General features: G+C 62.4%; 43 protein-coding genes and 2 pseudogenes. 26 read left to right on the top strand and 19 right to left on the bottom strand.

Features of this window, described 5'->3' with window-relative positions; all coding sequences use genetic code 11:
* From AC1DNK_RS28910 to AC1DNK_RS28890, 5 genes and pseudogenes are all read left to right on the top strand, one after another.
* A pseudogene (locus AC1DNK_RS28910) lies at nucleotides 1–195 on the top strand (efflux transporter outer membrane subunit); the annotation flags it as partial.
* A gap of 535 nt (nucleotides 196–730) precedes the next feature.
* Nucleotides 731–2,053 carry a polysaccharide biosynthesis/export family protein gene (locus AC1DNK_RS28905; protein WP_112516398.1) on the top strand — a complete coding sequence of 441 codons (1,323 nt, stop codon included), beginning with the start codon at nucleotides 731–733 and terminating at the stop codon, nucleotides 2,051–2,053.
* An 18-nt stretch (nucleotides 2,054–2,071) separates the two neighbouring features.
* On the top strand, nucleotides 2,072–5,284 hold the full coding sequence (locus tag AC1DNK_RS28900; RefSeq protein WP_477944599.1) for a glycosyltransferase: 3,213 nt from the start codon (nucleotides 2,072–2,074) through the stop codon (nucleotides 5,282–5,284).
* A 3-nt stretch (nucleotides 5,285–5,287) separates the two neighbouring features.
* Nucleotides 5,288–6,544 (top strand): glycosyltransferase family 4 protein, encoded by a 1,257-nt coding sequence (locus AC1DNK_RS28895; protein ID WP_477944598.1) that lies wholly within the window; start codon nucleotides 5,288–5,290, stop codon nucleotides 6,542–6,544.
* 134 nt (nucleotides 6,545–6,678) lie between these two features.
* Complete coding sequence (locus AC1DNK_RS28890) at nucleotides 6,679–7,371, top strand: sugar transferase (protein ID WP_112516396.1); 693 nt, start codon at nucleotides 6,679–6,681, stop codon at nucleotides 7,369–7,371.
* Here the strand turns inward: AC1DNK_RS28890 and AC1DNK_RS28885 are convergent.
* Nucleotides 7,361–7,558: a hypothetical protein gene (locus tag AC1DNK_RS28885; protein WP_112390127.1), complete on the bottom strand. Its 198-nt coding sequence runs from the start codon at nucleotides 7,556–7,558 to the stop codon at nucleotides 7,361–7,363. The genes AC1DNK_RS28890 and AC1DNK_RS28885 overlap by 11 nt on opposite strands.
* 245 nt (nucleotides 7,559–7,803) lie before the next feature.
* Here AC1DNK_RS28885 and AC1DNK_RS28880 point away from each other — a divergent pair, with 245 nt between their 5' ends.
* Nucleotides 7,804–9,264: an oligosaccharide flippase family protein gene (locus tag AC1DNK_RS28880; protein WP_477944596.1), complete on the top strand. Its 1,461-nt coding sequence runs from the start codon at nucleotides 7,804–7,806 to the stop codon at nucleotides 9,262–9,264.
* Nucleotides 9,265–9,294: 30 nt separating this feature from the next.
* A complete protein-coding gene (locus tag AC1DNK_RS28875) occupies nucleotides 9,295–10,116 on the top strand; it encodes a methyltransferase, TIGR04325 family (RefSeq protein WP_112516393.1) in 822 nt (273 codons plus the stop codon).
* Nucleotides 10,117–10,185: 69 nt separating this feature from the next.
* On the opposite strand, the gene AC1DNK_RS28870 is transcribed toward AC1DNK_RS28875, so the two are convergent.
* Complete coding sequence (locus AC1DNK_RS28870; protein ID WP_477944594.1) at nucleotides 10,186–11,883, bottom strand: FAD-dependent oxidoreductase; 1,698 nt, start codon at nucleotides 11,881–11,883, stop codon at nucleotides 10,186–10,188.
* Nucleotides 11,884–12,115: 232 nt separating this feature from the next.
* Between AC1DNK_RS28870 and AC1DNK_RS28865 the strand changes: the two genes are divergently transcribed.
* Both AC1DNK_RS28865 and AC1DNK_RS28860 read left to right on the top strand, forming a co-directional pair.
* Complete coding sequence (locus tag AC1DNK_RS28865; RefSeq protein WP_477944592.1) at nucleotides 12,116–13,294, top strand: DegT/DnrJ/EryC1/StrS family aminotransferase; 1,179 nt, start codon at nucleotides 12,116–12,118, stop codon at nucleotides 13,292–13,294.
* Nucleotides 13,284–14,030 carry a 4'-phosphopantetheinyl transferase family protein gene (locus tag AC1DNK_RS28860; RefSeq protein WP_477944590.1) on the top strand — a complete coding sequence of 249 codons (747 nt, stop codon included), beginning with the start codon at nucleotides 13,284–13,286 and terminating at the stop codon, nucleotides 14,028–14,030. Before AC1DNK_RS28865 ends, AC1DNK_RS28860 begins: the two co-directional genes overlap by 11 nt.
* Here AC1DNK_RS28860 and AC1DNK_RS28855 read toward each other — a convergent pair.
* The 5 genes from AC1DNK_RS28855 to AC1DNK_RS28835 all read right to left on the bottom strand — a co-directional run bounded on the left by AC1DNK_RS28855 (nucleotide 14,000) and on the right by AC1DNK_RS28835 (nucleotide 29,554).
* Nucleotides 14,000–15,592 carry a glucosamine inositolphosphorylceramide transferase family protein gene (locus tag AC1DNK_RS28855; protein ID WP_477944588.1) on the bottom strand — a complete coding sequence of 531 codons (1,593 nt, stop codon included), beginning with the start codon at nucleotides 15,590–15,592 and terminating at the stop codon, nucleotides 14,000–14,002. The genes AC1DNK_RS28860 and AC1DNK_RS28855 overlap by 31 nt on opposite strands.
* Nucleotides 15,593–15,621: 29 nt before the next feature.
* Entirely contained in the window at nucleotides 15,622–18,420 is a 2,799-nt protein-coding gene (locus tag AC1DNK_RS28850; RefSeq protein ID WP_477944586.1) for a condensation domain-containing protein, read from the bottom strand.
* On the bottom strand, nucleotides 18,417–26,498 hold the full coding sequence (locus AC1DNK_RS28845) for an amino acid adenylation domain-containing protein (RefSeq protein ID WP_477944584.1): 8,082 nt from the start codon (nucleotides 26,496–26,498) through the stop codon (nucleotides 18,417–18,419). The genes AC1DNK_RS28850 and AC1DNK_RS28845 overlap by 4 nt, the downstream gene beginning before the upstream one ends.
* Nucleotides 26,495–28,414 (bottom strand): non-ribosomal peptide synthetase, encoded by a 1,920-nt coding sequence (locus AC1DNK_RS28840; protein WP_477944582.1) that lies wholly within the window; start codon nucleotides 28,412–28,414, stop codon nucleotides 26,495–26,497. Before AC1DNK_RS28840 ends, AC1DNK_RS28845 begins: the two co-directional genes overlap by 4 nt.
* 282 nt (nucleotides 28,415–28,696) lie before the next feature.
* Complete coding sequence (locus tag AC1DNK_RS28835; protein ID WP_477944580.1) at nucleotides 28,697–29,554, bottom strand: glycoside hydrolase family 16 protein; 858 nt, start codon at nucleotides 29,552–29,554, stop codon at nucleotides 28,697–28,699.
* Between the two features lie 144 nt (nucleotides 29,555–29,698).
* On the opposite strand from AC1DNK_RS28835, the gene AC1DNK_RS28830 reads away from it, so the two are divergent.
* The 6 genes from AC1DNK_RS28830 to AC1DNK_RS28805 all read left to right on the top strand — a co-directional run bounded on the left by AC1DNK_RS28830 (nucleotide 29,699) and on the right by AC1DNK_RS28805 (nucleotide 36,176).
* Nucleotides 29,699–31,129, top strand: coding sequence for a hypothetical protein (locus tag AC1DNK_RS28830; RefSeq protein ID WP_477944578.1), 1,431 nt, complete (start codon nucleotides 29,699–29,701; stop codon nucleotides 31,127–31,129).
* A complete protein-coding gene (locus AC1DNK_RS28825; RefSeq protein ID WP_477944576.1) occupies nucleotides 31,126–32,352 on the top strand; it encodes a polysaccharide pyruvyl transferase family protein in 1,227 nt (408 codons plus the stop codon). Before AC1DNK_RS28830 ends, AC1DNK_RS28825 begins: the two co-directional genes overlap by 4 nt.
* 173 nt (nucleotides 32,353–32,525) lie before the next feature.
* Nucleotides 32,526–33,242 carry a helix-turn-helix domain-containing protein gene (locus AC1DNK_RS28820; protein ID WP_310294072.1) on the top strand — a complete coding sequence of 239 codons (717 nt, stop codon included), beginning with the start codon at nucleotides 32,526–32,528 and terminating at the stop codon, nucleotides 33,240–33,242.
* Between the two features lie 368 nt (nucleotides 33,243–33,610).
* A complete protein-coding gene (locus AC1DNK_RS28815; protein ID WP_310294071.1) occupies nucleotides 33,611–34,252 on the top strand; it encodes a response regulator transcription factor in 642 nt (213 codons plus the stop codon).
* Between the two features lie 218 nt (nucleotides 34,253–34,470).
* Complete coding sequence (locus tag AC1DNK_RS28810) at nucleotides 34,471–35,661, top strand: glycosyltransferase (RefSeq protein WP_477944573.1); 1,191 nt, start codon at nucleotides 34,471–34,473, stop codon at nucleotides 35,659–35,661.
* A gap of 119 nt (nucleotides 35,662–35,780) precedes the next feature.
* Nucleotides 35,781–36,176, top strand: coding sequence for a DUF1236 domain-containing protein (locus AC1DNK_RS28805; protein ID WP_310294067.1), 396 nt, complete (start codon nucleotides 35,781–35,783; stop codon nucleotides 36,174–36,176).
* A 72-nt stretch (nucleotides 36,177–36,248) separates the two neighbouring features.
* On the opposite strand, the gene AC1DNK_RS28800 is transcribed toward AC1DNK_RS28805, so the two are convergent.
* From AC1DNK_RS28800 to AC1DNK_RS28785, 4 genes are all read right to left on the bottom strand, one after another.
* Nucleotides 36,249–37,292, bottom strand: a complete 1,044-nt coding sequence (locus tag AC1DNK_RS28800) for a Gfo/Idh/MocA family protein (RefSeq protein WP_477944571.1) — start codon at nucleotides 37,290–37,292, stop codon at nucleotides 36,249–36,251.
* A 9-nt stretch (nucleotides 37,293–37,301) separates the two neighbouring features.
* A complete protein-coding gene (locus tag AC1DNK_RS28795; RefSeq protein ID WP_477944569.1) occupies nucleotides 37,302–38,087 on the bottom strand; it encodes a ThuA domain-containing protein in 786 nt (261 codons plus the stop codon).
* 198 nt (nucleotides 38,088–38,285) lie between these two features.
* The gene (locus tag AC1DNK_RS28790) at nucleotides 38,286–38,627 is read right to left on the bottom strand and encodes an SMR family transporter (protein WP_477944567.1); all 342 of its coding nucleotides are present in this window, start codon (nucleotides 38,625–38,627) and stop codon (nucleotides 38,286–38,288) included.
* 18 nt (nucleotides 38,628–38,645) lie between these two features.
* Nucleotides 38,646–39,209 (bottom strand): TetR/AcrR family transcriptional regulator, encoded by a 564-nt coding sequence (locus AC1DNK_RS28785; protein WP_112390112.1) that lies wholly within the window; start codon nucleotides 39,207–39,209, stop codon nucleotides 38,646–38,648.
* Between the two features lie 159 nt (nucleotides 39,210–39,368).
* Between AC1DNK_RS28785 and AC1DNK_RS28780 the strand changes: the two genes are divergently transcribed.
* Genes AC1DNK_RS28780 through AC1DNK_RS28770 form a run of 3 tightly spaced genes read left to right on the top strand, consistent with a single transcriptional unit; the run spans nucleotide 39,369 to nucleotide 40,661 of the window.
* Complete coding sequence (locus tag AC1DNK_RS28780; protein WP_477944565.1) at nucleotides 39,369–39,758, top strand: group II truncated hemoglobin; 390 nt, start codon at nucleotides 39,369–39,371, stop codon at nucleotides 39,756–39,758.
* A 7-nt stretch (nucleotides 39,759–39,765) separates the two neighbouring features.
* The gene (locus AC1DNK_RS28775) at nucleotides 39,766–40,140 is read left to right on the top strand and encodes a DUF423 domain-containing protein (RefSeq protein ID WP_477944563.1); all 375 of its coding nucleotides are present in this window, start codon (nucleotides 39,766–39,768) and stop codon (nucleotides 40,138–40,140) included.
* Nucleotides 40,137–40,661 carry a GNAT family N-acetyltransferase gene (locus AC1DNK_RS28770; RefSeq protein ID WP_477944561.1) on the top strand — a complete coding sequence of 175 codons (525 nt, stop codon included), beginning with the start codon at nucleotides 40,137–40,139 and terminating at the stop codon, nucleotides 40,659–40,661. Before AC1DNK_RS28775 ends, AC1DNK_RS28770 begins: the two co-directional genes overlap by 4 nt.
* Before the next feature lie 70 nt (nucleotides 40,662–40,731).
* Here the strand turns inward: AC1DNK_RS28770 and AC1DNK_RS28765 are convergent, their stop codons facing one another.
* From AC1DNK_RS28765 to AC1DNK_RS28730, 8 genes are all read right to left on the bottom strand, one after another.
* Nucleotides 40,732–41,109 carry a pentapeptide repeat-containing protein gene (locus AC1DNK_RS28765; RefSeq protein ID WP_477944559.1) on the bottom strand — a complete coding sequence of 126 codons (378 nt, stop codon included), beginning with the start codon at nucleotides 41,107–41,109 and terminating at the stop codon, nucleotides 40,732–40,734.
* Between the two features lie 197 nt (nucleotides 41,110–41,306).
* The gene (locus AC1DNK_RS28760; protein ID WP_310294051.1) at nucleotides 41,307–42,080 is read right to left on the bottom strand and encodes a sugar phosphate isomerase/epimerase family protein; all 774 of its coding nucleotides are present in this window, start codon (nucleotides 42,078–42,080) and stop codon (nucleotides 41,307–41,309) included.
* Between the two features lie 82 nt (nucleotides 42,081–42,162).
* A complete protein-coding gene (locus AC1DNK_RS28755) occupies nucleotides 42,163–42,522 on the bottom strand; it encodes a bleomycin resistance protein (RefSeq protein WP_477944556.1) in 360 nt (119 codons plus the stop codon).
* A 3-nt stretch (nucleotides 42,523–42,525) separates the two neighbouring features.
* Nucleotides 42,526–42,840: a heme-degrading protein HmuQ gene (gene hmuQ, locus AC1DNK_RS28750; protein ID WP_112390106.1), complete on the bottom strand. Its 315-nt coding sequence runs from the start codon at nucleotides 42,838–42,840 to the stop codon at nucleotides 42,526–42,528.
* A 10-nt stretch (nucleotides 42,841–42,850) separates the two neighbouring features.
* Entirely contained in the window at nucleotides 42,851–43,111 is a 261-nt protein-coding gene (locus AC1DNK_RS28745) for a hypothetical protein (RefSeq protein WP_112390105.1), read from the bottom strand.
* Nucleotides 43,108–43,518 (bottom strand): DUF2325 domain-containing protein, encoded by a 411-nt coding sequence (locus tag AC1DNK_RS28740; protein ID WP_112538962.1) that lies wholly within the window; start codon nucleotides 43,516–43,518, stop codon nucleotides 43,108–43,110. The genes AC1DNK_RS28745 and AC1DNK_RS28740 overlap by 4 nt, the downstream gene beginning before the upstream one ends.
* A gap of 112 nt (nucleotides 43,519–43,630) precedes the next feature.
* On the bottom strand, nucleotides 43,631–44,917 hold the full coding sequence (locus AC1DNK_RS28735) for an energy transducer TonB family protein (protein WP_477944554.1): 1,287 nt from the start codon (nucleotides 44,915–44,917) through the stop codon (nucleotides 43,631–43,633).
* Nucleotides 44,918–44,978: 61 nt separating this feature from the next.
* Complete coding sequence (locus AC1DNK_RS28730) at nucleotides 44,979–45,431, bottom strand: hypothetical protein (RefSeq protein ID WP_477944552.1); 453 nt, start codon at nucleotides 45,429–45,431, stop codon at nucleotides 44,979–44,981.
* 144 nt (nucleotides 45,432–45,575) lie between these two features.
* Between AC1DNK_RS28730 and hemP the strand changes: the two genes are divergently transcribed.
* From hemP to AC1DNK_RS28690, 8 genes and pseudogenes are all read left to right on the top strand, one after another.
* Complete coding sequence (hemP, locus tag AC1DNK_RS28725) at nucleotides 45,576–45,755, top strand: hemin uptake protein HemP (RefSeq protein WP_112390101.1); 180 nt, start codon at nucleotides 45,576–45,578, stop codon at nucleotides 45,753–45,755.
* A gap of 9 nt (nucleotides 45,756–45,764) precedes the next feature.
* Nucleotides 45,765–46,814: a hemin-degrading factor gene (locus tag AC1DNK_RS28720; RefSeq protein WP_477944550.1), complete on the top strand. Its 1,050-nt coding sequence runs from the start codon at nucleotides 45,765–45,767 to the stop codon at nucleotides 46,812–46,814.
* Nucleotides 46,815–46,824: 10 nt separating this feature from the next.
* Nucleotides 46,825–47,757: a heme/hemin ABC transporter substrate-binding protein gene (locus AC1DNK_RS28715; RefSeq protein WP_477944548.1), complete on the top strand. Its 933-nt coding sequence runs from the start codon at nucleotides 46,825–46,827 to the stop codon at nucleotides 47,755–47,757.
* Nucleotide 47,758: 1 nt separating this feature from the next.
* Nucleotides 47,759–48,874: an iron ABC transporter permease gene (locus tag AC1DNK_RS28710; protein ID WP_112390098.1), complete on the top strand. Its 1,116-nt coding sequence runs from the start codon at nucleotides 47,759–47,761 to the stop codon at nucleotides 48,872–48,874.
* Nucleotides 48,875–48,884: 10 nt separating this feature from the next.
* A complete protein-coding gene (locus AC1DNK_RS28705; protein WP_477944546.1) occupies nucleotides 48,885–49,670 on the top strand; it encodes a heme ABC transporter ATP-binding protein in 786 nt (261 codons plus the stop codon).
* Nucleotides 49,671–49,818: 148 nt separating this feature from the next.
* Nucleotides 49,819–50,169, top strand: coding sequence for an ElaB/YgaM/YqjD family protein (locus AC1DNK_RS28700; protein WP_112390096.1), 351 nt, complete (start codon nucleotides 49,819–49,821; stop codon nucleotides 50,167–50,169).
* 8 nt (nucleotides 50,170–50,177) lie between these two features.
* A complete protein-coding gene (locus AC1DNK_RS28695; RefSeq protein WP_112390095.1) occupies nucleotides 50,178–50,579 on the top strand; it encodes a hypothetical protein in 402 nt (133 codons plus the stop codon).
* 389 nt (nucleotides 50,580–50,968) lie between these two features.
* Nucleotides 50,969–51,075: pseudogene (locus tag AC1DNK_RS28690) on the top strand (IS110 family transposase); the annotation flags it as partial.

Raw genomic sequence — 51,075 nt, 5'->3', positions numbered from 1 at the left:
TCCTCGCTGCTCGACGTTCTCGATGCCCAGCGCAACGTCTCGACGGCCCAGGCAAGCCTGGCCGCCGCCGTCCAGCAGATGGCCAAGGACTACGTCTCGCTCAACGTCGCCGTCGGCGGCGGCTATGCGCCCGATGGCGCAAAGCCGAGYGCTGTCGCGAAGGTGGAAACAATCGCTCCGTCAAAGGGAAGCTGAACCGCGGCAAGCGTGCAACAGAAGGCGCTAAAATGCGGATCATCTGCCCGAAAACCGGCTATTTTGCCCCGGTTTAAGCCCTTAACCCAAAGGGATTAGTTGATTTCGACCATCGATATGGCATCCTGACCTCGGGATTGGGGAAAGTAGCGAGTAGAACCTATTCCAAATGCGGCAGCTAATACTCGCGGACTATAGAGCCGCGACCTGGCTCCTTGCGGAAGGGCTCGCTTCGGAACACGGAGCGAGCCCGGTTTCGTTGATATCCAGGGATCTTGCGCGGCGGGTGCGGTTTGGGCCCGCTTCGTGATGCTGTCCGCCTCTCCTTTTTTACGCTAATCCGAATGAAGCATTCCGGGCCTCGCCGCGCGGACGCTTCAGTGCGTCCCATGCGCGCGAGCTACCCCAGCGGCCAAAAGAACTAGCTGCGCCTACCGCCTCCAGGGGATTTCGCTCGCGGGCGTTTCGCCTGATCATCCGTGCCAGTATGCCCGGCGGCCCTCCGCCAGGACGATGCGAACCATGAGGCTGTCAGATGACCATTGGCGCAAAAGGACGCGGACGTTTCTCCGCGAAGGTTGCGGGCGCCGCCCTACTCTTGCTTGCAGCCGCCCCGTCAGGCGTTCTGGCGGATGAGAGCGGCTATCAGGTCCGTCCCGAAACCAAGCTGAAGGTCACCGTGGTCGAATGGGTGGCATCGACCGGCGACTACAAGGAATGGACCGCGCTCAACGGCGAATTCACTGTCACGCCGGCCGGCAACATCTTCATCCCGATGATCGGCCAGATGAATGTCGAGGACAAGACGGTCGACGAGATCTCGCAGCTGATCGGCGCCAACCTGAAGCGCATCACCGGACTGGCGACCGCGCCGACGGCCTCAGTCGAGGTGGTCAAATACCCGATGGTCTATGTCAGCGGTGCCGTCGAACGCTCCGGCGAGTTCGAATTCCGCCCGGGACTGACCGTCAAGCAGGCAATGGCCATGGCCGGCGGCAAGGAACGCCGCAGCAGCCCGCAGGGCGAATATTCCGACGCCGAGCAGATCCGCTATGCCGGCGATCTCGGCCGCCTCGAACTGCAGCTGAAGCAATATATGGCCAAGCGCGCCCGCCTGATGGCCGAGTTTTCCGGCAAGGATTCAATCGAATTTCCGCCCGAGATCGCTGCGGCCAGTCAGGATCCGATCATCGGCCAGATCATCCAGAGCGAGACCGCCTTGTTCAAGGCCCGTGCCGATGCGCTGAGCCGCGCGTTGCAATCGGCAACCGAGCTCGAAACCCTGCTGACCAGCGAAATCAGCGTCCTCGACGAGAAGATGTCGACGCAGGACCGGCAGGTCACCATCGCCCAGGACGAGTTGAGCGACATTTCCAAGCTCGTCGACACCAAGATCCTGACCACCTCGCGCAAGACCGCGCTCGAGCGCACGGTCGCCGAAATGCAGGGCAGCAAGCTCGACCTCGTCGTCGCCTCGATGCAGGCCAAGCAGAAGCTCAGCGAAACCAAGCGCGACGCCGAAACCCTGAAGAGCCAGCGCACCACCGAAGCCGGCCAGGAGTTGCAGACCACCGAGTCCGACATCGAGGACACCAAGCTGAAGCGGGCAACCACGCTCCAGCTCCTGCAGATCGCCGGTGCAACGGTGTCCCGCTACCAGAGCCTCAAGGCTGTCGACCTGCAGCCGCTGGAATTCTGGGTGACGCGCACCGCGAGCGACATTCCGACGACGAGCGAAGTTCAGGACACCGAGGAACTGCAGCCCGGTGACGTTCTCGATGTTCGCTACAACGTATCCACCAGCTTCCAGGGAACGGTCATTTCCGCCCTGGAACCTGAACAAAAACAAACGCCCTAGGGAGCTGCGAGGATAGACATGGTCATTCAGGAGATCGGCAAAATCGTTCCCGGCAATCATCACGCTTTCGATGAGACGCAGCGCGAATACATATCCTTCCGTGACATCTGGGCATTCCTGAAGCGCCACGCCGCGCATCTGGCGATCTGCACGGCACTCGGCGTGTCGGTCGGCGGGCTCTATATCTTCAGCACCGAGCCGATCTTCTCGGCAACGACCCGCCTGGTCATGGACCCCGAGCAGGGCCGCATCGCCTCGCAGGACGCCTTCACCGGCACCATCATCATCGAAGCCGCCGAAATCGCCAGCCAGGTGGAAATCGTCAAGTCGGAGTCGATCGCACGCGACGTCATCGCCAAGCTGAAGCTCGATCATGACCCTGAGATCATCGGCGGCGAATCCTGGCGCGGCATGATAACGGGCGCCATCAAGAGCATCATCCCGGGCATGCACAAGCCGGAGACCGCGCCGCAATCCCCTACAGAGACGGCCGAGGAAGCCCTGATGCGCCGCACGATGGCGTCCTTCCTCTCCCGCGTCACGGTGACCCGCGTCGGCCAGTCCTATATTCTCGAAATCGGCTATAGCTCCACCGATCCGGAGAAGGCGGCCCGCGTCGCCAATGCCATTGCCGACGCCTATATCCGCTCCGGCCTTGCCGAGCGCGCCGCCGCCGCGCAGAGCGGCGCCAAGTGGCTCGAAAGCCGGTTGATTGAAGTTGGCCGGAAAGCCCGCGAAACGGCGATGCAGGCAGAAGAATTCCGCGCCAAGAACGGCATCATGGAGATCAATGCCACATCCTCGCTCGACCAGCAGCAGCTCTCCGAAATCAGCACCCAGGAACTCAGCGCCCGTACCCAGACGGCGGCTGAAGCCGCAAAATACGACGCGCTCGCCCGCCTGAAGAACGGTGGAGAGCCCGATGCAACGGTGCAGGAAGCCGTCAACAATCCGCGTATCCAGAAGCTTCAGGAGGACCTGAGCATCGCCGTGTCGAAGCTCAACAATCTGACCGGCCGTTACGACGCGGGCAATCCAGCCGTCGTTGCGGCACAGGACGAGGTCGCCGGACTGAAGAAGGCGATCGACGACGAATATACCCGCATCCAGTCGCTCTACGCCACCAATCTGGAAGTCGCCAAGAACCGCGAACAGCTGCTCAAGACGCAGCTGGAATCGCTGACCGCCGCCGGTACCGACAAGAACCTTGCGCGCGTCGAACTGACCGAGATGGAAAGCCAGGCCACCACCTACCGCCGGATCTATGAAACCATCCTGCAGCAGGTGACCGGCGCCATCCAGCGCCAGTCCTTCCCGATCGGTAACGCCCGTATCGTCACGGCGGCCACCGCTCCGCTTTCCAAGAACTGGCCGAAACCCAGCCTCATCATTCCGCTGACCGCCATGCTCGGCCTTGCCGGTGGCCTCGGCATGGCACTTTTCAACGACGGTTACCGCCGCCGCCTCAATGTCCTCGGGCGGCTGCGCAGCGAGCTCGGCATCAATTCGCTCGGGACCATCCCGTTGATCGGCCGCGAAGGCAATCTTGCCGCCAGCGTCTCGCCCGTTAGCATCGACGTCGCCTACCGACGGGTTCTCGATGCACCCTATTCACGCTTCACGGAATCCTTGCGCAGCATACGCGGCGCCATCGACGCCGCATTCCGCTCCAACAACTCGACCGTCATCGGCATCACCTCGATCACGCCTGGCGCCGGAAAGACGACGCTCAGCGTCAATCTGGCTCAAGTCTACCAGCACGAAGGCAGCAATGTCGTTCTCGTCGACGCCGACTTCATCAACGCACGCCTGAGCGCAGTCGCAGCCGACTCCGGCCCGGCCTTCGGCCTGAAGCTGCTCGGCTCCGATCACGCCGCCCGCAAGAACAACCAGCGTCCGAACGATCTCGAGCCGGGGGCGGATGTCGAGGGCGCGCTTGCGACCGTCACCGTACCCGACATCATGCGCTCGGCAGGCGCGCATCAGCGCTTCGGCCACCTGATGGCCTTGCGCCAGGAAATCGAGGCGTTGCGCCGCAAGTTCAAGATCGTCATCGTCGACATGTCGCCCTTCGAAGGCTCGGCTGATACGCGCCAGATCTGCAGCTTCATGGACGGCGTGCTGCTGGTTCTCGACAATGGCAGCGACGTGACCAACGACCGTATCCAGAACGCCCTCAGCGAATTCAGCAGCGGCCGCATCAATCTTCTCGGCGTCGTCACGACGCAGATCAGCGCCGCAAAGCCGAAAGTATCGGGCGGCCGCCACAAGCTCCTGAAACCAACCGGCCCCACCCGGACCGCCTCGGTACCGGCAATCATCAACCGCGCCACGGCAGCGCCGCTGAACATGGTGGTTGGAATCGCCAGCTCCGGGCGCCGCGACATCCTCTCGGCCATCCTGCCGCAGATTTCGAAGCAGACGCGCCAACCCGACGAGGTCATCGTCTGCGTCACCTCGACCACCGATATCGACCAGGTGTCGCTCTCCTCGCTCGCCTGCCCCGTCCGCATCATCATTTCCGAGCGCGGCCTCTGCAGACAGCGCAACGAGATCGTTGCCAATGCCGGAAACGCCGGTGTGGTGCTCTTCCTCGACGACGACTTCATCATGGTGCCGAACTACATCGAGCGGCTGGAAACCATTTTCCAGACCCATCCGGATGTAGCGATGTGCACCGGCCGGGTATTGGCCGATGGTATCATCGGGCCCGGCATCTCCGTCCACGACGGCCTGAAACTGGTCAGCGACCGCGCCCGGCAATCGTCAAACCTGCCGATGACCATCAGCCCGATCTACAACGCATACGGCTGCAACATGGCAATCCGCATGTCGGCGGTGAAGGCAGGCGATATCCGCTTTGACGAAAACCTGCCGGCCTACGGCTGGCTCGAGGACGTCGATTTCAGCCGCCGCATCGCCGAATATGGCAGCGTCGTTTCCGCCGATAGCCTCGAAGGCGTCCATCTCGGCGTCAAGGTCGCTCGCACGGCGGGTCTGAAGCTCGGCTACTCGCAGATCGCCAACCCGATCTATCTGATGCGAAAGCAGACGATGGGTACGCGTTACGGCACAGTCCAGATCGGCCGCAACGTCGCGGCGAACTTCGCCAAATGCCTGCGCCCGGAACCCTGGGTCGATCGCCGCGGCCGGCTGAAGGGCAACATGCTTGCGATGCTCGACCTTTTCCGCGGCCGGTTGACCCCGCGCCGGATCGAAAGTCTGGAATAGCGGATGCGGCACCGTCAGCCCGATCGCGTCGTGATCATCAATGACCGTTCCGAACGGGTCGGCGGCGCGTCCAATCTGGCGGTCCTCTCCGCCGAACTGATCCGTGACCGGGGCATTCCAGTCACCTACTTCGCCGGCGACGGCGTCGAGCACGGTATCGCTTCGGCCGAGATGGTAGGCGTCGGCGGCATGCCGCTCGTCAACCAGCACAAGCTGGCGGCAACCATCGGCGGTCTTTACAATCAGGCTGCCTACGACAGCCTGCGCGGTGTCATCGCCCGTACGGATTCACCCGGCACGATCTATCACGTCCACGGCTGGTCGAAGATCCTCTCGCCGTCGATCTTCCGGGCGCTCTGGCGCGTCCGCTCGCGGGTGGTACTGCACGCCCACGACTATTTCCTCTCCTGCCCGAACGGCGGCTATGCCAACTATCAGAGCCACCGCGTCTGCAACCTGACGCCGATGTCCGCGCGCTGCCTGACGACGCAATGCGACAAACGCGGCTACCACGAGAAAGTCTGGCGCTCGACCCGCCATCTCATCCGCCAGCATTTCTTCCCGACCCGCTACGTTCCGGCCAATATCGTCATCGTGCACCAGCACATGCATGAATATTTCACCCGGGCCGGCATCAATGCCGAATTCATCCGCACCATCCGCAACCCAGTGGAGCCCTTCCTGCACCTGCCGCCCAGTCCGGCGGAGACGAAGAAATTCTTCTTCATCGGCAGGCTGGAGCCGGAAAAGGGCTTCGAGGATGCGGCGCGCGCAGCGCGTCTCGCCAATGTCCCGCTGCATGTCATCGGCGATGGCGCCGGCCGCGCGGTGCTCGAACGCGATTACCCCGAAGCCGTCCTGCACGGCTGGAAGAGCAAGGAAGAGATCGCGGGCCTCGTCACCGACGCACGCTGCATCGTCATCTCCTCGCGCGTGCCGGAACCCTTCGGTCTTGCCGCGGTCGAGGCGGTCGCCAGCGGCATTCCCGTGATCATTCCGCAGGCCGCACTGCTCGCACGCGAGATCGCCGATCTCGGCTGCGGATTGACCTTCGAGAACGGCAATATCGAAACCCTGGCAGCCGCCATGCGGCGGCTTGCCGATGATGACGCCCTCATTCGCACCATGAGTGCAAACTGCCTGCGCCAGCGCTCCGGCATGGCACATACCTCCCTCTCCTGGGCTGAGGCCCTGTTCGAACTCTACGATGAGATCCTCGAACGGGCACATGCTGGCCAAGAAGCTGCACTTGCAGGGTAATCCCGCATCGCAAGGCAACGATTGGACGCGCCCGATTACCTCTATGTGACTAGCCGACTACCCTCAGGATGAATTGTAAATGGCCAGACGCGCTGGCAACCTGATCATGGGTTCAAGGGTAAATGGGGTTTGATATGTTATCTGCTTTCGACGGCTTTGCCCGCGGTGACCAGGTCACGCCGGAGATCCGTGTCGTTGCAGCCGGCTACCGGCTCAAGCGTACCCTTGACATCGTTTTCGCTAGCCTCGGCCTGCTGTTTCTGGCCCCGGCTCTGATCCTGATCGTCATCGCCCTTTTGATCGTCGATGGCCGTCCCATCTCCTTCAGCCATACCCGTGTCGGCAAATACGGCCGCCCGTTCCGCTGCCTGAAATTCCGCTCGATGCGCACCGATTCCGCCGAGCGCCTGGCCGAAATCCTGGCGACCGATCCGGTGCGCCGGGCCGAATGGCAGGAAACGCAGAAGCTGATGAATGACCCGCGCGTCCACTGGCTCGGCAAGCTCTTGAGAATGACAAGCGCCGACGAACTGCCGCAGCTGATCAACGTGCTGCGCGGCGAGATGAGCCTTGTCGGCCCGCGCCCGATCATCGCCGAGGAAATCGAGCGTTACGGCGCCAACGCCCATGTCTATCTGGCGATGACCCCTGGCCTGACCGGCATGTGGCAGGTCAGCCGCCGCCAGGACACCTCCTACGAGGAACGCGTCCAGTATGACGTGGATTACTACCGCTCGTGTTCATTCACGACGGATATCAGCATTCTCTGGAAAACGGTCGGGGTGGTTTTTCTCGCTCACAACGAGAAAGAGCGGCTCACCAAATGAAAATGGCGGCGAGAATGACCCAGCAGGCGAGGCAGAACAGCGCCAAGCCCCAGCGGAGCTTGTATTTAAGGAAAGACGGGCGGCCATCCGGCGCCTGGCCGGGACCGGCATCCTTGGAAAGATCACTGAAGCTGGCCGCGCTCTGCGCATATGCAGATTTGCGTGCCGCCTTTGACTCTGTGATCATGACATTGTCTCCCTACCTATTCGGCAGCCGACTCAGTACAAGCTCTCCGTCCTGCCGGGAATCGCATACCGCGCAAACCTTGTCCAACGATTGTTTCTCGGGCTGGCAAGGCGGCGCCGCATCTTTCCGGGCTGCAGTAATAACACCGCAGCCGCCTTGTTGTTCAATCCGCCGCGAGGTTCGGTGAGATGAACGAGCGGGAGGAAAGACCGGACAGCCAGAATCCGCAGCAGAAAGCCAGGCGCATGAAGATGCCCGCCTTCGTCGGTGCGGGGCTCTGGACGCTCTCTGCCAAGATCGTCTCGCAGCTCGCCCAGCTGCTGGCATTCCTGCTCGCCGCCCGCATCCTGGAATCGGCGCAATTCGGCTTTTACGCCTACAGTTCGGCGATCGCCATCCTGCTGGTGCTCTGTGCCGAGGGCGGCTGGGGCGAGTATGTGATGAAGTCCCACAGCACCGGCCGCGAGCTCGACCAGATCGGCACGATTGCGGTGATGTCTGGCGTTCTCTGCACCGGGGTCGGCTTCCTGATTTCCGGCGCCCTGCATGTCTGGAACGAGCAATGGCTCGGCATTCTGATCGCACTCTACAGCTGCTGGTTCCTGCCCTCCTCGCTATCGGTCGTCTATGACGGCCTCCTCGTCAATCGCGGGCAGTTGAAGCAGCAGTCGATCATCCGCATCGTCGCCGAGGGCCTCGGGCTCGCCGTCACCATCGCCGGCCTGCATGCCGGCTTCCACGTCGCCTCGCTGATCATCGGCCGGCTGGTGATGCAGACCACCTGCCTGGTCGGCTCGTTCATCGTCGTGCGCTGGTATCCGCGCTTCCATCTCACCCGCGCCTTCCTCTTCGATATCCTCGAATTCTCGCGGCACATCCTGTCCAACCGGATCATCTTCTACCTCCGCTCCTATTCCGGCACGCTGGCACTTGGCAGCTTCCTGGGCCTGGCCGAAGCCGGTTACTACCGCGCTGCCGAACGGATCGTCGGAGCCATTTCCGAGCTGCTCGGCGAACCGGCCCGCATGCTGGCCTGGACGGCCTTCCGCAAGATCAAGGGCCAGCCCGCCGATCCGCAGAAATTCGAGGAACTCGGCCGCACGGCGACGCATTTCATGACGGCGCTGATGATCGTCTCCGCACCTGTCTACATCGGCCTGGCGCTGGTCTCTCCCGCTCTCGTCGATATCGCGCTCGGCGACAGCTGGGCGCCGACCGCGGCACTCGTCTCCATCCTCGCCATCAAGCAGGTTTTGCTGATACCGGGCTACGTCACCGAGCCGCTGCTGTCGATCACCGGCAACATCGCCCGGATGCCGCGCCTGATGCTGCTGAACGGCGTCGTGGCGATCGCCCTGATCGTCGCCGCAGCGCCGTTCGGGGTCGAGGCCGCCGCCTTCGGCCAGTGCATCGCCGCGCTGATCAGCCTGAAAATCTCCGCCCATCTGCAAGGTCGCTACGGCGGCCTCGACTGGAAGCGGGTGTTCCGCGATTGCGGCTATGTCTTCATCGCGATCCTCGCGATGTCGGCCATCGTCTATGCCTTCGGCTATATCGGCGAAGCGACGGCGATGACCCGCATCGAGATGATTGCCTTTCAGGTGCTGTCAGGCGCCGTGACCTATTTTGCAGCACTGGGGGTGATGCATCGGTTCCACGGCGGCGTCGTTCCGATCTGGGAGGTGAAAGATCAACACAAGACTTAGTGACCATCCATCAAGGCCGGGGAAAAGCCGATGACGACGACTGTGACGCTGAAAGGCCGCACATCGACTTTGCGCGAAGCAAGGCGGCGTGCTGAAAAGCTTATTGTGCCATTGCAAGCCCTCAGCGGGCGCCTGCGATACTTCCTTCCGATCCCGCGCCGCTTCACCGGCGCCTATTCCAGCTATGCCGAAGCGCTGGCCGCAGCCAGTACCGGCCCACTTGCCGGCTACGATCACGACGAGATCGCCCCTGTCGCCTTCGAGCAGATGTGCAAGATCGCCGCCTGGGATTATCCCGTGCTCTTTTGGATGCGTGATCTGGTCCGCGAAACCGGCAGCCTGGTCGATGCCGGCGGCCACATGGGCACCAAATACCGGGCCTTCCGCTCACACTTGCCGCTCGGTCCCGATTTCCGCTGGGTCGTCTACGACCTGCCGTCGATCATCCGTGCCGGGCAGCGTCTCGCCGAAAAGGACAAGCTGACGCGGCTTTCCTTCGTCGACCGCATGGCCGACGCCGGTCCCGCGCCGCTGTTTCTCGGTTCCGGGCTGATGCAATATCTCGACATCCCGCTCGGCAAACTGATCGGCGACATGCCGCAAGCCCCGAAACATCTGCTGCTCAACAAGGTCGCCCTGCGCAAGGGGCCGACCGTCGTGACGCTGGAGCAGATCGGGCCTGCCAAGGTGCCCTACCAGATCCGCAATGAAGCCGAGTTCATGCATCATGTGACCGGCCTCGGATACGAGCTGGTGGACCGCTGGGCGATCCCCTCGCTCTCATCCAGGATCGACACCCATCCGGAACTCGGCGCCAGCGAAAGTGCCGGCTTCTACTTCCGCAAGATCTAAACGGGATCGCCACGAATCCAAGACGCCGCGCATTGCGCGGCGTCTTCATTTCCAGATCGAAATGGAACCTCAGACGACCTGGCGCGATTGCCGTGCGCCGGAGGCCGGCCGCCGCTCGCCGGCAAGCCGTTCGCTCAGATGATCGGCAAGCCGCATCGATAGTGCCACCAGCATCAGCGTCGGGTTCGCGTGCCCTGCTGTCGGAAACACCGAGCTGCCCGCGACATAGAGACCATCGACGCCATGCACCATCGCGTTGCGATCGACGACGCTGGTCGCCGGATCGCTGCCCATGCGCGTCGTGCAGGATGGATGGGCCATGTCCATGAAGGCCGCTGCCGACCGGTCGCCGGAGGCGATCCATTCGGAAAGCTCCGGCTCCGGCAGCCCGAGCCGCTGGAACTCGCCGGCAATGGTCTGCGCCAATCGCGCAATGCTCTCGACTTCCGTCTCGCCGATCTTCCAGTTGACCCGGGCAATCGGCTTGCCGAAGCGGTCGAGCTTCTCGGACAGCGTCACGCGGCTTTCCGGATCCAGCTGCTGCTCGGCCATCACGTCGAAGCGCAGTTCGGCCGAGCGATGCGGCAGTCCGCGCATCTTGACGAGTCGCTGATAGGCGCCCGATGCGACCATGCCGGCGGAACCGGCGACCGTCAGCAGATCGCCGAGCGCGCTCTTGCCGCCGCCCTTTGCCAGCCGCTTGAGGGCTGCCCAGGGATCGTCGGCAGCGTGGATCTGCACCGGATAGGCGGCACAGTTCGTCAACCCTTCCCGCGCCTGGATCGCCGGGCTCAGAGACAGGCCGCGAAGATAAAAATGTGGCGCACCGCCATGCTTCAAACCGTAGAAATTGAAGTGGCGTGTCACCGCGTCGATATCCCGGCTCTTGCGGAAGCGCATCAGCGTCGTGCGCGGATGATCGGCGAGATAGCGGCCGACCGTTCCACGGGTGTTGCCGAGACCGGCGGGCGACAGCGAATTCGACGCCAGAAGCAGCCGCGCATTCTCGACGCCGCCGCAGCAGAGCACCACCATCTTCGCCCGCACCGTCGCCGTGTTGCCCTCGGCGCTGGCGACGCTCAGCGAATGATAACCGCGCTGTTCGGCACGGATCTCGGTGACATTGGCGTTGGTCAGGAACTTCGTGCCCGATTGCGCCAACCCGCGGGCCACATTGGCAAAGCGCATCGGCTCGCCCCTCTTCTTCCGCTCATGGCTGAACTGCCAGAAGAAATAGCGCAGGCTCTTGGCGTCGAGCCTCAGCTCTTCCGGCGCCGTGCGCAGCAGATCGTGCAGCTTCTCGTCATAGACGTTGGGCCCGAGATTGAGCAGTTCGGCGGCACGGCCGAGATGCGGCATCAATTCATTGCGCTCGAAAGGCCAGCCGGACAGCCGGAGCCACGGCCGCAATGCGAAATCCATATCATCGAAGGCGGCGCATTTGCCGATCCAGGTATGGGTGCTGCCGCCAAGCATGCGGTTGCGAAGCTCGAAAGCCGGGATGGCATTCAGCCAGGAAAGAGAGCCGTTATAGCCGCGGCCCTCCGGCGCCTGACGGCCGCCGGAGGGTTCACCGGTATTCTCGACCGCATTCAGTGCCTGCGGGCCCGGTTCGTAGGACGGGCCGCCACTGTCAAGCACCAGCACATCCGCCTTCCCGGTCAGCTCGCGCGCGATCGTAAGCCCGGCGGGCCCGCCGCCGATGACGGCGACATCGACCTGCAGCAAGGTGTGCACGGGCATGGATCTGAGATCGAGAATGCTCAAGGCCTTTTCCCCTTCGATAACGTCCCCTTTGATAGCAAGACCGCGCCCGCGACATAAATCGTCCAATGAGGTCCCGCGGATTAGATCGCCTACCGACTTCGGCTAGGCTCCCACCCCCGGCCACCCTCTCCTAAGCCGGAAGGATATGCTGAACGGCCCGGCGCTCCGTTTTAAGGTTCGGTGTCGCGCGGCTATGAGCGCCGCGAATTGGGAGCGTAGGAGATTTCAGCAGATGGCCCGTGTCGGAGTTCGTGAATGGCTGGCGCTTGCGCCGGTAATGCTATCAGGCAAGCTCGCCCGTTACAGCGATGACACCGGCGGGCCGCTGAAGCGTTTCGAAACCGACTTCTGCGAGAAGTTCGGCCTGTCGCATGCGCTGACCATGTGTAACGGCACCGCAGCGCTGATTTCGGCGATCGCCGCCGCTGGCATCGGCCCCGGCGACGAGGTGCTGGTGCCCGCCTATACCTGGATCGCCACCGCCGCCGCCCCGCTCGCTGCCGGCGCCGTTCCCGTGCTTGTCGATATCGACCAGACGCTGACCATGGATCCGGCCGATATCGTCCGCAAGATCACGCCGCGGACCAAGGCGATCATTCCGGTTCACATGGCCAACATGGTCTGCGACATGGACGCCATCATGCGGATCGCCCGCGAACACAATCTTCTGGTCATCGAGGACGCCTGCCAAGCCGTCGGCCTGACCTACAAGGGCAAGCGCACCGGCTCGTTCGGCAATGCGGCGGCGTACAGCTTCAACCAGTTCAAGAACATCAATATCGGCGAAGGCGGCGCTCTCGCCACCAACGATGCCACCCTCTTTGCCCGGGCGCGCATGTATCACGATATCGGCGCGCTGTTCCGTGGCCATCTCGAATTCATCAAGGAGCCGCCGATCCTCGGCGTCAATTTCAAGGCCAACCAGATCCAGGGCGCGATGCTGAACGTGCAGCTGAAGAAGCTCGATCCGATGATCGCCAAGATGCGCCGGCGCTATGATGTGATGACCGACATCCTGTCGCACAGCGACGTGCTGCGCGTGGGCCCGCATAACGATGTCGGCAATGCCGCCGGCCTGCATGTCATGTTCGACACCGAGGACGACGCCAAGCGCTTTGCCGCCGAACACAAGCGTGGCGTCTACCGCCTCTACGATTCCAGCCGCCACGTTTTCACCAACTGGCAGCCGATCCTGCAGAAACGCACCGCCCATCCGGGCATGAACCCCTACAAATGGGCCGACAAGAGCGTCGATTACGGCGGCGACACCTGCACCCAGTCGCTCGACATCCTGAAGCGCACCTGCCGCATCAGCCTCGGCGAAAACTATCCGCTGATGCTGATGGCCCATCTTGCCAAGCGGATGGTGCAGCAGCGTCCGGCCGGCGGACAGCTCGCCTATGCGACCTGAGACGGCTGGCAGCGACGGTACCATCGACCTCTGGCTGTTCGATCTCGAACCGCCGCTGCCTGACGTCCACGGCTTCGAACGGCTGCTCAGCGGCGACGAGCGGACCCGCGCCGCCGCCTTCGTCTTCGACGAGGACCGCAACCGCTACATTGCCGGGCGCGGGCGGCTGCGCGAAATCCTGGCGCACTATCTGCGCCTGCCGCCGCAGGACATCCGCTTCACCTACAACGAATACGGAAAGCCCGGTCTCGATACCGGGCTTCACGGCGTTCTGCATTTCAATCTGAGCCACAGCGCCAGCCTGGCGCTGCTGGCCGTTTCGGACCGCTATTCGCTTGGCGCCGATATCGAACAGGAGGCGCCGTTAAAGGAAGACGTCGCCGCCTATTGCTTCTCCGATGCGGAGCGCAGCGATCTCGCAGCCTTGTCGCAAGACGAGTACCTGAACGGCTTCTATCGCTGCTGGACACGCAAGGAGGCTTTCGTCAAGGCGCATGGCAAAGGCCTGTCGCTGCCGCTGCAATCCTTCGACGTCTCTATCGGAACGGAAGCCATGCCTCTTCTCAAGAGGCTGGACTCCGATCCATCAGGCCTTCGGAACTGGAAGCTTTTCAATCTCGCCCCGGCGCCAGGCTTTGCCGGCGCCCTGGCAGTATTGACGGGCGGCAGGAACTCCCGGCTGCAATGGCGCAGCCTGGAGGAGCTTTACGCCGTCAGCCGCGCGTCCAGTATGTAGCGCCCGCCCGCCTCGTCGAAATGATGGCAGCCGTGCAGGCCGGCCTTGAAGTCGGGCGTGATCACCCGGACGCAACGCTCGCGATAGGCATCTTCGCTGAGCTCATCGATCTCCATGATATTCAGGCCATAGCCGTAGACGCCGTTGGTGTTGCGCTGCGACGGCCGGTAGAGATGGCCGCCGCGCTCGAACATCCGCCCGCCGTTGCGGGCCGCGACGCTGCCGATCACCACAGGATTGTGCCGGTGCGGCTTCAGACCCTTCAGATCCGGGCCATCGACCTCGTAGATATAGAGCTCGCTGCAGTGATCCTCATAGGCGTGATAGTCGGATAGATTGCTGAACAACCACCACTTGCCACCATGCTGGACCAGCATGTTGTCCGCGGCGGACCGCCCTTCGAGCGCCGTCGAATGCAGCTCCCATTTCAGCGGAAACTCGACGCAGCGCCAGATTTCGATGCGTTTGGTGGCATGCGTCTCCGGCATCATGAAGATGTCGTCGCCATCGCGAAAGACGTAGGGATAAGAGAGATGGTGCTCGCAGTTCAGCGCGATACCGACAGGAACGAGCTTGTCGCCCTCGAATCGTCCGACCGAGATATGCGCCTTGTGACCGCCGGTCGAATAGGATTCGTAGAATAGATAGCAATTGCCGTCATGCTCGAAGAGAAAGGGGTCGGCCTTGATGTCGTCCTTGGTCGGCGGCACCTCGATCGATTGCGACGGATCGAAATCGTCGATCTTTCCCCGGCCGGTATAGAGCGTCCAGACGGCGGCGCGCAGATGCATGCGTCGGCCGGCAGCACCCGCCGCGCGTTCGAGAAGATGCAGGCCGAGCGCCGCACCGTAATGCAACACCGTCGCAAGCTTCGGCGGGCCCGCGGGTTTGCGCGCCCGGGCGGGCTCCATGTTGAGCTCGCCGGCAGCCGCCTTGCGCAGCTCGCGCATCAAAAGCGTCACCGAACGCTCCTTGATGAAGGCCGTGTTGCGGGCTGCTGAAATCTTGATGTTGAAACTACAGGCGGCAATCGTCGATTTGCCCGCCCCGCCGCGGTCGGCCGACAGGATAAGCTCGGTCGCCGGTGCCTTCGACAGCAGATCCCGGTATCCGAACCAGCTGCCGTCTGCTGAGCATTCGTCGGAGAAATTGAACGACCAGACGCCGAACGGGAGAAGGTTCGCCACCGTTGCCGGCAGCGATGCCGGTGTCATCCGGATGATCAGATCCAGCCCGAGTTCGACCGCGAGCCGCGCGACATAATTGCCCCGCGCCGCATCGTCGGACATCGCATGCATGACGTCGAAGCGCTGCTCGGCAGCCTGGAAGCTGCCAGGCAGATAGGCGGGCTGGCGCGCAAAAAGCCGGTCCTCGATCTGCCATTGCAGCCGGAACAGGCGCGACGCCCGCGCCGTGCCGTCGGGACGATCGTGGACGATGACGGTCTCGAGCACGAAACGGCTGTCGGCCTTGATCCGGTCGAGCACGGCCAGCTGCCAGCTTTCCAGCCCGTCCTTGCTTCCGGCCAGAACGCCGATCCTCAGCGGTCTGTCTTGTCCCATGATGTCGCTCCGTTTCAACGGGTTGCGGGTCATTTCTGATCTGCTGACTGCAGTTTCCTCGATATTGCCGAGGCCAGTTCACGGATGCCGTCACTGCTGAGCGAGTCCTCATGCCAGCCGCTGAGATCGACACAGGCCGTATCCTTGGCAACCGCCTCGCCCCAGCCGAACCGCAACTTGCGGGCGCGCGGGTGATGTGCCTGGCTGCGCAGGAAGACGATCGACGGATCCTGCGTCTGCGCCGGCTTGTACTGCCTGGACGCACGGACCAGCAGGCCGGTCACCGCCTCATTGGCGACTTCCTCCGGCGAATATTCGCCCTTGCGGACGCCGAAGAGTCGCAGCAGGCCGAGCGTGACGTTGAACTCCTTCAGGTAATCGATGACAGGCATGCGGCCACCGAGCACTTTCTGTGTGAAGTAGATCGACCGCTTGACGCGCCGCTCCATCGTCCAGCGCTTCTGGCGGAACTTCGGCTGCGAGCGGAAATAGCCCGGCGCCCAAGCGTCGATCATTGCCGTGAACTGCACGTTCTTGCCCGCTTCACGCAGCTGCCTGGCGATCTCGAAGGCGAGAACGCCGTTGACGCAGAGGCCGACGATGGAAACCGAGGTGACCTGCGGCGGGATCTGCATCGCGTCGATGGCAAGGGCGGCAATCTCTTCGAACGACTTGCTTTCCAGCGCATCATTGAGCCGCGCGTTGAACATGTTGACGTTGTAGACCGCGACCGTTTCCGGCAGCTCGCTTGCCAGCCGGTAGTAGAGGAACGGGTGATTCAGCGTATAGACCGCTTCCGTTCCCGTTCCCGGCTTGCAGGTGATCATTTCCCAGGGATTTTCAGGAGCTTGAACCTCTGCCTTCACAGGCGCCGTCGAGACGCCGAACACCGATGCGGTGAACCGCTCGAGCGTCGGTTCGCGGAACAGCAGCTCGAGGTTCGGCTTTTCGTTGAACTTTTCGCGCACGGCAGCAAGCATCCGCAGCGCCAGCAGCGAATGACCGCCAAGCGCGAAGAAATCGCTCTCAGGCGTCACTGCGGGAACATTGAGGATCTGCTTCCAGAGGGCGGCAACCGCCGCCATCTTTTCCGGATCAGCCTTCATGGCGGCGCCAGCGGTGGCAACGGCCTGGACAGCCTTTGCCGGAGCGAACGCCGGCAGACGCACCGCAGAACGGTCGATCGATCCATCGGCCGACTTCGGAAGCCGCATCAGCACGCTGATTTCCTTCGGCAGCTTGTCGCCGGGGACATGCGCTTCGAGATGGCGCATCAGGATCGCGGGCAGCCGGTCCAGCGCATCCTCGCAGCTCAGCGACGGAACGACGAACGCCTGCGAGCCGATCTGCCCGCCACCGGAAACGACGGCAGCCTCGCCGACGGAAGGATGCGCGCGCAGCACGCCCTCGACATCATGCGGATCGAAGCGGTGAACCGCAACCGGAGCAGCCCCGCGGCGCGGCACCGTCAGTGCCGAAAGCGGCATGTCGGGATTGGCAAGCACCGCATCGTAGGTGTCCTTCCAATAGCGCAGGAAGAGCTCGATGGTTTCCTTGTCGAAAAGATCGGTGTTGTATTCGATCGACATGCGCCAGCCGCTTGGACGGCCGACCATCATGAAGCTCAGATCGTAGATGACCCCGGGCGATTGCGACGGAGCACTGATCAACTCGAATTCGCCATAGCGGCGGTCTTCGAGGAAAGCCTTGGACAGGTTGAAATTGACCGAGATCAGCGGATTGCGCGACGGATCGCGCGGCGGATTGATCATCCCGACCAGTTCGTTGAACGGCATGCGCTGGTGGTTGAGAACCCCTTCCAGCATCTCGTTCGACGAACGGATATGTTCGGCGAAGGTCGGATCGCCGCCCATGTCGTATTTCAGGACCAGCGTGTTGATGAAGACGCCGATCAGGTTTTCGAGGTCGGTATCCTCGCGTCCCGCGACGTTCGAGCCGAACAGCACGCAGTTTTCCCCAGTCAGCCGCTGCAGCATGGCGCTGATGACGGCGGTGCCGTAGCTGTAGAGCGAGACGCGCGCCTTGCGGGCAGCGGCATCGATCTTGTCGCCGAAATCCATCGGCTGCAGGACCGAGATCAGGTCGGCGCTGGTGGTCTTGACCGGACCACGCGGCCGGTCGGGAGAGACTTCGAAATACGGCGCATCCGTCAGCTTTTCACGCCAGAAGGTGCTTTCCGTCTCGAAGCCGTAGCTCGCCAGATATTCGGTCTGCCACAGCGCGTAGTCGCCATATTGCAGGGCAAGCTCCGGCACGTCGGGCTGGCGTCCGGCATCGATCGCCGAGGCGATCTCGCCCAGTTCGCGGCCGAGCACACGGATCGACCAGCCGTCGAAGCAGCTCTGATGTGCAGTGATCAGGAGAACGCCGACATCATTTTCCATCATTAGCAGGGTGACGCGGAAGAGCCCCGCCTTGCTGAGATCGAAGGGCACCCGCGCGGTTTCCTCGCCAATCGACGGCACGCGGCTCTTGCGGGTTTCCGGCGGCATGTTGCGCAGATCGATCACAGGCATCTTGAAGTCGACGCTGTCGACGACCTGCTGATAGGGACGGCCGTCCTTTTCGACGATCCTGGTGCGCAGCACTTCATGGCGCTGGATGATCTTGCGGAACGCCGCTTCCAGTGTTGCCGCCTTGAAGTTGCCGCGGATTTCCCAGCGCACCGCGACGTTCAGCCCCGGATTGCCGGGATTGAGCTGGTTCAGGATCCAGCAGCGCAGCTGCGTTTGCGTGCACGGAAACTCACCGATGATCTGCTGGCCGTCCTCAGGCTGCGCAGGTGTCTTTTCGAATGCGCTCATCATGCTCTCCCCAAGCCGCGGCGTGCGCCATTACGGAAATCCTTCAGTGAAGGGACGTGGTACTGCGCCGCCGTCTGGCTCATCACGTCCTGCTGCTCGGCGAAGGCCGCAAGTTCGGCGATCGACGGGTGGCGCAGCAGGTGCTTGGCTTCAAGCGGCAGGCCGGCATCCAGCATGCGGGCCGCAATGCGGAAGATGGCGAGCGAGTCGGTGCCGAGCGCATAGAGGTTGTCCTCGACGCCGACATCCGGAAGGTTGAGAACATCCTGCCAGATGGCGAGCAGCTTGCGCTCCATCTCGGTGCGCGGCTGCACGGTGATGATCTGCGCCTCACGCTTCGGCACGCCACGCAGCTTCAAGGTCTTGCGGTCGAGCTTGCCGTTGGCCGTCTGCGGCAGCTGGGCTTCGGGCACCCAGAAGGACGGCACCATGTAGCCCGGCAGCTTGGCCTTGGCATGGGCTGCAAGCTCTGCCGGCGACGGCTCGCCTGCACCTGCTGCCGGCACCACATAGGCAACCAGCGACTTGTCGCCCTTGTCGTTCTCGGCAACCACCACCGCGCATTGCGCAACCCCCGGGACCTGGCCGACGACGGATTCGATGTCGCCGAGCTCGATGCGGAAGCCACGCAGCTTGACCTGCTGGTCGCGGCGGCCGAGCAGCTGCAGCGAACCATCCACCAGACGCCTGCCGACATCCCCCGTCTTGTAGAGACGCTGTGGCTTGCCCTGATCGAAGGCGACCGGGACAAAGGCTTTCTCGGTCAGGTCGAGACGGTCAAAGTAGCCGTTCGCCAGACCGTCGCCGCCGATGCAGAGCTCACCGGTAACCCCGATCGGTGCGATCTGGTCGGTATCGTCGAGGATGTAGAGCTGCGTATTGGCGATCGGATGGCCGATGGTGATCGGCTTTGCCGCATCGGTGACCTGTTGGACGGACGACCAGATGGTGGTTTCAGTCGGGCCGTACATGTTCCAGAGCTCACCGCCGATCGACAGCAGCGACTTCGCCAGATCCTTCGGCAGCGGTTCGCCACCGCAAAGCATCTTGAGAGCAGGCTTGTTCTTCAGCCCGGCCTCGACAAGCATCTGCCAGAGGGTTGGCGTTGCCTGCAGAACATTCGCGCCGCTCTTGTTGACGAGATCGACCAGCGCAAAGCCGTCCTGAACCGTCTGGCGATCGGCGATGATGACCTTGCCGCCCGAAATCAACGGCAGGTAGAGCTCCAGCGCCGCGATATCGAAGGAGATCGTCGTAACGGCAACGATGCTGTCATCGGCCGTGAAGCCAGGCTCGCGCTGCATCGACAAGAGGAAGTTGACCAGAGCGCCATGCGAGACTTCGACGCCCTTCGGCACGCCGGTCGAACCCGATGTGAAGATCACATAGGCGGCCGCGCCGGCCTCAACGGAGTTTTTTAGGACCGCCTCCGTCATAGACGCAGTCTGCGGCTTGTCGAGGCGGATGACCGGGACACCGGATGCCAGAGCCGCCAGCTCGTCGCTGTCGCAGACCATGCCGCCGATCCGGGCTGCATCGATCGTCTGGCGCAGGCGCTCGACGGGATGGCCGGGATCCATCGGTACATAGGCATGTCCCGATTTCATAATGGCAAGCAGGGCCACGACCATGCCGATCGAGCGTTCGCAGAGCAGCGCCACCCGCTGGCCGGGCTGCGGAACAGCCATCTGGATATCCAGCGCCAGGGCGTTTGAGCGGGCCTCAAGGTCGCGGTAGCTGATCGTCTCGGCGCCATACTGGACCGCCGTTGCATCGGGCTGCTCGGCAGCGCGCTTGGCAAACAGCGAGACAGCGAGCTCTTCCTGGTCGTAGGGCGCGGCCGTGTCGTTGAGCCCGCCGATCAGCCAGGAGCGTTCGGCCGCCGTCAGCATCGGCACGTTCTCGATCGACAGCGTGAGATCGTCGGCCAGCGCACTGACCATCGTATCGAAATGACCGATCCAGCGCTCGACCGTTTCGCGGTCGAAGACATCGGCATTGTAGTCGACGTCGATGCGGACACCCTCGCGGCCTTCGATCATGTTGAAGAACAGGTCGAAGTTGGAGAAGGCCTTGGCATTCGGCGCCATCTGCGCCTTCAGATCGCCGAAGCTCTCGCCGCCGGCAACACGTTCCAGGTTGAACTGGATTTCAGTGAGCGGCAGGCGGCGTGCGTCACGCTTGACGCCGAGCTTCCGGACCAGTGTGCCGTAGGTATAGCCCTGGTTTTCGAAAGCCTGGAACACCAGCTGCTGGGTGGCCTTCAGATGCGTCAGGAAGCTTTCATGCGCATCGACGGTCTGGCGAAGCGGCAGAAGATTGACGCAATGGCCGAAGAGCACGTCGTCGCCGGCAAGCGTCTGGCCCGCGGATGGGATAGCGATGACGATATCCTGCTCGCCCGACAGGCGGGAGACCATGACCTGCAGCGTGGCAAGCAGCGTCGAGAACAATGTCGCCCCCGACTTCGCCCCGGCCTTCTTCAACGCCTTGTAGTGCTTGGTGTTGATGAAGCCGGTGCAGGTGCCACCAGCAAAGGTGCGCGGTTCCTGGCGCGGACGGTCGAGCGGCAGTTCCGGCAGGCCCGGAATGGACTTGAACTGATCAAGCCAGAAGGCTTCGGTCGCAGCCGAGCTTTCCGTGGTCGGCGCATATTGCGTCGCATAAGTGGCGAAGGACATAGCCTTCGGCAGAGCCACGTCCGTGCCTTCCTTGATTGCCGAATAGACGGTCGACAGCTCGCCGACGAAGATATTCAGCGACCAGCCGTCGCAGATGATGTGGTGGCCGGTGAAGACGAAGACATGCTTCTCCTTGGCCAGCTTGATGATGGCGGCCCGGGCAAGATAGCCCTCGACCAGATCGAAGGGCGTGCGCGCCTCGCCGTCGAGAATTTCCTGCAGCCGCGCGTCCGGATCGCTGTCGCCGGACATGTCGATCAGCGGCACTTCGAGGCGGAAGTTCGGGATGAATTCGAAGCTTTCGCCGCTGCGGGCAAAGCGGATGCTGAGCGCGTCATGGCGTGCCGTGACACGATCGACCGCCTGCTGGAAGATCGCATGGCCGAACTCGCCTTCCAGCGTCAGCAGGAAGGATTCGTTGAATGCGCAGGAGGCTTCGTCACCGGCCTGGGCGGCGAGCCAGACTTCCTTCTGCGCTTCCGTCAGCGGTGCGGACTGCAGCTTCGGCTGGCTTTCGGTCTCCGACTTGTAGAACGGGTTGGAAGCGCCGTTGGTCTTGCGCTCCGCCGGCGCTAGGATGCCGACACCCTGCAGGGCATCGAGGCTCTTGCGGAAGGCGGCGGCAATCGCGTTGAAGTCCTCTTCGACATGCGCCGTGGTCAGGAAGCAGGGATAACCCTCCTGGATATGGATGCCGTTGAGGCGCATATGGGCGTAGATCAGCGAGCCAAGTGGATCCTCGCTGCCGAAATCGGTGATGAACCAGCTCTTGTAGCCCTGGATGACAATGCCGATGCCGCGCTTGGCAAGGTCGGCGTTCATTTCGGCGATCAGCGCCTGGGTGCGTTCGGCAACCCAATCATAAAGAATGGCACCGTCGCCCTTGATATGGTCGATGACCGCACGCATGGCGGCCAGAACCAGAGGATGGCGGACGAAGGTGCCGGCGAAGAAGGTCGGTGCCGTCATCGGAACCGAGTCATCGCCATAATTCCAGTTGCCGCCGTCGAGCGCGTCCATGAAGCGGCTGCTGCCGGTCAGGATACCGATCGGCATGCCGCCGCCGATGACCTTGCCATAGGTGGCCATGTCGCCCTTGATGCCCCAGATGGCCTGCATGCCGCCCGGATCGACGCGGAAGCCGGTGACGACTTCGTCGAAGACAAGCGCGAATTCGGCATCGGTGGCGATCTGGCGAAGCGAGCGGACGAACTCGACCGGACGAAGTTCCGGATGACGGCTCTGCACCGGCTCGATGATGACGGCAGCGATATCGTCTGCGTTGGAGCGGATATATTCGAGGCTCTCGGCGGCGCCGTAGCGCAGCACGATCATGTTCGAAACCGACGCCGCCGGAATGCCCGAGGCAACCGGAATTGCCGTCGGATTGTCGGCGCGGTTGCGGCCCTTGACCAGCACTTCATCGAACTGGCCATGATAGTCATTCGAGAACACCACGATCTTGTCGCGGCCGGTGACCGCTCTGGCAAGACGCATGGCCGCCATCACCGCTTCCGAGCCGGTATTGCAGAAGGTGACGCGCTCATGGCCGGTCAGTGTGGCGATCATGTCGGCCACTTCGCCGGCAAGCGGCGTCTGCGGTCCGATCGCAAAGCCATCGTCGGCCTGGTCCTTGACGGCGCGGACGACGAAATCAGGGGCATGACCGAAGGCCGTCTGGCCGAAGCCGTTGACCAGATCGATATATTCGTTGCCGTCGATATCCCATATGCGCGAACCCTTGGAGCGGTCGCAGACCAGTGGGAACACCATTTCCTTCCATTCCGGACGGAAGCCGGAGGCGGTGCGCGGATCGGCGAGACGGCGGCGGTAGCGGGCGGTCGAAGACTTGGAGCGGCGCGTCTTGGTTTCGTATGCCGCGATCAGATCGGTGATGAACTGGCGCTTCTCGGGCGAGAGCTCGTTGACGGTGCTCTTCGTGCCCGGCTTGTAGAGCTTCATGCGCCGGGATTCCACCGGTGCATCGGCGGGCGCGGCTTCGCCAGCGGGTGCAGATGAAGGCGCCGGGGCGGCCTCGACCGGCTGTGGTGCTGCGGCAGCGGCCGGCGCGAAACTCTGGACCGGCGCGGGTGCGGCCAGCGCCGTGCCGCCCTGCATCAGGCTCATCTGCTGCGCAAACAGCGACTGCATCACCTGCAGCTGGGACTGCATCAGAGCTTCGAGGGTACCGGGTGCGGCAGAGAGCGGATTGGCAAGCGGCGGAGCGCTGATCATCACCGGCTGTGCGGCAGCCTGAACCGGTGCCGGTGCGGCTACTGCGGCGGGGGCTGCAGCAACAGCGGCAACAGGTGCGGCCTGCGCCGGCATTTCGCGGTCCAGATGGCGGGCAAGATCGGCGATCGACGGGATGTTGCTCAGCAACTCGCGGAACGAGATCTTGACCTTGTATTCGCGCTCCACCTTCTGAGCGAACTGGCCGATCAGCAGTGAATCGAAGCCAAGTTCGAGGAAGGTCGCAGCAGTCTCGTTCGCACTGAGCGACTCACCCGAGATGTCGCTCAAAATCCGAAGCAGCGAGGCTTCGAGAACAGGAACACGATCGACAACGGAAGAAACGGTCATGGATTTACTCTCACCGGTAGGTTGCGTTTGCAGTTCTTGAACTCCGGCGACGGATGCCGTCACCGCAGCGGGGGCTGATACGGTTGCTGGTTGGGCTTGTACGGGGGCAGTTGTTGCTGCCCGCCGTGTGGAAGGAGGCGCATCGACCCAATGGCGCTTGCGCTGGAAGGGATAAGTCGGCAGGTGCGTTTTGCTGCCGCCATGCGACCATGCCTGCCAGTCGATATTGCAGCCGGCCATCCAGAGCTTGCCGACGGCTTCGCCGAGCGTTTCGGCTGCAGCGTCGGCGCGGTCATGTTCCGGCAGCGACTGGATGATCGTCGCAACGCCTTCCTTTGGCAGCGTCTGCGATGCGAAGGTCGAGAGCGCCCGGCCGGGGCCGATTTCCATCAGCACCGGCTTGACGCCGCGGCACAGCGTTTCGAGACCGGCCGAGAAACGAACTGTTTCGCGGCAGTGGCGTGCCCAATAGTCCGGGGACGTACCGCGTTCGCCGGTCTGCCAGTCGCCGGTGACGCAGGAGATGTAAGGCAGYGTCGCCGTGCCGTAGGTCACCCGCGCCGTCTCGTCACGCAGCGCATCGGCGGCATTGTCCATCATCGCCGAATGGAAGGCATGCGAGGTGTGAAGGCGGCTATAGGCGATCCCAGCCCCGTCGAGCGAGGCGCAGACGGCATCGACGGCTGTGAAGGTGCCGGAGATGACGCAGAGCTTCGGCGCATTGACGGCAGCGATCTCGACGCCTTCGCGAAGATAGGCCGAGACCGTATCGACATCGGAGCGGACCGAAACCATGGCGCCATGCGGCTGGTTCTGCATCAGTCGCCCGCGGGTGGCGACCAGGCGAAGGCCGTCCTCGAAGGAGATGACGTTGGCAAGCGTTGCGGCGACGAACTCGCCGACGCTGTGGCCGATCATCGCGAAGGGGCGCACGCCGCGGCTCATCCAGAGGCGGGCCAGCGCATGTTCGACGAGATAAAGGCAAGGCTGGGCGATCTGCGTCTCGCGCTGCTCGTCCATCATCGCCTGCGTCACCGCACCGGAATGGCAGATATATTCGCGCAGATCCGCATTCAGCGACATCTTCAACAGCTCGGCGCCGCGGTCGATCCAGCGGGTGAATTCGGGCTCGCGGCTATAGAGCGCTGCACCCATGCCGACATATTGCGCACCCTGCCCCGGAAACATGAAGGCTATCGGCGGTGCCGTGTCTTCGGCTACCATCGAGGTATAGCGTTCCGACTTCAGCCGCTCGATCGCATCGTCGCGGCTGCCGGCAGCGAAAGCGCTGCGGTGATTGAAAGTGCGGCGGCCGCTCTGCAGCGTGTGGGCGACATCGGCGAGCGCCGTGTCCGGGTGGGTTTCAAGATGCGCGTGCAGCTTGCCGCGCATCGCCGAAAGCGCCTCCGGCGAACGGGCCGAAAGCGGGATGATGAAAGGTCCCTCCGCCGGCACCGTCTCGGCAACCGGGGCTTCCTGCAGGACGACGTGAACATTGGTGCCGCCGACGCCGAAGGCGCTGACACCGGCGCGGCGCGGCGTCTCGGAGACCGGCCAGTCAGCCGTCTCGCTCAGAATATAGAACGGGCTGTTGGCAAGATCGATGCGCGGGTTCGGCGCCCGGAAATTCGGCATCGCCGGGATCTTGGCATTCTTCAGCGCCAGAGCCGTCTTGATCAGGCCGCAGACACCGGCTGCCGCATCGAGATGGCCGACCGTTCCCTTGACCGATCCGAGCGCGACATTGCGCCGGTGCCCGGCAATCCCGGAAAAGGCTTCGCTGAGGCCGCCGAATTCGATCGGATCGCCAAGCGGCGTGGCCGTGCCGTGGCATTCGATATAGCCGATCGTTTCCGGATCAACACCGGCATTGGCGATCGCTGAGGAGATGACATTCGCCTGACCGGCGATGCTCGGTGCCGTGAAGCCGACCTTCTCCGAGCCATCATTGTTGACGGCATAGCCGCGGATGACGGCGTAGATGTCGTCGCCGTCGCGCTGGGCATCTTCCAGACGCTTCAGCACCACGACGCCCGCGCCGCTGCCGAATACGGTGCCGGTGGCATCGGCATCGAACGGGCGGCAAACGCCGTCGGCGGATACCATGCCGCCTTCCTGGTAGATGTAGCCTCGCTTCTGCGGCAGCGTGATCGACACGCCACCTGCCAGCGCCATGTCGCAGCTATAGGTCAGAAGGTTCTGGCAGGCCTGGGATACGGCGAGTAGCGAGGTCGAGCAGGCCGATTGCAGCGAGAAGGCCGGACCATGCAGGTCGAGCTTGTAGGCGATGCGTGTCGCCAGCGCATCGTTCAGCGAGCCAACGATCTGCTGGTAGAAGCCGATCTGGTAGTTCGAGGTCATTTCCTCGGCCGTCGCCCGGTCGCGGAGAATGTTGTTGATCAGATAGGTCGACATCGAAGCGCCAGCAAAAACGCCGATCAGGCCGTCATAGGCGGCCGGATCATAGGCCGCATCCTCGAGCGCTTCCCAGCAGATTTCCAGGAAGATCCGGTGCTGGGGGTCGGTAACGGCGGCTTCCTTCGGAAACATCCCAAAGAACTCGGCATCAAACATGTCGACATCGGTCAGGTTCGGCCGTGCCGGAACGAAATTCGGAAGAGCCCGCTCTTCGTCCGTGAACGAATCCTCGAGTTCTTCCGGCGTCAATTTGGAAAAGGCATTCCGGCCGGATGTTACTAGCTGCCACAACGCATCGACGTTCTTGGCCCCTGGAAACCGTCCCGACATCCCGACAATTGCGATCTGCCCGGCATCCTGCAAGGCTTCGTCAGCATCGCCCCCGCGATCCCCCATCATTTCGTATTCCTCCGGAAGCGAGCCATATTGTTGCGCTGTTGCTCGGCGCGCTGGGCTGCGGCGGTTCCCCGGGCCGAACTGTCGAGTTTGCCGTCCAGGAACCGGGACAGTTCCCGGATCGTCGAATGTTTGAAGAGCAGGACGACCGGGATCGCCCGGCCGAGTTCGGCCTCGATCCGCGCATGAACCTGCATGAGCTGCAGCGAGGTGCCGCCGAGATCGAAGAAATTGGTGTCGGCATCGACCGGCTTGTTGCCGAGCGCCTCGCGCCACAGCCGCGTCAGCATCGCCTCGCCGCCGCTCTTGGCGGTCAGGTCGAGACTGCCGGGGACGGCTTCGGGCGGCGGTGCGAGCAGCTTCGAGCGGTCGATCTTGCCGGAGCGGGTGAGCGGCATCTCATCGATGACGACAATAGAATTCGGGATCATGAAGGCAGGCAGCCGGCCGCGTAAAGCCGCCATCACGTCCCGCGTCAGCTCCTGGTCCCTGCCCCGCAGATCCTCGCGCGGGCAGAGATAGGCGATCATCTGCTTCAGTTCCGGCCCCATCACCTGGCAAACAACGGCCGCCTCAGCGAGCCTGGTATCGCTGCGCAGCGCGGTCTCGATCTCGTCGAGCTCGATGCGCTTGCCGTTGATCTTGACCTGCCGGTCGCGGCGGCCGCGGAAATAGACCATCCCATCGGCGTCCATCGTGCCGAGATCGCCGGTCAGATAGCAGCGCACCGGGCCGTCGCGCGTATCGACGATGACGAAACGCTCGCGTGTCAGCTCAGGGCGGTTGAAATAGCCGAGCGCCAGACCATCGCCGCCAATCGCGATCTGCCCTTCCGTTCCGTAGGCGACTTCGCGGAGCTCGTCGTCGAGAATGCGGATCTCGGTATGGGCGATCGCCTTGCCGATCGGCAATTCCGAGCCCTTGAAGTCGGCAGGGATCGAATAGGCGGTGACGAGAACAGTCGCTTCGGTCGGTCCATAGACATTCGAGACGCGGCAGTTCGGATGCGACTGCATGAAGCGCAGCGAATGGGTGACCGAGCCGACATCGCCGCCATAGATGACATGGCGCAGCGACTGCATGCGCTCCTGCCCGTAGTCGGCCATGAGATTGAAGAGACCCGGCGTCGAGGCGTGGAAGGTGACGCCATGCTCTTCGATCAGCTCGCAGAGGCGGCTGACCGAGAAATTGACATCCAGCATGCCGACCAGCTTGCAGCCGTTCAGCAGCGCGCTCCAGATTTCCAGCATCGATGCATCGAAGGAGATCGTCAGCGCATGCAGCACCACATCCTTGGTGGTGAGGATGTTGTGGCGCTGATCGAGGATCAGATTGCTGAGGCCGCGATGCGGGACGACGACGCCCTTGGGCCGGCCGGTCGAGCCGGAGGTAAACATGACATAGGCGGCATCGCAGCCGCAGGGCTGGCCGGCCGGCTGAGCGGCAGGGCGCGCGGCCGAAGCGTCGGCGATCGCCGCGCGGGCATCCAGCGTCTTGGTCTCGAGACCCGGGATCAGCGCCAGCTTCGGAACCGAGGACGTCTCGGCGAAGACGATCTTCGGCGCGCATTCGGCAATGACATAATCGAGGTGTTCGGCCGGATAGGCCGGATCGAGCGGCAGATAGGCGGCACCTGCCTTGAGAATGGCCAGCATGCAGACCACGGTTTCGAGGCTGCGGGGAAGCAGCAGCCCGACGACATCGCCGCGCACCACGCCGCGCTCCTGGAGCATGACGGCGAGCGCATCCGAAATGGTATCGAGCTCGCCATAGCTCAGCTGGCTGTTGCCGAAAACCAGCGCGGTAGCGGCCGGATTTCTGAGTGCATGGCCGCGGACGATCGCCGGCAGTCCGCGATCCCTGTCGTAGTGGCCGATGTCCTGCGTCTCGGCCGTTTCTGTGTAAGCAAGGCCCGTCATCGCCTTTTCCCCTTCATACCCCGCTGGCGGGTGTCTGCTGAGCGGCATCCGTGAGCCGACCTTCCCATTTCACAGGGATTCCGCCAGATGATCATTGGGATGAAATCGGCGCCATCTGGCGGTAGAGGGTGTAGAGGAGTGGCCGCAAAGGGCTAGGCGGCCGCACCGGACCTAGCCGAAAGAATTAGGTTTGCCGCTGGTGGCAAAACGCAGCGGGAGCGGCATCTCTGCCGCTCCCGCTATCCATTTCTGGTGCTGTTGACCTGTTATCCAAGCTGCCGCTCAGGGCAGCCCGTAGACATGCACGTAATCGACGAACATATGAGACGGATCGGGTGCACTGGCTTTCGTCACATTATCGACGAGACCGAGGTTGAGCAGCACATACATCGGCTGTTGATGCTCGGGCCGCGTCTCGGTCTTCCAGACCAGTTTCCTGTCGAAATACATGCGGATGTATTTCGGGTCGATCTTTACGCCATAGGTATGGAAGTCGCCGGGCTTGGCCTTCAGGAAGGCGTTGATCCGCGAGAATTTCGAATAATGCTCGCCGGTCTTGTACCAGACATGCACGGTCGACGAATAACCGTCCGGCTTGTCGCCGTAATATTCCATGACGTCGATCTCGGCCGTCGATTTCGAGCGGTCCTTGCCGATCAGCCAAAAGGCCGGCCACAGACCGGGACCGGTCGGCAGCTGGGCGCGCGTTTCGAAATAGCCGTATTGCTGCGCAAAGCCGTTGCCTTTTGGATCAACCGAGGCAAGCAGCCCCGATCGCCATTCGCCCTCGCCGTCCTTCGAGGACTCGATGCGCAGCACACCATCATCGATGGTGAATGGGAAGCCCTCCTTGGGATTGGCAAAGCGCGCCCCGCCAAAATCTCCCGACCACGGCGTATGCGCAATCCAGCGCGTTCCCGGCCCCCAGGCCGAGACGCTGAGATCGTCGAACTCGTCGGCGAAGGTGATCTTCATCTTGTCGAGGTCGAGAGCGTCGCCCGTATCGCCGGACGCCGCGTCGTCTGCAAAGATCGGTGCCGCCGTGGTTGCAGCGAGCGCAGCCGCGCACATGGCCAGCAGCAACGGACGCCGCCCGCCGGTCAAATGCTCGTTGCGAGATGTCTTGAATATATTGAACATGGCGCAACGATAGGCAGACCCTGAAACCGGGTGAAGAACCACGTTCGGCCGAGCCCCTGCCCGAAAGAAGTAGCCGCGGGCGTAAATACGCGGTGCTTTCCTGCATGCTACTGTTTCTGAAAATAGGGCTGGGCAACGACTTCCATGCACTTTCAGATCATGGGATTTCTGACGTTGGTATTGGGCGCGGCGGCACTTTACATGCCGCCGGTCTGGTCGTTCCTGCTGATCTTCGTTTCGACCGTCTTCGGTTCTGCCGCCGCCTTCAACCTGTCGGGTCTCGGCGGCGCATCTGTTCTGGTTCCCAATCTCTTCTTGGTCTTCTTCTTCATCCGCGTGCTGATGAGCTGCGGCGAAGGCCGGATCCTGGCAGCCTTTGCACCCTCCAGGATCGGATTCTATCTCCTCGCGCTGACAGTCTTCGGGCTGGTCACCGCCGTCTTCTTCCCGCGGCTGTTCCAGGGCATGGCCGAGACGATGATCGTCGAGCGCCAGGTCGGCGCGCGCAGCTTCATCGCGCTGCAGCCGCTGCGCTTCTCGTCCAACAATATCACCCAGTCAGTCTATGCCGTCGGTGGGCTGCTCTGCTTTGCCTGCACCTTTGCCTGGTTCCGCCGCGAAGGCATCGCCACCTCGCTGGTTACCGCGCTGATCGTGACGACCGTGGTCGACCTCTCCTTCGCCGTCGCCGATATCATCACCTATTACTCGCATACCGAATGGTTGATGAGCTTCGTGCACACCGCAAACTACGCGCTGCTGACCGCCTCGGAAAAAGGCGGACTGAAGCGTATTTCCGGAACCTTCCCGGAAGCATCCGCCTTTGCCGACTATACGCTGGTGCTGTTTGCCGCCGTCTCCAGCCTCTGGCTGGATGGCGTGCGCAAGAAGATCACCGGTATCCTCTCTCTGGCGCTGCTTACCTCGCTGCTGCTCTCGACATCGGCAACCGCCCTCGTCGGCGTCGCGGCAATCATGCCGTTCCTGCTGATCCGGGCGATCCGCGGCCGCCACGCACTGGCGATCACCCTCGGTGCTGCGGCCTTGCCGCTTCTGGCGGTCATTGTTGTTGTCGCGCTTCCCGATCTCGCCACCGGCCTGCATGACTTCCTCGACGAAATGGTCCTCTCAAAGGCCGACAGCCAGTCGGGCCGCGAGCGGTTCATGTGGAATTCGGTCGCCTACGAAAGCTTCGTCAATACCTATGGCTTCGGCGCCGGACTGGGCAGCGCCCGCGCATCGAGCTTCGTGCTCGTGCTGTTGTCGAACCTCGGCGTTGCCGGGACGGCGATCTTCGTAATCTTCTCGCTCGCCGTCGTGCTGGCACACTTGCCGCAGCATGATGCCGAACGTCCGGAGGATATCGCCGCCGTACGCGCCGCCAAGCTGGGCTTCTTCGCGGTGCTGGTGACGGCCACCATCTCGGGCACCGTCTACGATCTCGGCCTCACCTTCTATATCCTCGCAGGTAGCGTCGCAGCCCTGACGCTGCCGCGGGCGCTGAACCGCCCGGCACAGACCGCACCGGCCTTCCGCTTCCGAAGCAGCCAGGACGCAGCACAGGCTCACTCATGAAAATCGTCGTCTTCAACGTCAAATACAGTGAGAACCTTGGAGACGGCCTGCTGGCCGACTGCATCGAAACCACGTTGCGCGCCGAAGGCATAGAGGTCGAGACGCTCGATCTGGCCGGCCGCACCGCCGTCGGCACCAGCAGGAACCGCAGCCTGATCCTCAATATCCTGCGCCACCTCCCCGCACGGCTGCGACGCGCCGTCGTCACGAAGGCACTGGCCAAACAGTTGCGCGAAAGCAGCCGCATCTGGGACGCGAAGATCGCGGCCGCCGATGCCGTCATTCTCGGCGGCGGCAATCTGTTTCAGGACGACGACCTGAACTTTCCGCTGAAGGTCGGCACGCTGCTCGATTGCGCTGCACGGCAGGGAAAGCCCCTTGCCATCTATGCCGTCGGCGTCGGCCCGCACTGGTCAGAACCGGCAAAACGCCTGTTCCGGCGGCTGCAGGACACCCGCCTTGCACATCTCTCCGTCCGCGACGGCTTCGCCTATCGCAACTGGCTGGAATATTTCCCCTCAGGCCCGGTGCCGCAGATCGAGCCCGACCCCGGCCTGCTCGCCGCAAGCCTCGTTTCCGGGGATCTTCCTGCCGTCCATAAATCCGTCGGCCTCTGCGTCACCGAGCCGAAGATCCTGGCACGACACGCTTCGCGCCCGGCGCTCTCCATTCCGTTGACCACGGTCTCCGATTACCGCGACCTCATCAGCCATCTGACCGGCGCCGGTTACCGCGTCACCCTGTTTTCGAATGGGGCCGGCGAAGACCAGAAGCTGGCTGAAACCGTGCTGTCGTCCTGCAGGGCTGCCGGTATCGGCACCGCCGGGACGCTGCGTCTGGCCGACCGCCCGCGCGATCCGCAGCAGCTGCTGGCGATCCTCAGGCAAAACAGTGTCATCGCCGCCCACAGGCTGCATGCCTGCATCGCCGCACACGCCATGCGTATCCCGGCGGTGGGCCTTGCCTGGGATGGCAAGGTCGAGGGCTTCTTCCGTGAAATGAACCGCTCCGGCGCTTTCGCCGCCGCTGGAACCAGCCCCGCCGGGATTGCCGCAATGGTCATGCGCGCAGATCAGGAAGGGCTCTCTTCCGAGGTCCATCACGAACAAGTGACTGCGACCAGGTCCGCACTAACGAATGTGTGCGCGACTTTATTTGGGCTGAACCGGCCAGACACGATTTCCCGCTCCAAAAAACGTAATAAATTGGTACATAACGTATAAAAATGAGATTTATTCTGCACCAATATTGAAAATAACCATTCCGGCAAATCTATCCTCTTCAACAATCCCGATTCCGAGACAACATGAAATATTCATGTTACGATGTGCTCATATTTAATGGTTAACAGGTGTCTAAGGGGAAATAAAACCACGAAGTTTGCTGGAGGCGGGGCGTGGCGATATACGAAGGGTCGGACCACGAAAATCTTGGGCTGGTCAGAATACAGGGGCAAAGATTCACGTTATCGGGCGGTTCTCACCGCGCGTATGACGACGGCGATATTGTATTCGACCCCGAAGCCCGGAAGGCGGCGCTGCTTATTCTTGTAAGCGGCTGGGCCGTGTCCTGCAAATCGCTGCCGAACGGCACCCGCGTCGTGCTCGAATTCATCCTTCCCGGCGACATCATCTGGACGCCATCGGTAGCGACCGCCCGGGAAACGATCGAAGCCATTTCCCATGTCCAATTCTATGAGCTGAGCGGCCATGTTCTGGCCCGCTATCTCGACAGCAACACCGGCCAGAACATCATTCTCTCCGAGATGATGCGATGTCATGCCCGCATGTCCGAGCGCCTCGCCAATGTCGGCCGCCGCGATGCGCTGGCCCGCACGGGACACCTTCTTCTCGAGCTCGCAGCGCGCATCGGACCGGACCGCAAGCGGCCGGGCCTCGATGGCTTCCTGTGCCCCCTGACCCAATCCGATATCGGCGATGCCGTCGGCCTCTCCACGGTGCATATCAACCGTGTCCTGAAGGATCTTCGGGTCAATGGACTACTGTCGTTTAGAAACGGGACCGTCGAGTTTCTCAATCGTAGAAAGCTCGAAGAACTTGTTGAATTCGACGATAGTTACCTCGCTACACAACCGCAGATAATTCCGAGATAAAGTGATAGTTCAAAGTAATTAGTCGCCCATTTCTGGGCTAATTATTTCAGACGCTGATATTTTAACAGAACATTAACCTATGTTAATGCCGCCTCATTTGGCTTCCTCCATATTTACATACAAGAGATCAATTCCGGAGCCATGGAATTCAAACAGACATAGCACCTAGTGCTAAGTAATAATTCTCGGGCTTACTTCTCTTACACGTTTAGTATTGAGTTCAACCAATGTAGGGGCGTGAAATGGAAGGTCTAACAACATCGAGTGAGCAGATCAGATCTGATACAGCTCACCTCATCTCTCTTCGCACATCCGATTCCATGAGACATTATCAGGTTTCCTCCCGGGCAGATTCCCAGGAAGAGCTGATGGATTATGTCCTGCTGCTGGATCCCCGCTCGCTGCAGAGCGAGTGCCTTTCCAGAAGCCTTTCCGAATACGATGAGGATCTCAAGGTCATCACTGCGACCTCGATCGAGGAGTGGCAGCGCAAGCGCATGCGGTTCGAACCGGCGCTGATTCTGTACATGATCGGCGGAAAGCATGTCTCCGAACCGGATGTCAGCGACAAGATTGCCAAGCTGGCGCAGAAATTTCCGTCCGTACCTGTCATCGTCGGCGCAGAGGGCGACGAAATCCAGCAGGTGCTGAAGGCACTGGAATGTGGCGCCAAGGGCTACATCCCCGCGAATATCGGCATCGGCGTTGCCGCCGAGGCAATCGCTCTGGCCCGTGCCGGTGGCGTTTTCGTTCCGGCGAGCAGTCTGCTCGCCGCCAAGGAGATGATCACCTCAAGCACGACGGCAGCGAAATGCGGCGATCATTCCTTCACGCCACGCGAAATGTCGGTGGCGGATGCACTTCGCCGCGGCAAGTCGAACAAGATCATCGCTTACGAGATGAACCTCTGCGAAAGCACAGTCAAAGTGCATATTCGCAATATCATGAAGAAGCTGCACGCGACCAACCGGACGGAAGTTGCCTACAAGATCCGCGAGTTCGCTCAATAATCTCCCATTCCTCCGAAGATCTAGCCGGAGCGCCAACGCGCTCCGGTTCTTTTGCGTGCCTGCTATCCGGCCTTCTGCACGAGGAGCCAGTTTCCCGGTCGCGTAAGGCTTTCGGCTAGGCTCCTACCCCCAATTGACGCCGGTCAGCGCCGATGAAGGCGCTAGGGCGCGCCACCGAACTCAACGATGATGGCACCGCTTCACTTGAGGGGATAATTATGCGCGTCGCGATCGTACATTACTGGCTCGTGTCCATGCGCGGCGGCGAAAAGGTCGTCGAAGCGCTCTGCGACATGTATCCGGACGCGGATATTTTCACGCTTGTCTATGATGAAAGCCGGATGTCGGAAACGATCAAGCGCCACAAGGTTACCTCCTCCTTCCTGCAGAAGATCCCCGGCGCCGTGAAGCACTATCAGTCGCTGCTGCCGCTGATGCCCTTTGCGCTCGAAAGCCTCGATCTCAGCGGCTACGACCTGATCATCTCCAGCGAGTCAGGCCCCGCCAAGGGCATCATCGCCCCGCCGCACTCGACTCATGTCTGCTACTGCCATTCGCCGATGCGCTATATCTGGGACCACTATCATGTCTATCGCGCCCGGGCCGGTCTCGCCTCGCGCATGATGCTGCCCGTCATGGCGCCGCTGCTCCGGTCCTGGGATGTCAGCACCAGCCTGCGCGTCGACCGCTTCGTCGCCAACTCGCATCACGTCAAGGCGCGTATCGGCAAATATTACGGCCGCTCGGCGACGGTCATCCACCCCCCCGTTGCCGTCGACGACTATGCCGTCTCCGACGACATCGGCGACTTCTACCTCTGCGCCGGGCAGCTCGTGTCCTACAAGCGCATCGACCTTGCCGTGCGCGCCTTCACCAATATGGGCCGCAACCTCGTCGTCATCGGCGAAGGCAAGGAGCTGGCGGCACTGAAAGCGATTGCCGGCCCGACCGTCACCTTCCTCGGCCGCACGCCCTTCCCGGTGATGAAGGAAAAACTTGCCCGCTGCCGCGCCCTGATCTTCCCCGGCGAAGAGGATTTCGGCATCGTTCCCGTCGAAGCCATGGCCAGCGGCCGGCCGGTCATCGCCTTCGGCAGCGGCGGCGCGCTTGAAACGGTGGTGCCGGGCCTGAGCGGCATGCTCTTTAACGAACAGACACCGGAAGCCATCATCGACGCCGTGGAAAGCTTCGAGGCGCAGGCCGCGATGTTCGACCCGCAAGCCATCCGCGCCCACGCCGCCCGCTTCAGCACCCGCAATTTCAAGCTTGGCATGGAGCTGATCATCCAGGAGGAACTGCGCGCCCGCAAGGCCGCCGCCCTGCAGCCCGCCCCCCACGGCGAAGCCCGCCGCTTCCCCTTCGACACGGTCTTCCCGGTACCGGCCCCGGAGACCGACCGGGTGCACTAGGCCCCCATATCCCGATCCTCACGCCATATGACCACCGCACGGAAAGCGTGACTCCCTGCGCGGAACAACAAATAGGATGCTCCGTTTCTCCCCCGCAAACCGAGCTAAGGAGAAATACAATGTACAAGGTTCTACTTGTCTCCAGCGCACTGGCGCTGTCGTCCCTGGCCACGAATGCGCTGGCTGACGGTGCGGTCACCGGCGCTGCCGGTGGTGCCGTGACAGGTGCGATTGTCGGCGGCCCGATCGGCGCTGCCGTGGGTGGTGTCGCAGGCGCCGTCGCCGGTGCCGTGATCGATCCGCCGCCGCGCGAAGTCGTGACCTATGTCGAGGCCCAGCCCGCTCCGCCGCAGGCCGTCATCGTTCAGCAGCCGATCGTCGTCGGCAAGCCGCTGCCGGCCGAAGTACAAGTCGTTCCGGTGCCGGAGAACCCGAAATACGCCTATACGGTAGTCAACAACCAGCGTGTGATCGTCGAGCCCGAGACGCACCGCGTCGTGCAGGTGATCCAGTAACGCGAAGGCCTAAGCTGGAAACAGAAAAGCCGCCCTCAACCCGGGCGGCTTTTTTTGCTTGTGGCGCGGAAATCAGACCTTCAATTCCCGCCGCTCGCGCTCGGTGACGACCGAGAGGTCGATGACCTTCTGCAGGTTGGCGGCATGGCGGAAGTTGGGATCCGGCTGGACGCCGGTCATCACCGCTTCGGCGAAACGCTGATAGTTTGTCGGAACCGCGGGAACCTCGATATCCTTCCAGGTCGCCGTCTCGACATCGTCTCCGAAGCAGCCGCGCAGCGACGAGCCGTTCGGATTGTGATTGACCTCGAGGCTGCCACGCTCGCCGTAGATACGCAGTTTCAGCTCATTCAGATGCCCGGTCGCCCAGCGGCTGGCATGCACGACCCCGAGCGCGCCATTGGCGAAATCGACCGACATGGTAAAACTGTCATTGGCATCGAGCATATATTCGCCGATCTGGCCGCCCGGCGCCTTGTTGAAGGTCTTCAGGCGGGCAAAGACATGGTCGATATCGGTCGCCGCACCATAGGCCGCGAAGTCGAGAATGTGGATGCCGACATCGCCGAGCACGCCGTTCGAGCCGTGGCCGGTCGAAAGGCGCCAGAGCCAGGTCGATTCCGTGCGCCAGTCGCCCCAGGCGCGCGACACCAGCCAGCTCTGCAGATAGGACGCCTCGACATGCTTGATAGTGCCGAGCTCGCCAGCCAGCACCATTTCGCGGGAGCGCTGCAGCGGCGCGACATTGCGGTAGGTGAGGTTCACCATGTTGATGACGCCGGCGGCTTCCGCAGCCTCCGTCATCTCCAGCGCCTTCGGATAATTCTCCGCCAGCGGCTTTTCGCAGAAGACGTGCTTTCCGGCGGCGATCAGCGCCATGGTCGTCGGGTGGTGGATTCTGTCGGGCGTCACATTGGTCGCCGCATCGAATTCGCCCCAGGCGATCGCTTCGTCGAGGGTCAGGAAACGCTTTTCGATGTTGAACTTGTCGGCGAATGCCGCAAGGCGGACGGTGTCGGTATCGACAGCGCCGACCACCGTCACGCCGTCAATGCGGGTGAAGTGGTCGAGCTGGTTTTTCGCCATCACGCCCGTTCCGAGAACGAGTAGTCGCATGGATGTTCCTCAGCGGTAACCGGCTTCGCCGGCCTGGTGCAGTCTCGGGCCGCGTTCTTCGATCGGCTCCAGGGCCTTCTCAACCGGCACATTTGGGGCATCGTGGATGGCAGTCAACGCGCCAGCCGGGTTATGCGCCCATTTTACGCCGTTGATCAGCACCTTCTTGACGTTGGCGTCGTGATAGGTCGGATAGGTCTCGTGGCCCGGGCGGAAATAGAAGATATTGCCGGCGCCGCGGCGCCAGGTCATGCCGGAGCGGAACACTTCACCGCCCTGGAACCAGGAGATGAACACCGTTTCCAGCGGCTCCGGAACGGAAAACTGCTCGCCATACATTTCCTCGTTCTCGAGGACGAAATTCTCATCCAGACCGGCGGCAATCGGATGGCGCGGGTTGATCACCCACAGCCGCTCGCGCTCACCCGCCTCGCGCCATTTCAGCGCGCAAGGCGTGCCCATCAGCCGCTTGAAGATCTTCGAGAAATGGCCGGAATGCAGAACGAGAAGACCCATGCCCTCCCAGACGCGCTTGGCAACGCGCTCGACCACCTCGTCGGACACCGCGCCGTGATCCTTGTGGCCCCACCAGAGCAGCACGTCGGTCTCGTCGAGGCGCGACTGCGGCAATCCATGCTCGGCTTCCTGTAGCGTCGCCGTCGTCGCGTTGATCGCCGGGTCGCTGTTCAGCGCCTTGGCAATCGTCGTGTGCATCCCTTCCGGGTAGATACCCCTGACAATCTCGTTGGTATTCTCGTGAATATTCTCTCCCCAGACGACGGTACGAATGGCCATTGCCGGTGCTCCTCTAGGCTTCGGGGGTTGTCAAAACGGGCGGGTCGAGAAGAATTCAAAGCGCTTTGGGAAATTGAACAAACCTGCGCCTCGCCTCCTCCAAGTCACAAGAAGACATAGACCTTTGGCCGCGATTTGACAAAGGGGAAAATTAGCCGCCGGGGCATGCCGCGGAACGGCAGCTCAAGCCCATGAAAATCAATGGGAAACCGATTTGGAAAACAGATTGACGACGAGAACGCCCGATATGATGAGACCAAGCCCGATCATCGCCGGCAGGTCGAGACGCTGCTTGAAATAGACTAGTCCGACCGCCGAAATCAGCACGATTCCCAAAGCGCTCCAAATGGCATAGGCGATGCCGACGGGGATCGATTTCAGCGTCAGCGACAGCAGATAGAAGGCCGTCGCATAGCAGACGACAAGCACCGCGCTCGGCAGCAGCTTGGTGAACTGCTGCGACATCTGCAGCGCCGTCGTGCCGATCACTTCGAGCACGATCGCAAGGAAAAGCAGCGCATAGACGGCAGCCGGGCTCATGATCTTCTACCCCTGGAATTATCGCTTGGTCAGTTCGGTCAGGCGCGCGATCAGCGCCCGGCGCTCGGCAAGCCCGAGATCGTGGCTCTCGGTCGTATCGGAGAGCCAGAGGCCATCGGCCGCAAAGCGAACGATCTGCGCATCGACGGAAGAATCCGTGCCGACATATTCGTCGGCGCGCGCCTGCACCCATTCGCGCCAGCGCTGGCGAAGCCGAGGCTCGGCGAGCATCGCAATCGTCACCTGCGCCCAGTGCCGTGATTCGTCGCGATCGCTCTGGATATCGGCGACGGCCAGCAGATAGGCGCGGGTGAAGCGGCCGTGCGAGACCGCATCGCGGCGCATCAGCTCCTCGATATCGGCGTCGAAGCGTTCCAGCAGACTTTCGAACAGTGCATCGAGCAGCGCATTCTTCGTCGGGAAATGATGCAGCAACCCACCCTTGCTGACGCCCGAGGCGCCCGACACCGCATCCAGCGTCACCGACGCCATGCCGCTCTCCGTCGCCAGACGTGCGGCGACATCCAGCAGCTGCCTGCGGACGAGTTCGGGTTGTTTCTTGCGGTGATGTGCGAGTGCCATGCATTCTAAAAATACCGTCTGGACGGTTTTGTCAATTAAAATCGATGTGGAGCGTTGGTATCGCAGGCGTTTGGACGAAATGCCGCGCCTTGGTCTTCCCGTGTTGCGCGCCGATGCGTGCCGGTGCATGAAGACTGCGGGGTATCGAGGGATGGTTCAGTGACGGAAGAGGCGATCACGCTTTATCAGGCGATCGGTGGCGACGAGACGGTCAAGGCTTTGGCGCATCGCTTTTACCAGCTGATGGATACGCTGCCGGAGGCCAGGCACGTGCGTGGCGTTCACCCTCCGAGCCTGACGGGCAGCGAGGAGAAGTTCTACGAATATCTGACCGGCTATCTCGGCGGCCCGCCGCTTTACACCGACAAGCGCGGCCATCCCCGCCTGCGCAGCCGCCATTTCGTCGCCGAAATCGGCCCCGCCGAGCGTGACGAGTGGCTGCTCTGCTTCCGCTGGGCGATGGACGAGACCATCGCCAATCCCAAACTTCGCGACCTCATCTGGCCGCCGATCGAGCGGCTGGCCTTCCACATGCAGAACAAGGAATAGCGCCGACATGATCAGCAACAACAGCATCGCGACGTTCTTTTTCCTCTTCGCCGGCCTCTTCGGCGTCGCAGGCGTCGGCTTGGCCGCAGTCGCGGCCCATGGCGGCGGCGATGCCAGCCTCGCGGCCTCGGCGTCTGCCATGTGCCTGGCGCATGCACCCGCCCTTCTCGGCCTCGCACTCGCAGGCGAGAAGCTCAAAACCGCCTGGCTGGCCGGTTTGCTGATGATCATCGGCACCGCCCTCTTCGCCGGCGATCTCGTCTCCTTGCGTTTCGCCGGCCACGGCCTGCTTCCTTACGCTGCCCCAACCGGCGGCTGGGCGATGATGCTCGGCTGGCTGGCCATTTCCGTCGGCGGCTTCCTGCGCCGGCCGGTCCGGTGAACGGCGTCACCATCCGCAACGCCCGCGCCGGCGAGCTCGAAGCGCTGCGCGCCATCGAAATGGACGCGGTGGCCGCGCTTATCGACGCCGGTGTCCCCTTTTCCGGCGAGCCGCACCCGTTATCCTCGGAACAGCTTGCCGCCTATCTCGCGGATGGTCTGTTGATCGTGGCCGCCGGCGCGGAGGACACGCCGGTGGGTTTCGTTGCGGCGGAGGAGATCGGCCGCATGCTTTACATCGCCGAGGTCGACGTGCTCCGCCGCTTGCAAGGCAGGGGCATCGGACGGTTGCTGATACAGGCTGCGATCGATGCAGCGCGAAGCCGCGGCCTATCCGCCGTGGCGCTGACGACAGACCGGTTCGTGGTGTTCAATTATCCGTTCTACCGATCGCTGGGCTTCGTGGAGCCTGAGGCCGGACATATGCCTGCGGGTCTGCGGGCGATCCTCGACGCTGAGGTCGCGAACGGCATGGATCCTGAGAGGCGTGCGGGTATGGTGCTGCGGCTTCCGGGTATTTGATTTTAACTCGGCGCCCCTCATCCCCGGCGCAACGAGTTACACGCATCTCAGACCTGACAACGGACCTTCGTCATTTCGCCTTTTCATAGGCGTCGAAGAGATCGGTTACCAGAATCCCGTTGATCCGCATCCCGGTCAAATCGGCGTCTCTGATGTCAGAATTGGCCAATGTGGCACCGCTTATGGTCAATCGCGACAGGTTTGCATTGGTGACAGCCGCTCCAGACAGATTGACGTTATTAAAGCGCGCGGCTTGAAGGTTGACGTCGTCGAAATCAGCTTCGCCTAAATTGGTGTCGATGAATTTTGCTTTCGTCAGGACAGCATAAAATCGTGCGTCAGCGAGATAAACGCCATCGAAATTGGCGCCCGACATATCTGCCCGCTCGTAGCGCACCCCCTGCATTTGAGGGCCGTCAAAGGGATTGTTTCCTTGCTGATCAGTCATTGCCGTCTCCTCCAGCCGATCCTGATGACCATTCAGAGAGTGCATAGTTTTGGTGGAGCTTCAACACTCTCGATAAAAGCAAAACTTGTTGTTCTACTTTTTTTACAACGCCGCATAGCTCGCTGTTTCGCAGTACAGGCGTATCCGAAATCGACGAAAAACCGCCAACGCAACTTCTCGATAATCGCGCGAACCCCTCACCCCGAATGCGCCATGAACCGGCTGAGATAGGCAAAACTCGTCTGCGCGAATTCGAACGGTTTGCGCGGACTGTCGTGCTCGACCACCAGTGTCCGCGCGCCCTTCGCCAGCGCCAGCCGCCAGAGCGAAGGCCACATCAGCGTGCCGGCGCCGACATCGGCCCAGCCGTCCTCATCGGCGTTTGCCCCTTCGGGCGCCCGGTCCTTCACATGCGCCGAGACCAGCACCTTGGCATAGCGCTGCAGCCATTCTGCCGGATCGACGCCGGCGCGGGACATCCAGGCGATATCGGCCTGCCAGACGAGCGGGCTGCCGCGCGCCGCTTCGAACATCACCTCAAAGCCGTAGCGGGCGGTCGACAGCAGCGCAAAGCCCGCCGTCATGTTGTGATAGCCGATGGAAATGCCGTGCGGCCTGTATTGCTCCGCCAACCGCCCGAGTTCGGCGCCGAGCCGCTGCCAGCCGCCAGTGGTCTCCGGCGGCAGGAAACTTGAGGATTGCGGCACGAAGAGCTGGGTGATGCCGCAGGCCTGACAGGCCCCGGTGACCTGGCCGGGCTCGTCGCGCAGGAATTCGAAGCCGATATGGGCTGTCGGCGCCGTCAGCGCGTGCCGGGCAAGCGCCTCACCGAGATCATCGGCTTCGCGCAGATGATGACCGAGCGGCTCGACCGACTGGAAACCCGCTCTGGCGGCTGCCGAAAGCTGGGCATCGAGCGATCCGAGTTCACGCAGCGAGAAAAGTTGCAGGGAGAGGGTCGGCTTGGTCATTGTGACAGGATAGCACGGCAAGTGGGCTCGGCCATAGCGAACCCTTGCCCGGACAAACATGCCGCAGGGCCGGTTTTACGCCTCAGCGCCCCGGGATACGGGCGAACCGCAGCAGGTTGCCATGCGGATCATGGACGAAGAATTCCTCCATGTTCCACGGCCGGACATCGAGAGCCGTCAGCGTTGGTACGGCTTTTTCGGAATATTCCCGGTGCAGCGCGCCGATCCGGCCGCCTCGGAGATAGACGGCGCTGCTTTCGCAAAATGCACGATTGCCGGTCAGCCGGAAATGCAGCTCCATCTCCTGCCGGCGAACGATCAGATAGTCTGCCGTCTCATAGGTCGCGGCAAAGCCCAGCTGGTCGCGGTAGAAGGCCAACGTTTCCGCAATATCAAGCGACGGCAGGATCGGCAGAACTTCGATGCGCTGCGGATCGTCCATGTCTCAGATACCCTCGACGACGGTAAAACCTTCGAAAACTGGCGGCCCCTTGTACATCGCCTTGCGGTCACCGGCATTGCGATGCGCAGCGCGAAAACTCTCGGACTTCGTCCAGTTCAGAAAGTCCTCTTCGCTCGCCCAAAGCGTATGCGAGGAAAACAGCGTATAGCCCTCTTCCACATTCGCCTTGCCGCGCAGCAGGCGGAACTCGACGAAACCGGGAACCGTGGACAGACTGGAATCGCGGTTGCGCCAGACATCCTCGAATTCGCTTTCCGATCCCTCGGTTACCTTGAAGCGGTTCATTGCGATATACATTGCGCCGTCCTCAGCCCTTGGCACGCTTGCCGCTTGGGAAAGCGACGACATTATTGCCGTTGGCGGCTTCGCGGCCAAGCGGCTTTTCCGGCTCCACGCCCGGCATCCGCGTTTCCCAGTAGGGAAATTCGGTGACATTGGGATAGTCGGCCTGGCGTTCTGCGTTCTTCATCAGGAGCTCGTAGAGTTCGGGCACAAGGCCGTCGCCGTTCTGTGCGGCCAGCTTGTGCAGGCCGATCATCATGAAGCCCTCAGGGCGCTGGTCTTTCATCGGGCGGTGTCTCGTTCGTTCATGGTGTTCAAGGCCCGCTCGAGGCTGGACTTGCTGCCGCTGCGCAGCGGGATGAAGGCCTTGCCGAATTTCTTGCAGCCGGTCTTCACGCGCACGCAAGCATCGTGGCTGATACAGTCGATCGGGCAGAACACGCAGTCGACCGAAGGCAGAACGGTGTCGATGCGGGAAACTGCCTCGCGAAGCCCGCCGTCGTGGTGGATCAGCTCGGCGCCGAAGCTGCTGGCGATTTCGCGAAGATGTGCCACCTGGCAATCCCGGCCGCCGACATAGAGAAAACTGCGGCCATCCAATTTGGATCGTCCGGACGGCTGCTGCGTCTGCGCTGCCGCATCCGCGCTGACGCGGATGTCCCGGTTAGATCCCTTCTTCGCCTTCCGAGCCATTTACCACCCGTTCGCTCGTTGATCGTCACACGATTCCAGTGTGCAAGCGGGACCTTATTAAACTTGATTTTTAGAGTAAAGTATAAAGTTGACTCTTTTGATCATATTTATTTCAGCGACCAGTGACCTGGACTTCCTGGGTGAATGTCCAGCTCGGCTTGCCCCATTCGGACGGCAGCGGCGGGAAGGGCGAAGCGCGCTGAACACCGGAGACAACCGCCTGATCGAGCTCGGGAATTCCTGAACTGCGGGCAACCGACAGGCCGCTCAGCGAGCCGTCGCCGCCGATCGTCAGGCGAACCCTGACACTCATCGACGCCCTCATCCGCTTGTATTCGGACGGCACCTTCACGGCGCGGCGAATGCGCGATTGCACCTTGCCCGGATAGTTGGCGACAGCAGCACTGCCTGCCCCGCCCGAGCTACCTGCAGAGCGTGAGTTCCGGTCGGCATTGGCGACTTCCTCGCCGTCGCTGGCCCCGCGGCGCGAATCCTGCTTGTTCTCGCCTTGCGATCCCACAGCCTTCTTCACCACCTTCTTCGGCGGCTCTTTCTTCTCGACCTTGGGCTTCTCGACCGGCTGCACCGCCTTCGGCTTGGCGATCGGCGTCGGCGTTTCCTCGGGCTGAACAGGATCGGGGAGCGCCTCGGCCGTCTCGACGGGCTCCACCGGCTTCACCTCTTCCGGGATCTCGGTCGCCATCGGCTGGACGACTGATGTCTCGGCCGGAACATTGGAGGTCAGAACCTCGGGCTCGGCAGCAGTCACCGTTTCAGGCGAAACGCGTGTGACTTCCTCAGTTGGCTGAACGGGCTGCGCTTCAACCGTCTGCGCCATCTCGGGCTGCACTTCGGTCGGCTGAACCTCCGTCGGCTGCACGGTTTCCGGCTGGACGCTTTCAGCGACCACCTCCTCCGGCTGCGGCTCGACCTGCAGATCGGGATCGCCAGCCGAGGCCTGGTCGGCTTCGGAATCACCAAGAATGATGACGCTGACCGCCTCGCCGGCTTCCTCTTCCGGCTCATGCGGCGCGACGACGAAGCCGATGGCCAGCGCGGTGAAGAGAATGGCATGGAAGGCAAAGGACGTCAGGCAGGCGACGACGACGTTGCGCTTGGCAGGTTTGACGCCAGCCTCCTGCTTTTCGATCGCTGAAGCGTCCATCGCCGGAGCGTCGGCGGCACCGGCCTTCGGTCCCTGCGCATGTTCCGGGAAGGAGCCGATATGGGCAAAGCGAGTATAGTGAACGACGGTTTCGGCGGCCGGCTGGCGCGGCGCGTTGCGCAGTTCCGGCATCTCGTGTCCGGGATGCAGCCCCGGCAGATTGTCGTTCGATGTGCCGGCATCCTGCTCGGCAAGGAACGCGTGCCGCGATGTGGATTTCGCTGAAACTACCATCTGCCTTGCCTCGGCCAGTTTGAAACTGAAGCCTGCCGGAAATCATCTCCGGCGGTCTGTCTTACCCTTCGAAGGGCACAGAAATCTGCGAGCGGGTGACGAGACCCTTCATGCATGCACCGGCAGCCGGGCCATCACAAACCGGCGTGTCGTTGATGATGATGCGGGTCACCGCCTCGCATTTCATGTTGGGCATGTCGAACTGGCGCACGCGCTTCTTGCCCTCGGGCAGATCGCGAAAATCGAGAACGGTGATCTTATCGACCGCGTTCTTGTCGTTGAAGAAGGCCAGCTCGAAGGAGATCTTGTTGACCGGCGCAGCCAGCTTGTTCAGCGCCACGAAGGTCATCATGCAGCCCTTCTGCGATGGCGCCAGCGCGTTCAGTTCGACTTCGAGAGCGTTGGCCGGAGTGGCTGGAGCAGCAGCAGCGGCATCCTGTGCATAGGCAGGAAGAACGCTTCCAACGACCATCAATCCGCCCGCCACAAACGATGCAAAACTGCGTGCCGCCATCACCACTTCTCCATGCGATTTCGAAAACTTGAGTTGATAACTCTTCTATTGCGTCTTTAAAAAATGGTGACTATGAAAGTCAAGATAAATGTATCTAGGCCGCCGGAAAACAAGCCGCGGCAAAAGCGGAAATTGCCAACCGAAATGATGGTTGAAAAGCCTGACACCTTTAAGCATGCGCCGTTCGTCAAGGACGCGGCGGAAGTGCGCACGATCGAAAGCGGAGACATCTTCCGCGGCGCGAACGAGATCATGATCCGGCATGACGGCGTGGTCTATCGCATGAAAATTACCCGCCAGGGCAAGCTCATTCTCAATAAGTAAGGGTAGACCATGACCGAGAACACCAGACCGGCACCGGCCGAAATTCGCGCGTTCCGCGCCGAGAATCCGAAGATGCGCGAGCGCGATATCGCCGCTCAGCTGAAGATTTCGGAAGCAGCCCTCGTTGCCGCCGAAGTCGGCATTTCCGCCACCCGCATCGATGCCAGCGCCGCCAAGCTTCTGGAGCGCGTGGCGACACTCGGCGAGGTCATGGCCCTGTCGCGCAACGAAAGCGCCGTGCACGAGAAGATCGGCGTTTACGAGAACATCAGCGTCGGCCAGCACAATGCCATCGTTCTCGGCGAAAACATCGACCTGCGCGTCTTCCCGAGCCGCTGGGCCCACGCCTTCGCCGTCACCAAGAAGGATGGCGACACCGAGCGCCTCAGCCTCCAGTATTTCGACAAGACTGGCAATGCCGTCCACAAGATCCACCTGCGCCCGGCCTCCAATGTCGAAGCCTATCACGCCATCGTCGCCGAGCTGACGCTCGAGGACCAGTCGCAGGAATTCGTCGAGCAGGAAGCAAGCTTCAGCACCGATGAAACCGGCGAAGTCAACCAGAACGAACTGCGCGACAGCTGGAGCAAGCTGACCGACACGCACGAGTTCTTCGGCATGCTGAAGCGCCTGAAGATCGGCCGCCAGGCCGCCGTGCGCACCGTCGGCGACGACTATGCCTGGAAGCTCGACAACACTGCCACGGCAGACATGATGCATGCCTCCGTCAAATCAGGCCTGCCGATCATGTGCTTCGTCGCGAATAACGGCATCGTCCAGATCCATTCCGGCCCGATCCACAACGTGCAGCCGATGGGTCCGTGGATCAACGTTCTCGACGAAACCTTCCACCTGCATCTGCGTCAGGACCACATCGCCGAGACCTGGGCCGTGCGCAAGCCGACCAAGGATGGCCATGTCACGTCGCTCGAGGCCTATGACGCCAATGGCGAGATGATCATACAGTTCTTCGGCAAGCGGAAGGAAGGCACGGATGAGCGCGGCGACTGGCGCGAGATCATGGAAAACCTGCCGCGCGCGGCAAGCGTCGCCGCATAAGGAGCCGATCATGAGAATGCCTTCAAGCCTGCGCCGCATCCGCCTCTGGGAACTGGCGCTGACGGCTGCTGTCATGGCCCTGCCGCTCATCCCCTCGCCGGTCGCCACGCCCAGCTATTCTTTCGTCCGCGCCGCTCATGCCGCTGAACCGAAGAAGCTCGACACCTCGCGCGTCGTCTCGGTCGGCGGCGACGTCACCGAGATCATCTATGCGCTCGGCGAGGAAGGCCGCATCATCGCCCGCGATTCCACCAGCATGTATCCGGAAGCGGCAATGAAGCTGCCGGATGTCGGCTACATGCGGGCGCTGTCGCCTGAAGGCATTCTCGCCGTTAATCCCTCGGCGATCATCGCCGTCGAGGGCGCCGGCCCGCCGGAAGCGCTGACGGTTCTGAAGAATGCCAGCGTTCCCTTCGAGACGGTGCCGAACACCTACGACCGCGAAGGCATCCTGAAGAAGATCGATCGCGTCGGCGCGCTGCTCGGCGTCGAGGACAAGGCCAAGGCGCTCGAAGCCAAGGTCGGCGCCGATCTCGATGCCGCGATCACCGATGCCGAAAAGCGTCCGGAGGGCGAGCGCAAGCGCGTGCTTTTCATCCTCAGCATGCAGGGCGGCAAGATCATGGCTTCGGGCACCGGCACGGCTGCCGATGGCATCATCAAGCTCGCCGGTGCCGTCAATGCTGTCGGCACCTTCCCGGGCTACAAGCCGCTGACCGACGAGTCGATCATCGAGGCCAAGCCCGACGTCATCCTGATGATGGACCGCGAAGGCGGCCATGCGGCCGCCAACGACGATCTGTTCAAGCAGCCGGCGATCGCGCTGACACCAGCGGCAGAGAAGAAGGCCGTCATCCGTATGGACGGCCTGCATCTGCTCGGCTTCGGTCCGCGCACGGCAAGTGCCGTCCGCGAACTCAACACGGCGATCTACGGCGGCTGATATGGCAGTGCAGGATGTGATGACGGACGGCAAGCGTTCCATGTTTTCGATCGCCGCATTGCGCGAAAGCCACCGTGTCGGCGATCGTACCCGGATCGCTGCCCTCGTCATCGCCCTGCTCGTCATCGGTTCCGTCTTTTCGCTGCTATTCTCGGTCACCACAGGCGCGTCGGATGCTTCGATGTTCGACGTGCTGGCCAATCTCGGCGGCCAGGCCGATGCGCTGACCACCCGCGACCGGATCATCATCTTCGATATCCGCATGCCGCGTGCCATCCTCGGCTTCCTGGTCGGCGGCTCGCTCGCCGTGTCAGGCGCGGTCATGCAGGGCCTGTTCCGCAATCCGCTGGCCGATCCCGGCCTGGTCGGCGTCTCCTCGGGCGCGGGCTTTGGGGCCGTGATCATGATCGTGCTCGGCGGCTCGATTGCCATGCCGGTGTTCAATCTGCTCGGCATCTATGCCCTGCCGCTCGCAGCCTTCGGGGGCGGTCTCGTCACCACGCTGCTGCTCTACAGAGTCGCCACTAGTAACGGCCAGACCTCCATCGGCACCATGCTGCTCGCCGGTATCGCGCTCGGCGCTCTCACCGGCGCCCTGACCGGCCTTCTGACATACATGGCCAACGACCAGCAACTCCGCGACCTGACATTCTGGGGTATGGGCTCGTTGGCGGGCGCCACCTGGATGAAGATCGCCGCAGCCGCGCCGATCATCCTCGCCTCCTACATCGTTCTGCCTTTCATGGCCCGCGGCCTGAACGCCATCACGCTTGGCGAGGCAGCCGCCTTCCACATGGGCGTGCCGGTTCAGCGTCTGAAAAATATCGCTATCGTCACCGTGGCCGCAGCAACAGGCGCCTCGGTCGCCGTCAGCGGCGGCATCGGCTTCGTCGGCATCGTCGTGCCGCATGTACTGCGCATGGTGATCGGACCCGATCACCGCTATCTGCTGCCGGCCTCCGCCCTGCTCGGCGGTTCGCTGCTGATCTTTGCCGACGTGCTCGCCCGCACCATCGTCGCCCCGGCCGAACTGCCGATCGGCATCATTACGGCTGCCGTCGGCGGCCCGTTCTTCCTCTGGATACTGCTGCGCCAGCGCTCGCGGCTTGCCCTCTGAGAGCATTTCCATGATCGAGCTTTCCAACGTCTCCGTCGATCTGTCGGGCAAGACCATCGTCCACGGCGTCAGCTTCACCGCCCGCGCCGGCGAGCTGACGGCGATCGCCGGTCCCAACGGCTCCGGCAAGACGACGACGATGAAGGCGGTCTCCGGCGAATTGCCCGCCGAGGGATCGGTGAAGATCAACGGCGCCGAAGTCCGCGATATGGCACCCTGGAAGCTCGCGGCCATCCGCGGCGTGCTTCCACAGGCAAGCGCCATCTCCTTTCCCTTCACCGTCCGCGAAATCGTCCGCATGGGCCTGACGACAGGCATCAACCTTCACCCGGAACGCGCTGAGGAAACCGCCGCCCGCGCGCTCGGTGCCGTCGATCTCCACGGTTTCGAGGGCCGCTACTATCAGGAACTGTCGGGCGGCGAGCAGCAGCGCGTGCAGCTCGCCCGCGTTCTCTGCCAGATCGCCGACCCGGTGGCTCACGGCAAGCCCTGCTGGCTGCTGCTCGACGAACCCGTCTCAAGCCTCGACATCAGCCACCAGCTGACGATCATGCGGCTTGCCCGCCAGTTCTGCGAGGCAGGCGGCGGTGTCATCGCCGTCATGCACGACCTCAACCTGACGGCGCTTTTTGCCGATCAGATCGTCCTGATGAAATCCGGGCGGCTGGCAGCCGCAGGCAGCGTGCGCGAGGTCCTGACCGATCAGAACATGCAATCGGTCTTCGGCTGCCCGCTGCGCATCAATCAGGTGCCATCAGACGGCACGCCCTTCGTGCTTGCCCACAGCGCGCTCTGAGGCTTTTCCGGGAACCTTTCCCAGTCTTTCGCGTTCTCCGTGTCGATGATTTGGGTCATTGCCGGGCGCTTCTTCAAGACAGCAACGGTGACGGCCTGTGATTTCAAACAGGCGGCGCATGTGCACGCCCAAAAACATGGAGAAAATCATGGCTTCATCCATCCTCCAATCCGTTCGCGGCAGCCGCAAGGGCAATGGCACGCTTCACAGCATCGAAAGCACGATCGAAGATCAGATCGAGCATCTCCGCGACGAGATCGACGCCCTGACCAAGCTGGCCGCCAAGAGCTCGCGCCGCCAGTCCGACAAGCTGCGCTATCAGGCCTCTGCAGGTTATGACGAGATCGTCGGCCGTGGTGAAGACCTGCTGCGCGATCTGCAGGACGGCTACCTGCGCGGCGCATCCGAAGTGCGCGACACGGTGCGCAAGCATCCGGTTGCGACGATTGGGGCCGCGGCCGCATTCGGCCTCGTCCTTGCCCTCCTCGCCCGCCGCTAGGAGGCTCGATGCTCTTTCCTCTACTCAGTATGCTGGTAGGAAACGGCGTTCACCGTACCGTTGCGCGGACCAAGCGCAACGGTATTTTCATTGCCATCGCCGCGCTTTTCCTGCTGACGGCCTATGCGCTTGCGGTCACCGCGGGAGCGATCTGGCTTGCGGGAATCTATGGCCCGGTCGGGGCAGCCCTGTTCCTGGCCGCATGCGCCGTGTTCATCGCCGTAGTGGCGCTGATCGCCATGGTGATCATGAATGCGCAGGAAAAGCGCCAGGCCAGGGATCGCCGCCTGGCGCTCGAATCCGCAGCCGCCGCCGGTATCGGCCTGATCCGCTCGCAGCCGCTTCTGACGGCCGGGATCTTGATGGCGCTTGTGGCCTCCAATCTGGTTGGGTCCAAGAAGGACGATTAGTTCAGGGCGCGGGGTTGGTTGACGGCCACACCCCTCTCCACCCTCATTCCTGTGCTCGTCACAGGAATCCAGTTGCCGCGCGTCGGCGCGGCAGGAAGAGTCTTTTCAGCCCAAGGACTTGGGCTGGCTGGATCCCTGTGACGAGCACAGGGATGAGGGAGAAATAAAGGCTCCGGCCCCCGCATCCGTCCTTCGGGCACCTTTGTAACTTCCCTTTATCCGCTATCGAGGCTGTAATGCCTATCGCGGTGGCGGATGGAAGACCGATGCACCTTTGGGACACCAAGCCCGTGGGAGAGCCTGGGTCTCCGTCCGCCGTTCCATTGAACCCGAACAGTCGCCAGGGCCGCTTGCGCAGGCAAAGCCCGCTTAGGCAAGGATGGGATCAGATGGAGACGATAGTAGGCATCGATGTTTCGAAAGACCGGCTCGACGTGGCGGTGCTTCCGCAGGGCGAGGCTTTTGCGGTGGACAACGACGATGCCGGCATTGGCGA

It is taken from the genome of Rhizobium sp. 01N424 (assembly GCF_056399485.1).
This window is presented reverse-complemented; position numbering and strand designations above follow the sequence as displayed.

What these genes read in the sequence shown, in the direction of transcription:
- AC1DNK_RS28810 (WP_477944573.1), top strand. Translation starts at nt 34,471, where the DNA reads ATGCGCGTCGCGATCGTACATTACTGGCTCGTGTCCATGCGCGGCGGC.
- AC1DNK_RS28735 (WP_477944554.1), bottom strand. Translation starts at nt 44,917, where the DNA reads ATGGTAGTTTCAGCGAAATCCACATCGCGGCACGCGTTCCTTGCCGAG.
- AC1DNK_RS28825 (WP_477944576.1), top strand. Translation starts at nt 31,126, where the DNA reads ATGAAAATCGTCGTCTTCAACGTCAAATACAGTGAGAACCTTGGAGAC.
- AC1DNK_RS28700 (WP_112390096.1), top strand. Translation starts at nt 49,819, where the DNA reads ATGGCTTCATCCATCCTCCAATCCGTTCGCGGCAGCCGCAAGGGCAAT.
- AC1DNK_RS28745 (WP_112390105.1), bottom strand. Translation starts at nt 43,111, where the DNA reads ATGAAAGACCAGCGCCCTGAGGGCTTCATGATGATCGGCCTGCACAAG.
- AC1DNK_RS28885 (WP_112390127.1), bottom strand. Translation starts at nt 7,558, where the DNA reads ATGATCACAGAGTCAAAGGCGGCACGCAAATCTGCATATGCGCAGAGC.
- AC1DNK_RS28840 (WP_477944582.1), bottom strand. Translation starts at nt 28,414, where the DNA reads ATGACGGGCCTTGCTTACACAGAAACGGCCGAGACGCAGGACATCGGC.
- hmuQ (WP_112390106.1), bottom strand. Translation starts at nt 42,840, where the DNA reads ATGTATATCGCAATGAACCGCTTCAAGGTAACCGAGGGATCGGAAAGC.
- AC1DNK_RS28695 (WP_112390095.1), top strand. Translation starts at nt 50,178, where the DNA reads ATGCTCTTTCCTCTACTCAGTATGCTGGTAGGAAACGGCGTTCACCGT.
- AC1DNK_RS28720 (WP_477944550.1), top strand. Translation starts at nt 45,765, where the DNA reads ATGACCGAGAACACCAGACCGGCACCGGCCGAAATTCGCGCGTTCCGC.
- AC1DNK_RS28730 (WP_477944552.1), bottom strand. Translation starts at nt 45,431, where the DNA reads ATGGCGGCACGCAGTTTTGCATCGTTTGTGGCGGGCGGATTGATGGTC.
- AC1DNK_RS28760 (WP_310294051.1), bottom strand. Translation starts at nt 42,080, where the DNA reads ATGACCAAGCCGACCCTCTCCCTGCAACTTTTCTCGCTGCGTGAACTC.
- AC1DNK_RS28865 (WP_477944592.1), top strand. Translation starts at nt 12,116, where the DNA reads ATGGCCCGTGTCGGAGTTCGTGAATGGCTGGCGCTTGCGCCGGTAATG.
- AC1DNK_RS28830 (WP_477944578.1), top strand. Translation starts at nt 29,699, where the DNA reads ATGCACTTTCAGATCATGGGATTTCTGACGTTGGTATTGGGCGCGGCG.
- AC1DNK_RS28850 (WP_477944586.1), bottom strand. Translation starts at nt 18,420, where the DNA reads ATGATGAGCGCATTCGAAAAGACACCTGCGCAGCCTGAGGACGGCCAG.
- AC1DNK_RS28855 (WP_477944588.1), bottom strand. Translation starts at nt 15,592, where the DNA reads ATGGGACAAGACAGACCGCTGAGGATCGGCGTTCTGGCCGGAAGCAAG.
- AC1DNK_RS28705 (WP_477944546.1), top strand. Translation starts at nt 48,885, where the DNA reads ATGATCGAGCTTTCCAACGTCTCCGTCGATCTGTCGGGCAAGACCATC.
- AC1DNK_RS28740 (WP_112538962.1), bottom strand. Translation starts at nt 43,518, where the DNA reads ATGGCTCGGAAGGCGAAGAAGGGATCTAACCGGGACATCCGCGTCAGC.
- AC1DNK_RS28835 (WP_477944580.1), bottom strand. Translation starts at nt 29,554, where the DNA reads ATGTTCAATATATTCAAGACATCTCGCAACGAGCATTTGACCGGCGGG.
- AC1DNK_RS28785 (WP_112390112.1), bottom strand. Translation starts at nt 39,209, where the DNA reads ATGGCACTCGCACATCACCGCAAGAAACAACCCGAACTCGTCCGCAGG.
- AC1DNK_RS28875 (WP_112516393.1), top strand. Translation starts at nt 9,295, where the DNA reads ATGACGACGACTGTGACGCTGAAAGGCCGCACATCGACTTTGCGCGAA.
- AC1DNK_RS28900 (WP_477944599.1), top strand. Translation starts at nt 2,072, where the DNA reads ATGGTCATTCAGGAGATCGGCAAAATCGTTCCCGGCAATCATCACGCT.
- AC1DNK_RS28880 (WP_477944596.1), top strand. Translation starts at nt 7,804, where the DNA reads ATGAAGATGCCCGCCTTCGTCGGTGCGGGGCTCTGGACGCTCTCTGCC.
- AC1DNK_RS28895 (WP_477944598.1), top strand. Translation starts at nt 5,288, where the DNA reads ATGCGGCACCGTCAGCCCGATCGCGTCGTGATCATCAATGACCGTTCC.
- AC1DNK_RS28890 (WP_112516396.1), top strand. Translation starts at nt 6,679, where the DNA reads ATGTTATCTGCTTTCGACGGCTTTGCCCGCGGTGACCAGGTCACGCCG.
- AC1DNK_RS28710 (WP_112390098.1), top strand. Translation starts at nt 47,759, where the DNA reads ATGGCAGTGCAGGATGTGATGACGGACGGCAAGCGTTCCATGTTTTCG.
- AC1DNK_RS28755 (WP_477944556.1), bottom strand. Translation starts at nt 42,522, where the DNA reads ATGGACGATCCGCAGCGCATCGAAGTTCTGCCGATCCTGCCGTCGCTT.
- AC1DNK_RS28805 (WP_310294067.1), top strand. Translation starts at nt 35,781, where the DNA reads ATGTACAAGGTTCTACTTGTCTCCAGCGCACTGGCGCTGTCGTCCCTG.
- AC1DNK_RS28815 (WP_310294071.1), top strand. Translation starts at nt 33,611, where the DNA reads ATGGATTATGTCCTGCTGCTGGATCCCCGCTCGCTGCAGAGCGAGTGC.
- AC1DNK_RS28790 (WP_477944567.1), bottom strand. Translation starts at nt 38,627, where the DNA reads ATGAGCCCGGCTGCCGTCTATGCGCTGCTTTTCCTTGCGATCGTGCTC.
- AC1DNK_RS28860 (WP_477944590.1), top strand. Translation starts at nt 13,284, where the DNA reads ATGCGACCTGAGACGGCTGGCAGCGACGGTACCATCGACCTCTGGCTG.
- AC1DNK_RS28905 (WP_112516398.1), top strand. Translation starts at nt 731, where the DNA reads ATGACCATTGGCGCAAAAGGACGCGGACGTTTCTCCGCGAAGGTTGCG.
- hemP (WP_112390101.1), top strand. Translation starts at nt 45,576, where the DNA reads ATGATGGTTGAAAAGCCTGACACCTTTAAGCATGCGCCGTTCGTCAAG.
- AC1DNK_RS28800 (WP_477944571.1), bottom strand. Translation starts at nt 37,292, where the DNA reads ATGCGACTACTCGTTCTCGGAACGGGCGTGATGGCGAAAAACCAGCTC.
- AC1DNK_RS28765 (WP_477944559.1), bottom strand. Translation starts at nt 41,109, where the DNA reads ATGACTGATCAGCAAGGAAACAATCCCTTTGACGGCCCTCAAATGCAG.
- AC1DNK_RS28715 (WP_477944548.1), top strand. Translation starts at nt 46,825, where the DNA reads ATGAGAATGCCTTCAAGCCTGCGCCGCATCCGCCTCTGGGAACTGGCG.
- AC1DNK_RS28795 (WP_477944569.1), bottom strand. Translation starts at nt 38,087, where the DNA reads ATGGCCATTCGTACCGTCGTCTGGGGAGAGAATATTCACGAGAATACC.
- AC1DNK_RS28775 (WP_477944563.1), top strand. Translation starts at nt 39,766, where the DNA reads ATGATCAGCAACAACAGCATCGCGACGTTCTTTTTCCTCTTCGCCGGC.